The sequence below is a fragment of the Vibrio furnissii CIP 102972 genome (assembly GCF_000176175.1).
In the GTDB taxonomy this organism is placed as follows: domain Bacteria; phylum Pseudomonadota; class Gammaproteobacteria; order Enterobacterales; family Vibrionaceae; genus Vibrio; species Vibrio furnissii.
Map to the genome: position 1 here is coordinate 1 of NZ_ACZP01000014.1, position 57,671 is coordinate 57,671.

Sequence of the window (57,671 nt, forward strand, 5' to 3'; positions counted from 1 at the left end):
TCTTGTTGATCTTGGCGATCGCGCAGATACGCTGCCACCACATCGCTGTAGGCTTTATTGCCATGCACTGCCTCTTTGAGCAGTTCAACCAGTTGATCAGGCTCGGTGTCTTTCAATAAGTAGCCATCGGCGCCGGCACGTACAATCGCTTCAATATCTGCCGCGCTGTCAGACACCGTCAGGATCACGATGGTCGCGCTGGAGCCATCAGTGCGCAGCGCTTTGAGCGTATCTAAACCGGACATGCCCTTCATGTTCAGGTCGAGCAGAATCATGTCCGGTTCCACTTCATGGGCCAACGCAATGGCATCGGCGCCATTGCTGGCCTCGGCGACCACGTCAAATTCGTCTTCTAAACTTAACAGCTGGTTGATTCCTCTGCGCATCAAAGGATGATCATCCACCAGCATTACTCTACATTTCGTCAACATGTGTATCCTTCGATCGTGTGTATTTGAGTGTGACTTTACAGCCCGTTTTCGGCGACGCATCAATCGTCAGCTCGCCGTTCAGTCGGGCGGCTCGTTCCTGCATGATGCTCATTCCGTAGTGATTCAATTTGGCATTGCTGTGCTCAAAGCCCACGCCATCGTCTTCAATCGTCACCACGACGTCACCATCGCTTTCGTTACATTTGATGCTGATCCGCGTCGCATCCGCATGCTTAATCGCATTGATGGTGGCTTCACGAATCAGTTGTATTAAATGCACCTGCTGATGCGCATCCAGCGCCATCGACGACAGGTTGTTGTCGAGCACAATCTCTGCGTTCGTTTGCTCCCCCAGTTGGTGGAGCATTTCGATTAACGCCTGACCAAAGTTACCCTCTCGAATGGTCAGCCGGAATGTGGTCAACAATTCACGCAATTGCGTGTAGGCGCCGGATAATCCTTGATCAATATCGATGATGATCTCATCAGTTTTCTCGGAGTATTGATTGTGCTCCAGCTTGCCGATCACGCGTTTGAGCAACGACACCTGAATTTTGAGGTAAGAGAGCGATTGTGCTAACGAGTCGTGCAATTCACGCGCGATGGTGGCGCGTTCTTCCATCAACAACAATTGCTCTGCATTTTTCTGCGCGCGATTGTAATACACAGCGCGCGAAAGGATCTGCACAAAGTTGTCGATCAGCGCTTTATCCGGACATGGCAAGCCCGCTTCCCAATGCAACTGCCCAAGGGGGATGCCATCGAGCATCAGCGGTTGATGGTTTGAATTTTCGCCACAGAAATGACCTTCAGTGAGCAGCAAACCTTTGCCCGCCGCTTCTTCAATTTCCAGTTGCGCCGCCGTGATGCCTTCAATGCTAACAATGTGTTTTAAAATCGCCTGAAAGTTATCTTGACTGATGCGCGATGCAGTCAGCTCTTGCGATGAGTCATACAGCACGCGTAACGACTGGTTGGCGTGTTGCAACTTGCGCGTTTTCTCATTCACAGCCTGTTCCAAGCCGCGATACAACTTACCCAACTCGCCCGCCATCACATTAAAAGTGCGCGTCAAAATGCCCAGCTCATTTTGGCTATTGGTACTGAGTGCAATATCAAACTCGCGATTCTGGATCTGTTCGCTCGCGACCACCAACGCTCTGAGTGGGCGCACGACCTCTTTGCGAATGTAATGAATGACAAACATTGAAATGAAGAGCACCGCGCCTAATCCAAGGCCACCGACCCAAGCGAGGTTGATGAGTTTCTGCTCCGAAAAACGTTGTAACTTGAAGACAAAACTGTCGATCTGGCTGACAAAGCCCGCCACCAGCGTCAGGTAATCGCGGTTGTCATCGCTGCGTAAAACCTGCTTTAGCTCGTGCCAGCGCGCGATCAAGGTGTAGTAATCGTGGGTGATGTCCGCCGGCACGTTCCACTTTTGCAACGCCTTCATCGATGGCGAATAAAGTGAATGCTCAAACGCGGCGATGTGTTCGGCATAATTGACGGATTGGGATTGAATGTCGTGCGCGAGGCGGTAGCTCTGCATCCGCATTGAACCCGCCACGTTCACGGCTTCTGCATCGTTGAGCGAGGAAGCCAGAGTGATGATGGCAAAGCCAGTCGTCGCAATCGAAAGTAATAAAATCAACAACATCGACTTTGCAATCGTGCTGGTTACCGATTTTTCGACTCGTTTTCCCAATTCATCGTCCCCAACCGTGCGTTTTACACGCATTTTGAATGCTCTAGCCTAGCTTTTTCACCATGGTATCAATATGTGATCATACTCGCTCGAATTTATTGATCCAAAACAATATTCCATCCCAATTAACCCCTAAGGGGTATTTATACAAATATGACAAAAACTACAATTTGTGTATGAATAAATGACAGTTTATTAATAAAAATTGTGAACTACGCTTTATTAATACTCTTTCAGCATGCTGGGTGAATTCAGTGGTAGATCTTTCCAAACGACGTTTGTTTGCACGCCGCGCCGTCGATAGCTCAAAGGTGCGCTTGCCTTGGATAGCCAATCCAGCGGCGTTTATCGACGATTGCACGCGCTGCGGCCGCTGCCGCGACGCCTGTGAGATGAGCATCATCGTCAATGGCGACGGCGGGTTTCCTACCGTCGATTTTCAAATTGATGAATGCACCTTCTGTTACCAATGTGCAGAAGTTTGCCCAGAACCGATTTTTTTACCGCAAACCGACACCGCATGGCAGGCCAAAGCCGCCATCAACGACCAATGCCTGGCTAAGCAGAACGTCGAGTGCCGAAGCTGCGGCGAAACCTGCGACCCAATGGCCATTCAGTTCCAGCTGCAAGCCGGACAGGTCGCACAGCCGATGATCCACCTTGATGAATGTACTGGCTGCGGCGCGTGTGTATCGCTCTGCCCCACATCAGCCATCAGTGTGAGCAATATTGAATAATAACGAGAGAAAAGTATGTCACTCAATGAAGTGCACATTTCAAGTTTAGTGGTACATGCCCTTCCCGAGCATTTGGCGACCGTGAAAGCGCAGATCGAACAATTCGAGAACGCAGAAATTTACGGCGACAGTCCGGAAGGCAAAATCGTGGTGGTGCTGGAAACTCAGAACCAGGGGTTTGTCACCGACACGATTGATGCCATCAACAACTTGCCAAACGTCCTGAGTGCGGTTCTGGTGTATCACCAAATCGAAACAAATCTGGACGACTTAGATTCAGACACTGGAAATCAACATTCCCAACTCGAGGGTGAAGTATGAAAATGACAAGACGTGCGTTTGTGAAAGCAAACGCGGCAGCATCAGCGACGGCGGTAGCGGGGATCACTCTGCCAGCCTCTGCGACCAACCTGATTGCCAGCTCAGACCAAACCAAAATCACCTGGGACAAAGCACCTTGTCGTTTCTGTGGTACCGGCTGTTCTGTGTTGGTCGGCACGCAAGATGGCCGCGTTGTGGCCACGCAAGGTGACCCGGAAGCGCCTGTCAACAAAGGTCTGAACTGCATCAAAGGCTACTTCCTCTCGAAAATCATGTACGGTCAGGATCGTCTGACTCAGCCCCTGCTGCGCATGAAAAATGGCCAATACAGCAAAGACGGCGACTTCACCCCCGTCTCTTGGGATATGGCTTTTGATGTGATGGCAGAAAAATGGAAAGCCTCGCTGAAGAAAAAAGGCCCGACCAGCGTCGGGATGTTTGGCTCAGGTCAATGGACGGTGATGGAAGGTTATGCCGCTGCGAAAATGATGAAAGCAGGCTTCCGTTCAAACAACATCGACCCGAACGCACGTCACTGTATGGCATCTGCAGTTGTCGGCTTTATGCGTACCTTTGGTATCGATGAACCGATGGGTTGTTACGATGACTTTGAAAACGCAGACGCTTTTGTGCTGTGGGGTTCAAACATGGCCGAAATGCACCCAGTGCTGTGGACACGTATCACGGACCGTCGCTTGAGCCATCCACACGTTAAAGTGAATGTGCTGTCGACTTACTACCATCGTTCTTTTGAATTGGCGGATCACGGTTACATTTTCCATCCTCAGTCTGATTTAGCGATCGCCAACTTCATCGCGAACTACATCATTCAAAACGATGCCGTGAACTGGGACTTCGTGAACAAGTACACGCACTTCAAACAAGCCGTGACTGATATTGGTTATGGTCTACGTGATGATCACCCGCTGCAGAAAAAAGCGAAAAACGCGAACTCCGGCGACATGACCAACATTTCGTTTGAAGAGTACAAAAAATCGGTAGCGGAATACACGGCTGAAAAAGCGTCTGAAATGTCTGGTGTGAGCGTTGAAAAACTGATCACATTGGCAAAACAGTATGCCGATCCAAACACCAAAGTGATGTCACTGTGGACCATGGGGATGAACCAACACACCCGTGGTGTATGGATGCAAAGCCTAGTGTATAACCTACACTTGCTGACTGGTAAAATTGCCACACCGGGCAACAGCCCATTCTCACTGACAGGCCAACCGTCGGCATGTGGTACTGCGCGCGAAGTCGGTACATTTGCACACCGCCTGCCTGCGGACATGGTGGTGGCCAACCCGAAACACCGCCAAATCGCCGAGAAAATTTGGAAACTGCCAGAAGGCACGATTCCGCCAAAACCGGGCTTCCACGCCGTGCTGCAAGACCGCATGTTGAAAGACAGCGTATTGAACTGTTACTGGGTGCAATGTAACAACAACATGCAAGCTGGCCCGAACATCAACGAAGAGCGTTTGCCAGGTTATCGTAACCCAGAGAACTTCATCGTGGTGTCTGACCCGTACCCAACAGTGACTGCGCAAGCCGCCGACTTGATTCTGCCAACCGCGATGTGGGTGGAGAAAGAAGGCGCTTACGGTAACGCAGAACGCCGCACGCAAGCGTGGTACCAACAGGTGAAAACCGTGGGTGAAGCGAAGTCGGATCTGTGGCAAGTCATGGAATTCTCCAAACGCTTCAAAATGGAAGACGTTTGGCCAGAAGAGCTTTTGGCTAAATCCCCAGAATATCGTGGCAAAACCATGTACGACATGCTGTTCCGCAACGGTCAAGTGGACCAATTCCCAATCGCTGAAGCCCGTGAGCTAAACGATGATGCGCACCACTTCGGCTACTACGTGCAAAAAGGTCTGTTCGAAGAGTACGCGAGCTTTGGCCGCGGCCATGGCCACGATTTAGCACCTTACGATGTGTACCACACCGTGCGTGGCCTGCGCTGGCCTGTTGTGAATGGCAAAGAGACCCAATGGCGCTTTAAAGAAGGCTCAGATCCTTATGCGAAAAAAGGCAGCGGCTGGGACTTCTACGGCAAACCAGACGGCAAAGCGTGGATTATCTCTTCCCCATACGAAGCACCACCGGAAGTGCCGGATGAAGAATTCGACCTATGGCTCTGTACTGGCCGTGTGCTGGAACATTGGCACACCGGCACCATGACTCGCCGCGTACCTGAGCTGTACAAAGCGTTCCCAGATGCAGTCTGCTTCATGCATCACGACGATGCACAAGCGCGTGGCTTGCGACGTGGTGATGAAGTGGTGATTGCCAATAAACGCGGTGAAGTGCGCGCCCGCGTTGAGACTCGGGGCCGTAATAAGCCGCCAAAAGGTCTGGTGTTTGTGCCGTTCTTTGACGCGCGCATTCTGATTAACAAACTGATTCTTGATGCGACGGATCCACTGTCGAAACAAACCGACTTTAAGAAGTGTCCGGTCAAGATCACCAAAGTGGCGTAAGCCGTTAACAGAATGTTCGGGGCAGCCGTTTGCTGCTGCCCCAGTCAGGAATTGAGCCATTAGGCGGAGAATGAACAATGAAAAAATTACTTATTGCACTGCTGTCTGTCGGTGCTCTCATCACCGGAGTTGCGCAAGCTGAACTCGATAATCCAGGGGGTGTGGGCGGTGTTGAATCACTGCGCGGCGCGACCCTGATTGAATCCACTCGCCCAGCCGATGAGATGAAAAAATACCCGCGCGAACAGGCCTTCGACAGCGATTACGTGTATCAACCACCATTGATTCCACACAATATTCGCAACTACGAAGTGTCGCTCAATGCCAACAAGTGTCTTTCGTGCCACAGTTGGAAAAATGCCAAAGAGATGGGTGCAACCAAAATCAGCGTGACTCACTTTATCAACCGTGAAGATGCCGTGTTAGCGGATGTCTCGCCACGCCGCTACTTCTGTTTGCAATGCCACGTTCCTCAGGCAGAGGCCAAACCTCTGATTCAAAATGAGTTTGAACGCGTTAACTCGCTTCGCTAATCAGGCACCGCATACTTTAAGAGGCGATTTATGAAACTACTAAAAGCGTTTTGGGAAAGACTTACCCGCCCAAGCAAAGCTGCCGTTGGTGTGGTTCTATTTATGGGATTTATCGGTGGTCTTCTGTTTTGGGGCGCATTTAACACGGGCATGGAAGTGACCAACACCGAAGAGTTTTGTTCGGGCTGTCACGCACCTATCGTGGCTGAAATTCAGGAAACGATTCACTACTCGAACCGTTCCGGTGTACGCGCCATCTGTTCAGATTGTCACGTTCCGCATCAGTGGACAGACAAAATTGTGCGTAAAGTGCAGGCTTCCAAAGAAGTCTTCGCCCATATGCTCGGCACCATCGATACACCGGAAAAATTCCAAGCTCGCCGCGCTCATTTGGCTGAGCGGGAATGGGCCCGGTTGAAAAAGAACGATTCGTTGGAATGTCGTAACTGTCACCAGTTTGAGTACATGGATTTTTCAGAGCAAAGCGAGCGCAGCCGTAAGCAGCACTCCACCGCACTGGCTTCCGGTGAGAAAACCTGTGTGGATTGCCACAAAGGCATCGCACACAACCTGCCGGACATGCACGGCGTTGAAGGCTGGCAATAAGGAGCGTATGACATGAGTACACTTGAATCTGTTATCTGGCACATTCTGGGTTACAGCGCGATGCCAGTGATCATTCTGAGTGGATTTTTGGCCGTGGCCGTGCTCTGCATCTGGCTGCTGTCACTGACCAAAGACAAAGAGTCGTGATGGGCTAAGCGCCCTCACACGCACAAAAAGCAAAAAACAAGAAAGCAAAAACCGGTGAACATTCACCGGTTTTTTTATGTGCGTTAGTCACCCATCCACAACTTATAAAAATCGCTGTAACCGGTACTGTTGACTTGAATGCCCTGCACTTGCTGCGTGCAGGTGATTTCTTCTCGCCCAACAAACAGGGGCAAACAGCGCCGCTGATCGTAAAGCTGTTGTTCCAACTGCTGCAAGCGCGCATACGGATTGGCATCGCTCACCGCTTGCGAGAGCGCCTGCTTGTGCTGCGCCATTTCCGCTTGCGAGAAGGTAAAACGCAAGCCGGTCGATACCAACAGCCATTCATATAAACCGTACGCTTTGGGTTGTTCCACCACTTCCTCAATCAGCATCAGATCTGCCAAATGCGCAACGCTTTGTGGTTCGCTGATCGCCTTGAGTTCAATCACCTTCACAATCAACCCCGTGCGTTGAATGGCTGCGTGCAGCCAATCCGCAACCGCTTGAAGATAAGGAATGGTCCACACCGGTTCGGCCAACACGATCGTGCCTGTCAGTTTGGGGACAACGTGATTGGCTATGCTGCGCTCATCCTTGTCGTGTGGGCATTCAAACGCTAAATTCTCGACGCAGTTGTGGGCATCCGCGTGATACTTTTCCCGCGCCAAGAACGCGTACAACTGCGCCAAAGTGTGCGCATCCACATCACTGCTTTCTCGCGCATTAAACGTCAGATACGACAAAGCGCTGATAACGGAACTCTCCGTCGCGCCGGTTTTTTGGTTAAAACTCATGGCGCGAATCACCTGCTCATCACCGTGTGACAGTGTGATTTGCTCAATCAACGCTTTGCTAGCGTAGTAATGTTGATGGCGAATGAGAGTCAGTTTTTCTTCATCACAGTTGCCCACGCTAAATGGCCCCGTACCGACACATTTCCGTGGCTGAACGCAATGCGGTTCCGGGCGACACAAAATAGCGCTATTGGCCATGGCCAGCACATACGGAAAGAAAGCATTGGGCGCATTGAGTTCAATCACGATTCGGTGCTCAGATTCGGCCCTCACCGCGCGCATGCTGTCGAATAGGTGCTGAACAGGCCCAGAGGTGTGCTTTAAGCGTTCCAAACTCCACACCACATCGTCTGCCACCAACTTTTGACCATTGTGCGCAAGGACATCTGGCCGAAGCCAGAGCGTTAACCAGCGATCGTCCAGTTTCCAAAAATGCGCTAAAGCGGGGATCAAATTCCCCACCGCATCTTGGTTTAACAGCGTGTCATAGACGCTTTTAATCACCTGAAGCTCTGCCAATCGCAGAGTTTTCAAAGGATCCAAAGTATCGACGGCTGGGTATCGGGTAATGAGCAGGTGATTGTTCGATTCATTCCATTGGTTTTGTTGTGCCGTGGCGCCGGCGAGCGCCAATACAGTGTCATCCCCGTAAAGTGCCAACAGGCGCGTGATCAGCGTAAAACGGCCTTTACTGAGCTCTTGCCTCACCACTTGGGTTAACGCCGCCGAAAACGTCAGCGACACCACCAACTGGCTGGTTTTGCTGCGCCCCACAGCAGGGCGCCACCGCACCCAACCCAGATCAGCCAACTGTTTGAGAATGAGCGACGTATTTCGACGCGAGGTCGCCAAAACCATTTCGAGCGTGTCAATGCTTAAGGAATAAGCGACGCCTGTTTGATAATGTTGCAGCAACTGGTTGAGTCGTCTGAGGTGCGTGTCGTTCATGGTTGCCATCGGGGAAATACGCTCACGGGAAGCAAAAACAACCAATGCCCGACATGGGCATTGGTTCAAGCATTAATTGAAATGATAGCTGACACCGAGGGAGAAAACATTGATATCGGTTTCAACCGAGGCATTCGCGTAGCCCACGTTGACTACATCAAGCTCTGGTCTCAAATAATCCCATGATGCGCGAATATGCCAGTTATCCGTGGCGGCCACCTCGACTCCTAAGCCCAAAATGCCCGTCACATCGGAATCTGAAAATGTGCTGTAACCTGAGTACCCAGCGACGGCATTGCTGACTTTGATTTCAGCGTTAAAGTAGGCGACACCCGCTTTTGCAAACAGGCTGACATGGTCTGTGACTGGCAATGAAACTTTGGGCTGGATGGCAATGTAGCTCATGTCCCCCACCGTTACCACCGAACCATCGAGTGCATCAATCCCGGTGACCGAGCCTTCCAAAGCAAAGTAACGGTTGAATTGATAGCCACCAAAAATCGAGGCGATGGTCGATTTGTCATCTTCTAGAGTCAGGTCTTGCGTGGTTGAATACCCCATGACGGTACCGCTCACACTGGCATCATCAAAGCGTGCCTGACCGAGCGCGCCGCCCACATACCATTCGGCGTGCGCGGACACAGAAAAAAGTCCTGCCGTAGCGGCAAGTAGAACAAATTTTTTAGACATATATGCATTCTCAGGTGAATAAACAACGGCGTTATCTTGCTCAAACCCTGAGTCTTTATGCGTTCCCTGCCACCCCGATAACCCTGCGAATCATGCACCATCGCACGGCGTTAAAACAGGAAACAATGTGAGAGATTATTGCTTGATTTAATGAAGAGAAAGAAGCGCCACGAGGAGGATTCGATGGCGCATTCACGTTCAACTAATCCACATCCGCAATGGGCAGAACTTGTTTGACGTATTGCCCTGGTGCGACATCAATCACCGGATATTCGTCATTCCCAATCGGATATGGCGCGACTTGCTCTTTGGTACTGAACGCGGTGAGCCACGTATCCCAATGTGTCCACCATGAGCCTTCGGTGCGCTGCGCACTGTCTAACCACTCTTCGGCCGAGTCTTCCAGCGTGTCATTGGTCCAAAAACCATATTTGTTTTTGTCGGGATGATTCACGATGCCCGCAATGTGGCCGGACTCTCCCAGAACAAACACTTTGTTACCACCCGTTTTCAGGGCGCCACGGTAAGTGCCCTGCCACAGCGCAATATGGTCTTCTTTGGTCGAGATGAAATAGCTTGGAATTTTGATCTTATCGAGATCAATCCACACCCCGCCGACTTTCACGCCTTTGTCCTGCACCAGCTTGTTGTCCAGATAAAGTTCACGCAGCAAGAAGTTGTGCGTGGCTGCGGCAACGTTGGTGCTGTCGCTGTTCCAATACAACAGGTCGAAGTCGACCGGGCTGCTGCCCTTAAGGTAGTTATCGACGTAGTAGTTCCAATACAAGCTGTTTTCACGCAACAAACTGAACGTCACACTTAACGAGCGACCATCCATATAGCCTTTGGCGTTATTTTGCATTTCAATCGCGCTGATGATGGTGTCGTTGATGTAGGCACCGACTTCACCCGGTTGTGAAAAATCGAGCAACGTGGTGAAGAAGCTGGCGGATTTAATGCGTTTTTTCATACGTTTTGCCGCGTAATACGCAATGGTTGTCGCCAAAACGGTGCCACCAATGCAATACCCCGCGGCATTGATTTGCTCTTGACCCGTAATCGACTCAATGGCGGTGACCGCTTTTACCACGCCGTCGAGGACATAGTCTTCGAAGTTGACATTGGCTTGCGCTTTACCGGGATTCCGCCAAGACATCATAAACACCGTATGCCCCTGCTCCACCAGCCAGCGCACCAGCGAGTTCTTTTCACGCAAATCAAGAATGTAGTACTTATTGATGAATGGCGGCACAATCAGCAATGGCGTTGAATGCACGGTTTCCGTCAGCGGTTTGTATTGAATCAGCTCAAACAGATCATTTTTGAACACCACCTCGCCTGCCGTATTGGCCACATCTTCACCCAAACGAAAGGCGTTGTTGTTGGTCATACGAATTTTGAGGATTTCGGCGCTCGATTCGACATCTTCTTTCAGCAGTTCCAATCCTTTTAGCAGATTCTCCCCATTTTGTTCCACGGTCAGTTTCAGCAGCTCGGGATTGGTAGCAATGAAGTTGCTTGGTGACAGTGCATTGATGGACTGACGCGAAAAGAACAAAATGCGTTCTTTGGCTTTCTCATCTAAGCCCTCAATCGAGTGAATGGTGTCCAGATAGGTTTTGCTGTAAAGCAGATACGACTGCTTGATGAAGTTGAAAAACGGGTCGGACTGCCACGAATCACCAGCGAAACGCTTGTCACCGAGTTCGCTGTCGACAATGGCCTCTTTCTTACCTTCCAGCACCACCGTTTGCCAAATTTTTAATTGTTGCTCCCACCATTCGGTTTGCAGTTGCAGTAGCGCTGCCGGTTGATGAGCAGCCTTTTCTAAAAACTGCACTGAATCATCCCAGTTCACTTCCTGCAACGCTTTGTTCAGTGGGGTGTTAACGGCTGCCTTGTTCACTTCGAAGTCTTGCCACCAGCGGTGGTTGGCCTCTTGCAGTTGTACAAGATAGTCCGTAAAGACATGTTGAAACATAGACTTACTCCTTAAACAGAAAAAGCGCCGCCCGAGGGCGGCGCGAAAGTACAGTGTTATGCGGGGGTCACTGACTTAAGGTTTTCTGAAGCAAGTTTGTCGATGTCTTCTTTAAACTCTTTTGCAATGGATTGTAGCTTGTTGCTGTCATCCATCATTTGCTGAGACAGCTTGCTCAGCACACCCATTTGCTGAGAGCTGAACGTCGTCAATGTGGCCGTGTCTTTCACTTCGCTGGCCGCCTTCATTTGCGCCAAACCCATTTCGCTATATGTGCGAATTGAGCTCAGTTGCAGCTCAGTCAACACTTCAACATTTTTAGCCACCAGCTTGTTGAATTTTACATAGGGTTCCAGTGTCTTTTCAGTTTGGTCCGTGAACGTTTTAAAAAAATCCGTGTACATGACGTATCTCCTAGTGATTGAAGTAAATATCTGAACTGTGATTACAACGCTTTAATAACGATCGCCGTACCCATGCCACCACCCACACACAGGGATGCCACACCGTAATCGTTACCGCGACGTTTTAACTCGTGAACTAACGTAACCAGAATGCGGTTACCTGACGCGCCCAGCGGATGCCCGAGGGCGATTGCGCCACCATTGACATTCGACTTGGCCAAAATGGAATCGGTTGACACGTTATGTTCCGCCGACAACCCGTGAACCACTCCTAATGCCTGAGCGGCAAAGGCTTCATTGAGCTCAAATAGGTCAATTTGATCGATGCCCAGCTCTGCTTTTTCCAGCGCTTGTGTCACCGCACTGACAGGACCAAGCCCCATGACGCGCGGATCGATACCGGTTTGGGCATAACCCAAGATTTCCGCCAAGGGTTCAAAACCATACTCGTCAACCGCCGATTGTGATGCGACGATGATTGCACTGGCACCATCATTGATGCCCGACGCATTTCCAGCCGTCACCGAGCCTTCTTTATCAAACGCAGGACGCAACCCTTGCAGACCAGCGAGCGTTGCACCCGCTTTGGGGTACTCATCGACGGAGAACGTGATGGTGTCACGGCGCTGTTGCACGGCGATAGGGACAATCTCATCGTTGAACTTGCCCGCCTCGATGGCTGCGACTGCTTTTTGCTGGCTCTCTAGCGCAAACGCATCTTGCGCATCACGCGTGATCTCAAATTGCTTGGCGATATTCTCTGCGGTCACACCCATGTGGTATTGGTTGAACACATCGGTTAAACCATCGTTGATGAGCAGATCTTTCATTTCAAAGCCGCCCATTTTTTGGCCATCGCGCAGCGTACTCGGTGTCACAAACGGGATTTGTGACATCACTTCCACACCACCTGCGACGGCCACCGAAATGTCGCCAGCACGAATATGCGCCACCGCATCCATGACCGTTTTCATGCCACTGCCACACACCATATTGACGCCATACGCTGGGACTTCCTCGGGAATACCGGCAAACATGGCGGCTTGACGCCCCACGCCCATTCCTTGACCGGCACTGATCACATGCCCCATGATCACTTCATCAATGTGATTTACATCGACATTACCGGCCTGTAGCGCGCCTTTGATGACATCGGCGGCCAACTTACCAGCGGAGACATTTTTCAACGTGCCACCAAAGGCACCAATTGGGCTGCGTTTGGCAGCAACAATAAATACTTTTTCCATCTCTCCGCCCCCTTAACGCATGTATAAGCCGCCGTTCACCGACAGCGTTTCACCGGTGATATACGCGCCCGCGTCACTCACCAAAAAGCTCACTGCAGACGCAATTTCTTCTGGCTTAGCCAAGCGTTGCATGGGGATAGTTTGAACAATGGATTCCAGCACTTCTGGACGCATTTGCTCAACCATGGGCGTTGCGGTGTATCCCGGCGCGATCACGTTCACGGTCACACCACTGCGCGCGCCCTCTGCGGCCAGTGCTTTTGAAAAACCAATCATGCCTGCTTTCGCTGCAGAGTAGTTGGTTTGACCAAACTGCCCTTTAAGCCCATTCACGGAAGAGATGTTGACGACACGGCCTCCCCCTTTTTCGCACATGGCGGAGAACAAAGGCTGTGTCACGTTAAACAAGCTGTTGAGGTTGGTGTCGATCACTTCCTTCCAAGAAGCCGCCGACATTTTTTTGAATACGCCATCACGCGTAATACCCGCGTTGTTCACCACGACGTCGATGGTGCCTTCTTCTTCAAGCAAAGCACTGAGTCGTTCTGCGCATTCTTGCGTGTTGGTCACATCGAGTTCGAACAGGCGAACTTGGTCTTCGGTGAACTGTTTTTCAGTAAACCAGTCCAGAGCACATTGATAGTTTCCAGTAAAGTAAGTAGCGATGACGCGATAACCGTCATCGACCAACTGTGTTGAAATGGCCGAACCAATTCCACCTTTTGACCCTGTGATCAAAGCGACTTTTTTCATTTATGACTCCATTCAAAAAATAACGAGTAGGTTGAAAATCTTTTTTGAACTTGATGCCAACAGCAAAAATAACATCAACCGACGAAATATATATTCCTTTGCAAAGAAGAATTGTTTGTCGCTCTTTATTTAAACTAATCGGTGATTGTGACAATTCAAATTAAAGTTTAGCGTTTTCTAATAAATTTGATTTAGTTCTCACAAGCCATGAAATGTTGATTTATTGTTAAATAAACATAGGTCATTGATTTCATAACCTTTCTCGCTGAAAGGAATCAAGGACAAAAACCATAACCAATTGAAATGAATAGAAAAACAAGACATTACATTCATTTCACTCAAGACTTCGAATGTATCAATGTAATCAACAACGTGCAGCAGTTCTAAATAACCATTGTGGGTCACCTGCACCAATAAATTGCATTCTGATTGCACTTTTATGGTGATCAAAATAATTACCACGCACGAAATAGGTGAGAAAATAATAAATAACTTTCATTTTTAATTAAATAATAATGTTATTAATTATCTCTGTTGGTGAAGTTAGAATAACAAAATGGGCTTATTTTAATTCATTGATAGCGAAATAAACTAATAATATCTGATTATTCATCACTTTATTGTGGTCAGACCTTCGCGTTTATTTGAGTGCACACATCGTGAATGCCATCGATGATTCCTGCGATTTCAGCATAAAAAAGGCCGGCAAAGCCGGCCCTGAACGAGGTGGTATCAATTATGGCGCTAAGTCCACTTCCACGGGTAAATAGTGTTTCGGTTCGAGTTTGAGCCATTCCGGTAACACAGTACCGATCGAGATCGATGACCAAGTCCCGGAAATAATGCCGATGAACATGGCTGTCGCGAATCCTTCCAAGGGCGCGCCCCCCATCAACCACAGCGCAGCAACCGTGATCAAGGTTGTACCTGAGGTCACCATGGTACGCGAGAACGTCGCAATAACCGCTTGGTCATTGATGTCTGGCGTAGGCGTTTTTTGTTTCGCCAGCAACAATTCACGAATTCGGTCCGCGATAATGATGGAGTCATTGAGCGAGTAACCCAGCACCGCCAAAACTGCCGCAAAGACCGTTAAGTTAAACTCCATTTGTGTCAGCGCAAAGAAGCCCAGCACCAAAACAACGTCGTGAACCAGCGCCAGTAAAGCACCGCTTGCCAAACGCCATTCAAAACGGAAACACAAATATCCCAAAATACAGATCATACACAGCATCAGCGCCAAGCCGCCTTGGTCAACCAAATCCTGACCCACTTGAGAGCCAACCATGCTGTTGCTGATGATCTCCACGTGGTCGGAAATTTGGTTGAGCAGATGATCCATATCCGGCGCATCATGCCCTTCTTCCGCCAGTGGGTAACGAATCACCCAGCGGCCATCCTCACCCGATTTGGTCACGGAGACCGAATCACCGAGCGTCGGTTTCAGCGCATCCAGCAGTTGATGGTTAGTCACTTCACTATTCACCACCGCTTCAGTCACCATCCCGCCGGTGAAATCAAGGCCCATATTCAGGCCGCGAATCGCCAACGCGGCCAAGGAAATCACCATCAACGCAATCGACAAAACGCTGGTGATATAACGGATTTTGCGCATGCGCGCTTTTAGAAATTCAATCATGATTTACACCCTTACATCACGACGATTGTCGCGTCCCCAAACCAAGTTAATAATCGCGCGTGAAGCAAACACGCCGGTAAACATACTGGTCAACAGACCCAGTCCCAAAGTCAGAGCGAAGCCCTGAATTGGCCCGTTACCGATGGAGTACAGGATAAGCGCCGTGATCATGGTGGTGATGTTGGCATCAAGGATGGTGCTAAATGCACTGCTAAAGCCCAAATCAATCGCCTGCGCGAAGCTGCGACCTTCTTTCAATTTATCTTTGATACGTTCGAAAATTAGTACGTTGGTATCCACAGCCATACCGACTGTCAGAACCAAACCGGCAATCCCCGGCAGGGTTAATACTGCGCCAGGTAGTAAAGCGATCAACCCCAGCAAGCACACCATGTTAGCCAGCAACGCTAAGTTCGCCACCCAACCCAAACGGCGATACCACAACGCCATAAAGGTCAAGGTCATCGCCATACCCAATGCCAACGCTGAGAAACCATTTTCAATGTTCTCTGCACCCAGTGATGCACCAATGGTACGTTCTTCAACAATTGTGACTGGCGCGGTCAATGAACCCGCACGCAACAGCAGCGCCAGTTGTTGCGCTTCATCGGCAGACCCTGCGCCTGTGATGCGGAATTGACTGCCCAGTTGAGACTGAATCGTTGCCACGCTGATCACGCGTTCACTACGTTCGGTTTCGCCGCGAGCATTGGTTTTGTACTCGCGATACACCGTGGCCATCGGCTTGCCGATGCGCTTACCGGAGAAGTCGCTCATGATCTTGCCGCCAGCATGGTCAAGCGAGATGTTGACTTCCGACAGGCCCATGTTATCGACGCCAGCACGCGCATTCACGATGTGATCGCCAGTGAGAACTGGGCGTTTATTCAACACCACGGTTCTGCCGTTGTTGTCTTTCAATACCAGCGAATCGTTAGACATCGCGTCAGAGCCTGTTTTCGCTTCGTAAAACGCGAGGCTTGCGGTCGCACCAATCACATTCTTCGCCTGAGATGGATCTTGTACACCAGGCAGTTCGATACGAATGCTGTGCTCACCTTGGCGTTGTACTAAGGCTTCGGTGATCCCCAATTCCTCAATACGATCGCGCATGATCTTGAGGTTCTGTTGCAAGGTAACGGATTGGAATTCTAATTTGTTTTGTTTGGTTGGCGTCACCACCAGCTTGTCAGAGCTGCGTTTCACTTCCCAACCGGAATAATTTTGTTTGAAATAGGTCGCCACTTTGGTCAATGCAGCATCCGATTTGGTATCGACGCTCAGGCCATCGACGCCTTGAGACAGCACGCGCACGCCACGTAGGTGTTCACGACGCAACATGTCTTTGACTTCATCGACCATGGTGTCACGCTGTTCTTGGAACGCTTTATCAACATCAACATTCAACAAGAATTGCACGCCGCCACGCAGGTCAAGGCCAAGTTTGATGGGGTTTAGACCCAGCTTGCCATACCACTTCGGCGCAACAGACACATAAGAGTAAGTGATGGTGTCGCCTTCATCGACCAGCTTGTCGAGCGCTTCACGCGCCAAGGTTTGTTCGGCTTCGTTTTCGAACACCAGCACCATTTGATGGTTCTGCTGGGTGATCTCTTGCGGTACAACCCCTTGCTGTGTGAGGTAGCGGTTCACGCTCACCACATTCGCCAGTTCGCCACTGTTGCCTGATGATTGAATTTGAATGGATGGCTGTTCGCCATACCACGTTGGAATCGCGCTTAACGCCAGCACCACAACGGTGACCACTAACACCACGTATTTCCAGGTTGAATAGCGGTTCAGCACGCGTGCTGGTGCTTTTGATTTGGTTTTCTTCATAAATATCCCCTCAGCGATGCGCCGAGTTTTAAAACAAGAAATGTGACAACGTCACCTTAAATTTGTGGAATATTAATGAAAATACTGGCTGTTCAACGCCACATACATCGCGTTGGTCTCTTTCCAGCCGGAAAGACGATAAGAAGGGTGGAAATCTTGATAGGACGCCAACACCGTGCGTTCAACAAAACGCAGCGCGAGGCTTGAATCCATCAATGGGTAGAAAGGCGGAACCGTATCCAGAGGATCGGCATCAGAATCACTGAGTTGATAACGCTCGCTGGCGTGCCAACGAACAGAATTCAGAATCGCAACCGCTGACCGTGCGTATTCGGTATCAGTGGCAGGCGCTTTGCTCAGGGGTTGTGGGTCGCGCTCGGTGGATTGATGTAACAGATCCTGAATCAGAGCGGCAGGCGCAGTCACTGGTGAATGGGCAGGCTTCGCATCGAGGCATGCCAATGCCTGCATCGGTAAAACCAACGCAAACAAAGAAAGCCAGAAAATACGAATTACATGCCAAGACATACAGTGCATACCCTAAGAATTTCCGGCAGTGTAAGTCTGAGTATGCATCTGCTCAAGTAAAATTTTGGACAACTGCGCCTTTCCACGTGGTTTAGCGATAAAAAATCTCACCGGTTTGCACATTGAGATAGATCTTGTTGGCTTGTTTCATGCCGCCACAATAGACGAAATACACATCGCGTTCCTGATACTTCACCGAACGAACCCAACCGCCCAGCTCTTCAAAATCATCAGGAGAACAGGTGCCATCTTTCAGCAACTGATCGGTTTTTTGCACGAATACGCTTTCAAATTGCAGCAAATCGTCCGATTTTTCGATGTAGCCCAATAAGGTTTTTTTACGCTCCTCTGGCGTAATGACCGGCGCTTCCTCAACCAATCCAGACAGTGGGACCCATTCTGCGACTTCAGGCCCGCCCTCTTTGTACACGAAATATTGAGTGATCCGCCCCCAGCCCTCTTTTTTCTCGAACAAGTGAACTTTGTCGCCGCGATACAGCAAGCGCTCGATAAACGCCGCGTCACTCGGGGCTTCACGCACACCCAGTTTCGGTAAGTCGACAAAATAATCCCAAACTTCCGGCTTTTCAGGCTCGGGGGCCACACTGCCTTCGGTCATCGCTGGCGAAGTCGACACGCCATCCACGCTGGCATCAGCATTGTGCGCTTCATGTTGCGGTTGATAATAGAATAGATAATAACCAGCTCCCGCCCCGCCTAAGCCGAGGAGGAGAAGCACAATCATCAGCACTTTTTTCATTGATGGTGTTACTCCGATGTCTTATGACATGAAAATGAGGCATGGTGTTTTGTGCTCATTTTCTATACTAAAGCTAGACTCACGAACGGTCTTCGACAATGACAACAACACGAGCGCGCTTACTTCTGTTAACGGCCATCATCGGCCTGACTTTACCTCACGCCAGTCAGGCGGCCCGTTGTACAGAACAAGATTGGAATAAGGCGCTCATTTCGCAACAGATTTTAGACCAGCACTACAATTTACTGGCCTCTCAATATAACCACTGGCTTCCCAATTTCAAACACGCAATTTTCTTGCACCAAGAATTTTCCCGTGCCGAGCTACAATTTCTGTGGCGTCACAACAAACAGGATTTTCAAGCCGCCGTCACTCAACAATTGGGTAGCGTCAAGCGGGCGATTCAAGAGATTCAACAACTGCAACACCAACTCAATGACATGCCCACTGACGTCGCCAAACAATGGGAAACGTGGTTTAACATCGGTGAAGCGTGCAAGCAAGCGGGGTTGATGAGCAATGCATTCGCCACGGAACTCTATCTGAAATCTAACAAAGAGTTGAATGATCAGCTTGATCTGTTGCATCAGCAACTTGCAATGATGCGCCTGCGCTATGAGTATGAACTTCAAATATTAACCCAAGTCATGAGCATGCCTTAATGGCACTCAAGCCTTGGCTTTACATTGTAAATTGCTGTTTGAATCAGCAACCAACCCACGTGATCATCTGCCCAAATTGCATAGGCACCCGTGAGAAAATACCAAAACTCACCCAGTAAGTTTGAACTAAGCCACGATCCTATAAATTTGGAAGCGAAATCTCATTTACACACGATATACTGTTTGCCTGATCATTTTGCTAAGCCGTCATGTCTTCATCATTTACTAAGTCCTTCAGTCAATTTCTCATTGTGCTGTTTATTATTGGGTTTGTTCCCTCGCTCTACTTCATCCAGGAATTCAACAAACTGAATGAACGCGCGATCGCCCTCATTGAACAAAAGCACCGCGTGAAATTGGAATTTAGTAAGCATGAATTGATCACGACGCTCGATGAAGCCTATACCTCCATCGCCACCTTAGCCAACAACGGCATGTTCCATCAGACCGTGCGTCACCCGACCCCAATCAATATCGCCAATGTCGAAGACTTTTGGTTGCTCATCTCGCGAACACAAGGTGTCTATTCCTGTTTAAGGTTTATTGACCCTCAAGGCCAAGAACAGATCCGCGTCGACTACCAAGCAGGGAAAGCGCAAATTCTCACTCGGGATGAGTTGCAAAACCGCGCGCTGCAAGATTACTTTCTCTACGGACAAAGCTTATCTGCGGGGCAAATCGGCGTGTTTGGTGTGCAATCGACTGGCGCCGACATGACGCCCACCAAACCGTCGCTCTATTTTGTCTCGCCAATCGACCTTGATGGCGAGCGCAAAGGCTATTTCGTCGCAAACATCAATCTGAACTACATTTATCAGCAAATTGCTGGCAGCAATCGCGCAGCCATGCTGCCCGATATTCTGAACCTCAACGGGGATGTGTTGATGAGTCAGCGGCTGGAGGAATCAAACGATCGCACCGCGCTCACTAATTTGGCGCAACGTTTCCCTCAGCTTTGGCATACCATTCTTTCTGACGAACAAGGCACCATTTCCGAAAACGGCCAATGGTTCAGTTTTGTGAAGATTTCGCCAAACGCATCGTTGGTCAACGTGCCCTCGGTGGTGTTATTGGAGCGTGTTGAGAATAGCGAAATCCATGCGCTGATGCACAACAGCAAAAACACGTTAACCCTACAAATGGTTGCCCTGTTTGCGCTGATTTGCCTGATTGCCTCGATCTTCGTGTTGTGGAACAACAACCATCAGAAAAACAGCATTGAGAGTAAATTGGCGCGCGCGGCCATGAATGGCATGTCGGCGGTGATCATCACCGACCGCAATAATCGCATTATCAAGGTCAACAATGAGTTTACCCGCCTGAGTGGCTACAGCTTTGAAGAAGTGAGCGGGCAACAACCATCGATGTTTGCCTCTGGAAAACACACGTCAGAATTTTATGTCGAGATGTGGCAGGCGCTGCAGAATGACGGCTTCTGGGAAGGCGAAGTGATCAACCAACGTAAAGATGGCTCGATGCTCACGGAGATCTTACGTATTCAGACCATTTTGGATGATGACGACATCATTCAGTTCTACGTGGCGTCGTTTGTTGACATCACTGAACGCAAATTGCTGGAAGACCAATTGCGTGACCAAAGTGAAAAAGATGGGTTATCCAACATCTGGAACCGACGTAAATTTGATCAAGAATTCCGTTCGGAATGCATGCGTGTCAAACGCTATCCGGCACACGAGCAATCGTGCTTGGCGATTCTCGATATTGATCACTTCAAGCGCATCAATGACAAATATGGCCACGCGCGCGGCGATAAAACCATTCGTGCCGTTGCCCAATGTTTGCGCAATGAACTGCGCGAATCAGACTTTCTTGCACGAATTGGTGGCGAAGAATTTGCCATCATTTTGCCTCACACACCAATCGATGAAGCGGAAACCGTCCTCAATCGGCTTCGCGTGGCGGTGTTCGATCTCCATCAAGGGGATTTATCCGTCAGCGGTGGCCTGACGGATATCACTGAAGTGCCTGAAGAAGTGTATCAACGTGCCGACATGGCCTTGTACGAATCCAAGGAGTCAGGCCGAAATGTCGTGTCCGTGCTCACCAGCGCAGAAATGGTTCACTTCGCTTAATCATCCTCTATTTTCACAGCACCAACACGGTGCAATTTTAACGCACAAGATGCCTTGTTTTAGTGCATTAGTATTAACTAAACTACGTACATCCCATATTTGACGGTCATTCCAATTGTGGCGTGAAACTTGTACTACTCTCTAAAGTGGTTATGAATTGCACATGATTAGGGAGTAAAAGATGCAAGATACCTTAGCAGTCGTGTTGGCCGGCGGTATGGGCTCACGACTTTCCCCCCTCACCGATGATCGCGCAAAACCCGCCGTACCATTTGGCGGCAAATATCGCATCATCGATTTTACCCTCACGAACTGTCTGCACTCAGGCTTACGCCGCATTTTGGTGCTGACACAATACAAATCGCATTCATTGCAGAAACACCTGCGTGATGGCTGGTCCATTTTTAACCCCGAATTGGGCGAGTTCATTACTGTGGTCCCCCCACAAATGCGCAAAGGTGGCAAATGGTACGAAGGAACAGCCGATGCGCTGTTTCACAACATGTGGCTACTGTCACGCAGCGATGCCAAGCACGTCGTTGTGCTGTCCGGCGATCATATTTACCGCATGGATTATGCGGCGATGCTGGAAGAGCACATTGAGAAAGGCGCCACGCTGACAATCGCTTGCATGGATGTGCCACGCGAAGAAGCCAAAGCGTTTGGCGTGATGGCCACTGATGATGAACACCGTATTACCTCATTTGTTGAGAAGCCAAGCGATCCCCCCGCGATGCCTTCACAACCTGATCGCAGTTTGGCCTCGATGGGCATCTATATTTTTAATATGGAAACGCTCCAACAAGCGCTGAATGAAGACTCAGAAAACAGTGGTTCAAGTCATGACTTTGGCAAAGACATCATTCCAAAGCTGATCCCAACCCAAAGCGTGTACGCATATCAGTTTGGCAATGACAAAGGGCGCGTCGCGAAAGATTGCTACTGGCGCGATGTGGGTACGATTGACTCGTTTTATGAAGCCAATATGGATTTACTCGAGCCGGTTCCGCCCATGAATTTGTACCAAAAAAACTGGGCGATTCGAACGTACGAACCACAGCTTCCGCCGGCACGTACGGTGTCATCGGCTACGGGCAATGAAGGCATCTTTATCAACTCCATCATTTCCAACGGCGTGATCAACTCAGGCGGCTCGGTGCAGCACTCAATTGTCTCTTCCGGTGTGCGCATCAACGACGGCGCCACCATTGTCGACAGCATTTTGTTTGATGATGTGGAAGTGGGCGATGGTTGTCAGTTGGTCAACTGCATCATCGACAAGCACGTTAAAATTCCGCCGCACACGCAAATTGGCTTAAACCGAATTGAGGATGCCAAACGCTTCCAAATTTCTGAAAAAGGGATTGTGGTGGTGCCGGAAAGCTATCAATTCACGCCCCCTTCGTGAACCACGCATGAGTCACGCCGACGCGAAGCCTTCACTCCTATCAGCGAGTTAAGGTATCATGCGAGTTAAGGCTTCGCATTCGACGATATTGTTCCGAGCGCGCTGTATCGCTTATCCGTCACACAAAAAAACCGCCCCGAAGGACGGTTTTTTTCACAGTGGCTTCCCTTTACGGGCAGGTCACTTCCTCCCAGAACCAATTGGTCTGTGTTGGGCTTTCCCACACGCCTGGGCTGTTTTGCGCCACAAAGCACTTGCCGTTGTAGGTCACCGTCGTGCCATCGCTCACTTGCGTCGAACCGGGTACCCATTCCACAACATCACCCGGCTCAGTCGTTCCGCCGCCAGTGTCGCCACCGCCGGTGTCACTCCCATTTCCTGACGAGAGATCCGCGAGCGGCAAATCAGGTTGTTCAAACTTAAAGGCATAATCCTCGCCGTTAATGTTCACGCTGTAGTTTGCTGGCCCTGAAATCGGCAAGTAATACACCATGTCCAACTCGTAGCTATCGCCCGCTGGTAGCGTTTTCCAGGCTGGCAGCGAGAACGCGACGCGGTGCATTGTGCCATCCAAACCGCCGATGTTATCGGCACGCGTATGACCAGAGGCAATCACGCTCAAGCCGCCACCCGATTGGTCTTTGGCATTATCTGGCGCAGAAACCGGAATGTCGAACTGGAATACCGTGCCACCGGGAATATCAACGCCCGTGTTGTTGGTAAAGGTCACTTTCGGATTGATTGGGTAGTTCTGGTCGCCCACTTTAAAACCGCCAATCGACACAGTGATATCGACGGTTTCAGACGGAACCGCGCCCGTCGCCACGGTGTTGCCGTATGGCGTCGCCGCTTTGAACTTATCGTAAATGGCTTTGGTCATGGTGTTCCCCATGTGGTATTCACCTTGACCGCTTTCACACGCCTGTTCCGTGCTATCAATGCTGGTGCGTTGGCCGTTAGCATCGAGCACGTAGCAGTTGTAGTCTCCCGCGAGTTCCCAGAACATGATGCCGCCGATCTCTTTATCGATCACGTAATCTGCTTTTACATCAATGGATTGCTTGTCTTCCGTCGACAGGAACACTTTCTTCTCTGCGTTCCAAAGCCATGGCGCAATCGCCACACTGTCGTAATTACGGGCATACGTGCCAACCAGCGGTGCGGTGGTTGGATCCAAACCATAGGCCGCTAAATAGGAACCCCAAATGCCGTGCTCTAAGTTTTTCGCATGCCACATTGGGTTAGAACCTGCGCCCATCTCATCACCAGCGGCGTTGACATCGTGCCACATGTTATCTAGGCCCGTCGCGCCGTAACCGCAGTTGTTTTTCTCGCCCTCGCCCGTACCGGTTGGACACTCGCTTTGATTTGGCAAGGCCGCGCGGCCCCAAAGGCCATTATCACCACCAGTGACGCCCTGCCAACCGCGGGTGTAGTAAGGCACGCCAATGTTGATGCGACCCGCTGGCATTGAACCACGGAAATAGTGGAATGCCCAATCGGTGTTGAGGTAACCAATACCACCATATTGCGCCGTGCCGTACACATTCCATTGTGCCAGTTCAGAATCCTTCCCGGTGTCGTACAGTGCTGCGTTGTGACCAACATGGTCGTTCCACGCGCCATGCAAGTCGTAGGACATGATGTTCACGTAATCGAGGTACTGAGTCACCGCCATGGTTTCCATACCACGTAGCAGATAAGCCGATGATGGCGCGGCAATGGTCAGCATGTAATGCACACCATCTTGAGCGCTCGCCACATCCAGTTTTTCACGCAGCACACGCATCAGTTCGTGATAAGAATTCATCAGGTAAGCACGGCGTGATTCAGAGAATGCGGTGTCGTCAGGATTGCCCGCTCCCGCCATCGATGTTGGATATTCGTAGTCAATGTCCAATCCATCGAAGCGGTATTTTCGCATCATTTCAACTGCGGAATCAGCAAAGGTTTCAATGCCTTGTTGATTAATCGAACCGTCTGCGTTGGTGGTCATGGTATAGAAACCGCCATCCGCAACACGATTGCCATCATTGTCAAAATGCCCGCCCGTTTCTGCCCAGCCGCCAATCGAGATCAGCGTTTTCACACCATATTTTTGCTTGTAGGTTGCCAGTGCGCCGAAATGGCCTTTAAAGCCCAGCGTTGGGTCAATTTCAACGCCATCCCACTCTTTTCCAACCGCCGCGTTATTGGCATCGTTGACATCACCGACATTGACTTTGCCATCAGAACCAATGCTGACAAACGCGTAGTTGATGTGCGTGAGCTGTTCCCAAGGAATGTCTTTGACCAAGTAAGCGGTCTGATCATCGTCTCCCGATCGCCAACTGGTGAAATACCCAATGACGCGACGGGGGTGATCGGCACCCATTTTCTCGCGGCCGTCTTCATCGTACACCGTACAATACGGCACACTGACCCCTTCGGTTTGATACAAACCATCGGGACGACAGGTACTGACCACGGGACCGGCAGCCACCGTCAGCGTCGCCGCGGTCGAATCCGTTGTCGCGCCGACGTTATCAGTCGCGCGCGCAAACACAGCCAGCGCCCCCGAACGGGTGGTGGTGTAATCCAAAGTGTAAGGTGCAGAAGCGACTGTTCCCACTAGCGAGCCAGCCACGTAAAAATCGACTTTGTCGACACTGCCATCAGCGTCTGCAGCATTGGCCGTAAGCGTGACCACGGCCCCCACATCCACTTGGCTGGCAGACAACGTGATGTCTACCGTTGGCGCTTCGTTGCCCGGTTGGGTGCTGTCTGTCACCGAAACAGAGACTTGACTCGCCGTGCTGGCAAGTGCTTTGTCATCATAGGCAATGGCGCTGATTTGGTGTGTTCCTGCGACCGCCGTCCATGTGGCGCTGTACGGTGCACTGCTCGCTTGTGCAACCACCACACCATCAACCAGAAAATCGACACGTGCGATCGTCCCGTCGCTGTCTGACGCGCTGGCCGCCAGCGTCACCACATCTCCGGTTGTCAACACATCCGACGCCGACGGAGAGGTTAATGTCGCATTGGGAGCTTGATTGTCATCGCCACCGTCGGTCGTACAAGCATCTAGCAGTTTCCACTGCGCGTAATCACCGGAGAACTGCTCCGGATCGTTATTCTGCGTCCAATAATTGGCCTGATACGCAGACCCGTTGTATTGAACCTGATCGCCGCCGGTATAAATTGTGTCAGATTGCCACTCCGCCAGAGCAGAACAATCCACCGCTGCATAGCTGTTGAACGCCATGAGGCACGAAGCCGTCAAAGTGCTGAGCGTAAAGACACTCTTCGACACTTTAGCTCGATGTAAGCGCATTTTTATTTCCTTAAGTTATTGTTTCACGGGAATAAAGCTTTCAGTCCTTACGCTGAAAACTTTAATTTTTTTCGTAAAACAACTTTAGGTGACTTGGTAGAATTCACATCGACTAAAGTGCAAAACTTCAAAATCACTCGCAAACACAAACGTTCATCACGCAAATGTCACAAGGTTAATTTGCAGCAACAACTAATTTATGACGCCAGTGAACAGGCGAAAAAAAGCCCACACCAAATGACGGCGTGGGCATCTTTAAACAGGAGCATACCAAAATGCTCTTTAGGGGACTGTCAGTATCGTCGTTCTGCGAATGAGATAACAGAGTAAACAATCACCTTTCGACTTCCTCTTTTACGCAGCTTTTGCGCCCCGTGGGGTTTCGTTGAAGTGACGTTTGTATTCACGACTAAATTGCGATGGACTGGTGTAACCCACCAAACGCGCTGCATCGTTCACCCGCTTACCTTCTATTTGAATCAATTCTTTGGCTTTATTGAGACGCACTTTCTTCAAGTACTGCAGTGGCGATTCCATCGTGACGCCTCGAAAAGCTTGATGGAAAGATGAAATACTCATGTTGGCCTCTTCCGCCAGTTGCTGAACCGTGAGCTGCTGATCGTACTCGCGGTGCACTTTACTGAGCGCCTTCGCCACACGCGCGTAATGCCCTTCATGATGCGCCAAATCAAATAACACGTGCCCTTCGCAACTGGTCAATGCACGGTAGACCATCTCTTCCATGAGCGACGCTCCCAGAATCTGTGCTTCTAACCCATCGTTCAGCGCATGCATTAATCGTTTGCAGGTGTTGAGCATCTCTTCACCCATATTGACTGATTTGAGGCCGCATTGATTATCTTTATCCTGCTTACAAGGCTTGAACCCAGCCTGCTCCAACAGGTCGACTTGTTTGAGCAAAATCGAATGATCGATATCAATGCTCAACCCAAGTAATGGCTTACCGGCTTCGACAATCGCTTCACACTCAAGGGGCATCGGCACCCCCACCACCAAGTAGTCATTCGGACCGTACTGCACAGGATTGGGACCAATATGAATGTTTTTTTGTCCTTGCCCCAAGATGATAATACCCGACTGGTAAATAAACGGACGACGCTGATTGCCCGCGCCACTGCGATAAAACCAAACCCCAGGAATGGCAGTTTCTGCAATGCCTTCTAATTCATGCAATGAATGATGTTCAACATATTGTTGCATCAGCTTTGCCAATTCAGTCATCTGTTCACTCCGTATTCAAACCTCGCTCAAACTGCCATAAATTGTAGAATTAGGCAATTTAATTGCACGAATAGTCCTACAAAAACGGCTTCTTGAGGACTATTATGCACTCCATAACTTCCTGAATCGGTGGAACGCGTGATTCAGGACACTCTGGATTCAAGAAACACTGGATTTAAGAAATACTGCCTTTGGGGGATTTCCCCCTTTTTTAAAGCAAGAGGTGAGATCAATGCTATTTACCTACGTTAACCCAACACGTATTCACTTTGGCCAAGCTCAAATCGCCCAAGTTAAAAACGAAATTCCTCAAGATCAAAAAGTTTTGGTGATCTACGGTGGCGGCTCCATCAAGCGCAACGGTGTATACGACCAAGTGGTTGCCGCGCTGAGCGAGCACACTTGGGTGGAGTTCTCCGGCGTTGAGCCCAACCCAACCAAAGAGACTTTGGACAAAGCAGTCGCTATCGCAAAAGAGCAAGGCATTGATTACATTCTCGCTGTCGGCGGTGGTTCGGTGATTGACGGTTCTAAATACGTTGCCGCAGCAGCAAAATATGACGGCGACGGTTGGGATATCCTGACACGTAAACACGCCGTCACTGAAGCCACACCGATTGGTGCAATTTTAACATTGCCAGCGACCGGTTCTGAGTCCAACTCTGGCGCGGTGATCACCAAAGCAGAGACGCAAGATAAACTCTCGTTCATGACGAAGTTTGTTCAGCCTAAATTTGCAGTGATGGATCCTGATGTGATGAAAACACTGCCAGAACGTCAACTGATCAACGGCATCGTGGATGCTTGGGTTCACGTATGTGAGCAGTACATCACACGCCCAGTCGGCGCCATGGTGCAAGACGGTTATGCTGAAACATTGCTGAAAAACCTACTGATTCTTGGCCGCAACTTTGCAGGTCGTGACAACGATGCATGGCGTGCAAACCTGATGTGGAGTGCAAACCAAGCGCTGAACGGTTTGATTGGTACGGGCGTACCACAAGACTGGGCAACCCACATGATTGGTCATGAACTGACTGCCCTGTGGCATGTTGACCACGCACGATCTCTGGCGATTGTTCAGCCATCGCTGCTGCGTAATCAGATTGAAGCCAAACGCGCTAAACTAGAACAGATGGGAACCCACGTCTTTGGGTTGGAAGCTTCAGCTGACTTGGCAGAGCGCACCATTGATGCGATCGAAGCGTTCTATCACCAGTTGGACGTCGCAACTCAATTCGCCGAGCACGGCTTAACTGCCGCAGCCGCTGTCGATGCAGTTGTGAACCAGTTGGAAGCACATGGCATGGTGACACTGGGCGAAAACCAAGCGATCACACTGAAAGAATCTCGTGAAATCTTGACCAACGCGCTCGTGTAAGCCTTTGACATATTTACTAATAAGTTAAAGCCCTACTCTCAGCCTGTTAATCCTGTTAATATTTGGCAGCGCCTTTCGCGCTGCCTTTATTTTTTGGGATATCACATGTGGCCAAGCATTTTGCTGTTTTCTTGCATTCATCTGTTCTCGATTGAGCGCGGGCCACGTTGGCTATTCTACCTTTCCAAACCGCTGCCCGTTTTACTGATGGCGGCGTTGATCCCGTTCTCTTCCAGCGTGGATACCAATCTTGCATTTTGGATATTCAGTGGCTTAATTCTTTCCGCCATTGGGGATGTGCTGCTGTCGCTCCCCAAAGATAAATTTGTTAGCGGCTTAAGCAGTTTTCTGTTGGCGCACATCTGTTATGTGCTCGGTTATTTGGGAATGGTCAGCACCATCACGTGGTGGACACCGGCGGTGATTCTGGCACTGGGAATTTTGGCTTTTTTGCTGCTACTGCCCAACCTAGGCACCATGACATTGCCCGTCGCGATTTACATTTTGATTATCGTTGCCATGGGCTCAGCAACCGCTGAATATTGGCTGAGCTACAACAGCACCTCGGCCAAATTGGCCTTTACCGGCGCTTGCATCTTCATGCTCTCCGATCTGGTGTTAGCCATTGACCGCTTTCGCTCATCCTCCAAATTTTCCCGCCACGTCGTGATGTTTACTTACTACACCGCGCAGGCGCTGATTACGCTGTCGGTACTCAATTCGCGGCTGTTTTAGCGATCGCACGGCATCTTTAACGCTCACGCGACATCTTTAACGGTCACGCGACAACAGTGCGTCCAGCTCTACCAACGAAGCAGCGATCGTCGTTTCCAGCTCAACATACAGCGATTGCGCACTGGCTTGCGGTGAATCCGCTTGTTCGATCGATTGACACAGTATCATCGCTTGGGTTAAACCCAAGCTGCCAGCCGAACCTTTGAGTTTGTGTGCGGCTTGTTTCACGGCTTCTTCACTACTCGTTGACGCAGAAAAGATCGCCAAGGCTTGGCGCGCGCCATCGGCAAAGTAAGTCATGATTTCACGCATTTTATCTCGGCCCAACACCGCGACATCCTCTTCCAACTGCGCCACGTTGACTAATGCAGTATTTGATTGATGTGGCATTGATTGATGGTGAATCAAATGAGATTGAATCGAGTGCATGTTATTCGCTGTGGTTTCTGATAACTTGGGTACTCCCATATGCGCTGCAAGGGTGTTCGCCAATGCTGATTTCACCAGCGGTTTAGGCAGATAGCCATCAAATCCTGAAGCCAAATACCGGCTGACATCTTCAGTAAAGACATGAGCTGACACGGCGATCATCGGAATCGGCGTCTGTGCATGCTGTTGCTCTAACGCTCTGAGCTGTTTGAGCAAGCTGACGCCATCACCATCTGGCAAATTGATGTCCAAAAGCGCCACATCAAAACGCTGCTGGGCAAAAAGACGCAGCGCCTCTTTCACGTTCGATGCCATCACCGCGTGATGCCCCAAACTCGTTAAGAATCCTTCGGCAACCAGTTGATTGACGTCATTGTCTTCTACCACCAACACGGTCAGCGCAGCGGTTTGGCCAAGTGAGACCTCGTCGATACGATGGCACACCTCTCCCGCAGCCAAAGCCAATGAGAAATAGAACCGACTGCCTTCGCCCACTACCGATTCGCAACGCAGTTCGCCTTGCATGGCCGCCACTAAGCGATGGCTGATCGCCAGCCCCAATCCGGTCCCGCCTTGCGTCGCAAGCCCAGCCTCAGCTTGAGTAAAGGCATCAAACAGGGTCTGCTGATCCGTTTCATGAATCCCAATGCCCGTGTCACATACTTCAAACAGCAGCTTTTGTTCGTCGTCGGGGTCCGCGTACACCGCCAGGTCAATGTGACCGTGCGGCGTGAATTTGATCGCGTTGCTGACCAAATTATTCAGCACCTGTTGAAGACGTGTTTCGTCCCCTTGCCAATCCTCCGCGAGATCCGAATCCACGTGCAGATTGAGCGTGACACCTTTTTCGATGGCGCGACTTTCCATCAACTGATAGACATTACGCAACATGTGACGCAGGTTGAAATTGGCGTGGCGAATCTGCAAATGGCCCGCTTCAATTTTGGAGTAATCGAGCACATCGTTGAGAATCGCGAGCAGGTTTTGGCCACTTTGATCAATCACGTTCACGTAATGACGCTGCACATCAGACAATGGCGTGTCTTGAAGCAGATGCGCTGTGCCCAAAACACCATTCATCGGCGTGCGAATTTCATGGCTCATGGTGGCAAGGAACACAGATTTGCTGCGGCTGGCCTGTTCTGCATCCAAACGAGCTTTGGCGTGGTTGAGCACTTCTTGATTGAGTTTGTGGTTGGTTTCTCGCAGTTGCGTGGTGCGCTCTTCCACCACATCTTCTAGGTGCGCTTTATGCTCTTGCAGCTCTCGCTTGGCTTTAACTTCGCTTTCGGCCACCACGTTCAGCGCTTTGGCGGTATCTCGGGCGGTCGCGATGGCTCGTCCCATCTCCGCCAGTTCATCATGACCTTGCGTGTCGACCTCAACGTGTAATTGCCCTTTGGCAACGGAAAGGAGCGCCGCAGTATGACGTGCCAAGCGTTTCACCACCGATTGGTACACCACGCGCCATACAATTAACGTTGTGGCGATCAAACCCATCACACTGAGAACGGACAGTGTCCACTGCGCTAGGCTCAATGTTCGCGACAGTTGCACCACCGCCGCAGTTGCCGATTGGTTAGACGCATCGACCAACTGATTGACGCGTTGGTTTAACGAGGCGAACTGGTCCAGCGATTGTGTGGCCAATTTTTGCGCGCGCAACGTGCTGTCATGCCGGGCAATCAAATTTTCAAATATGGTTTGCTCTTGCGCCAATGCGGCGAGCAATGTCGCCATTTGTTTGGAGCGTGTGGGATCTTCAACCGCCTGAACACGGCGTTGCATGACATCGATGTTGCTGACAAATTCCTGTTGTAGCGCGACGATGCGTTGAATGTCGGTGACGGTGCGCGTCTCTTCGATTTCATTGAGCACTTTATATGCCAAGAGGTGTAGCTCGTGCAGGCGCTCCGACAAGTCCAGATCGACTTCAACTAACGTATCGAGCGCTTGGTATACCTGATCATTTCGTTGTTCTTTGAGCAAATCGTAAATGTGGGTGACATTCGCGACCGCCACGGTGCTGGTGTTGAGGACTTGGGTGCGGGTGAGCTGCTCTAGCTCTTGCGCCGAGGCGCGCATGTGAAGTGCTTGGTCAACGAGTGAGTCAGCCAACTGTAGCTTTCGCTCTACCTCTTGCCCCAGCAGCCCCAACGTATCAATCACGCTTTGTACATCCGCCTCAAGCGAGCTAAGCAGTTGCGTATCGGAGGAATCTTGTCCCAACGTTTTCACATGCCCCAGCAACTGATCGAGCTGATCAAACAGCAGCTTGCCCACGTGCTTGCGCTGAGTTTCGTCGGTGGCGTTCGACAACGTGTGAACGGATGCGATGATGCGATTACTCAGTTCGGCCACTTGGCGCGCTTCCAGCATGGCCGGAATGGCGCTGTTGACGACTTGGCGCTCCGTTTTAGAGACCTGCGAAAAGCCCAACATGCCAATGATGGCCGAAGACAGCACCAGACAAGCCATCGCGATAAACGACAACAATAATTTATGTCCAATACTGGTTTTGCTGATTCGCATACGGATGACCTACTAAGTCGCTTCTTTAACGGCTGAAATTGGGCTATATTTTGCAGTGTTTATCCCTATTCGCCAATGAATAACCTCATGCTTTGTCTGAATTTGTCGCGCTGGTTCTCCACCTTATTGATTTTGTCCTCTTCGATGCTGAGTTTGATGGCCGTGGCGCAGCCCAAAGTTTGCGCGCTCTACCCACACCTCAAAGACTCGTATTGGCTCTCCGTCAACTACGGCATGGTCGATGAAGCGCGCAAACAACACCTTGAGCTCAAAGTGCTTGAAGCCGGCGGCTATCCCAGCCAGTTGAAACAACAGCAGCAAATCAAAGACTGCATCGCTTGGGGCGCACAAGCCATTCTGCTCGGAACAGTGTCACCCGATGGTTATCACAATGATTTGAGCCAACTGACTGGCGATGTCCCCGTTTTTGCGATCGTGAATGAACTCATCTTAGACGATGATCAGCGCGCGCACCTTAAAGGCGGTGTCGGCGTAGATTGGTATTGGATGGGCTATTACGCAGGAGATTACTTGGCTCGGCTTCACCCAACAGGCAGCGGGCTAACCCCGATTGCCCTTCTACCGGGGCCAGAACAACGCGGCGGCACCAAACCCATGGTACAAGGCTTTTATGATGCCATTGGGCACAGCGACATTCGCATCGCCACCACCTTGTGGGCCGACAATGACAAAGAGCTGCAACGCAATTTAGTGCAACAAGCGATTGAACAACCACGCATTCAATATATCGTCGGCAGTGCTGTCGCCATTGAAGCGGCGATCAGCGAGCTGCGAAACGCCAACAAGCAACATCAGATTCAATTGGTCTCAACCTACTTGAGTCATGGCGTTTATCGCGGTCTACTCAGAGAACGCGTGGCGTTTGCGCCAAGTGACAAGATGGTCAAACAAGGTCGTTTGTCGATTCGTCAGGCAGCTCATTACTTACGGGGAGAAGCGTATGAGCGTCACGCGGCTCCCGAAATAGCAAAACTCACACCGGAAACGCTCGACGAGCAAATTATTGCTGAATCGTTATCTCCATCTGAATTCAGACCGACTTTTGAAGTAAAAGTCGTTGAATAGACAAGCGCTTTTGGTTATTACACATGAAGCTTAGACACATTAGGATAAGAACCAATGAAAAAAACAACGCGCACCATGGCGGCAAGTAAACACGTCGCATTAGTTGCTCACGATAACTACAAAGGCGAGCTGCTGCGCTGGGTCAAAGAAAACCTCGAAAAGCTTCAAAAGCACTCACTTTACGCCACAGGTACCACCGGCCACATGCTCAGCAAAGAGACTGGCCTTGAGATCACCAGCATGATCAGTGGCCCGATGGGCGGCGATCAACAGATCGGTGCCATGATTTCGGAAGGGAAAATCGATGTGATGATTTTCTTCTGGGATCCGCTGAACGCAGTACCGCACGACCCAGATGTGAAAGCCCTGTTACGTATCGCCAGTGTGTGGAACATTCCTGTCGCAACCAACCGCGCCACCGCGAAGTTCCTATTTAACTCAGAGCTGATGGCACAACCGGTGGACATTGAGATCCCAGACTACCAAGCCTACCTTGCTGAACGCACCTAAATGGCCCTAAAAAAATCCCCTCTGATGAGGGGATTTTTGATTGAACAAGGTTGGCCTCACGGCTTAGCCGATTGATGCCAGAAATTCATCGGAGGAGATCACGCGGCATCCGGACGCCTTCATCGCTTCGAATGCTTGATGGGAATCATCCGGAGACAGGTTCACGCCGCGACACGCATCGGCAATCACTGTGGTTTGAAGCCCCAACGATGCGGCATCGAGTGCGGTAAATTTCACGCAGTAATCCGTCGCCAAACCGACAATGTAAACCTCGTCAATGCCCTTGTCTTTCAAGTAATCGGCCAGTCCGGTACTTTGCTGGCGTTGGTTATCAAAAAAACCGCTGTAGCTGTCGATCGCCGAATGGGTGCCTTTGTACACCACATACTCGATCTCGTCAGTGTTTAAACCGGGAATAAACGCCGCACCATCGGTATGCTGCACGCAGTGATCCGGCCACATGATTTGGCTGACCCCATTGAGATCCACCATATCGCCAATCGATTTACCTTGCACTGAAGCAAAACTCGCATGATCCGCAGGATGCCAATCCTTGGTCGCAATGACATGATCAAAATGAGGGAGAAGTCGATTAATGACCGGAACAATCACATCACCTTCCGGTACCGCCAACGCGCCACCCGGTGCAAAATCATTCTGCACATCAACTAAAATTAGCGTCTTGCTCATCCATTTGTCCTTATCCGATAAAGGGAGTCGTTATTTCTGTTTCACAACCGGATAGTCGCCGGCCAGCAATTCCTGCACAAATGCCGAACCATTCCCGCTGTGCGTGATCCATACTTTGTCTTTCGCCCGCGTCATCGCCACATAAAACAAGCGGCGCTCTTCAGCGTAAGGGAAACGATCAGACGACTGCGTCAAAGCGCTGTCTAAATGCAAACTCTTCACGCGTGCCGGGAACTGCCCTTCATCCACTGCCAGCACAATCACGTAGTCCGCTTCTTTCCCTTTACTTGCATGACAAGTCATAAACTCGATACGCAGTGACAAGTAATGATTCTGCCAATCACGCAAAAGTTCTGGCTTGTGATAATGATTTCGACCAAGTAACAAGACCGTTTTCATGCCACTGGCCTGACGGTTGAGTTGATCCAGCACTTTTTCCACATGATTACTTGGCGCCACATAAACCGCTTTTTGTTTTTGAGTCTTGAAGCTGTTGAGAGCTTTGGGCACCTGACTTGGGTTTTCCTGCACAAATCGGTTGGCAACGCTGCCAATTTGATCATTGAATCGATACGTTGTATCCAAGTAATGGACTGTGGAATGCGGGAAACGCGCGGAAAAATCGGTCGTGAGGTTGACATCCGAGCCAGCAAACTGATAAATGGACTGCCAATCATCGCCCACGGCAAACAAGTTGGTGTGATTGGGTTTCTGTTCACACAAAGATTGAATCAGTTCCAAGCGCTGCGGTGAAATATCCTGATATTCATCGATCATGATGAATTTCCATGGGCTATCGAATTTGCCTTTTCTGACATAATCCGTCGCGCGACTAATCATGATGTTGAAATCAATCTGATTGCTCTCTTTTAGCATTTGTTGCCAAGCTTGATAACACGGCCAAGTTAGCGACAGTTCGCTATTTAAACGCGCGTAATCCGGATGCTCAACCAAACGCTGTTGAATCTCTTTTTTGCTGATGCTGAGCTGTGCGAGCTGATCCAGCTGTTTTTCCAGCCAAGCGATGAGTTTGGGGTTTTCCACGTGGCTGCCCAGTTCATCATCTCCTGCCAAATAGGCAATCGGCCATTTCGCCAGATGTTTCTGCCAACGTTTGAAGTTGGTCGGCGTCATCCAATGCCGTTTGAGCCAGTCGATACACCACGCTTTCTTGAGTTTGTCATCCAGCGCAATCGGCGAAATCACCACGCTCTGACCTTCTACCTGATTGAGAATATACAAGCCCAATTGATGGAAAGTATTCACGCGCGCTTTTTCCGCCGCAAGACCGATTTTGTCGCTCAGGCGTTGTTCCATCTCTTTTGAGGCATCACGACCAAATGCGACCAACAGAATATCTTCTGCATTGGCCAGATGGCTTTGCAGCAAGTACGCGACACGAGCGGTCAACACACTGGTTTTACCCGAACCCGCACCAGCCAAGACTAAGTTGTGATCATCGTTGAGCAAAACGGCTTGTTGCTGCGACACATTCAGCGGAGACGATTCTAATTTAGAGAACAAGACTTCCCAGTTCAGGCGTTCATTTTCGATCCACTGGTGATTGCGTTCCAACAAGGATTCACTGGTATCAAGCAACCAAGGGGACAAGAGTTCGATATGCTCAGGTAAGCGCTGATGCGCCTCTTCTAGCGTCATGCCCATGCTTGAAAGATCATCAAACACCGACGTGACCCAGTGATCAACCAAAGAGTGTGGTAAGAATGACGGTAAACGCTGCAAATAACTCAGTTCATTTTGCCATTTCGGCAGGTAGTGACTGAGTTGGGCACATTGACGATTGTGCCATTCCTGATAGATCGCGACCAGTTTATGCGCAAATTGACGACATTCCGGCCAAGGCAATCCTTGAACCAACCAAGACCGCTGCACGCCCTGTTCTTCATGGGCATAAAATTGAAGCGCTCCCCAAACCAAGCCACGATGAATTTTAATCTGACCATTCCAGACATTGAACGGAATGCGTTCTTCACTGAGATGCGACGAGAGCACAACCCGCTCATCTTCAAGTCCAACTTGATGATATTCGTTAGATATAAAAAATTGTGCAGTCTTTTTCGCACTTAGCTGCATTGATCATTACTCATCGATTTCGTTGTCGACAATCATAACCTAAACGACCGTGGCTATGAAAAAATAATGTCAATTGTTTGCGTAGATAACACCCACAACCTGCGATTAAACAAGGTGTTAAGTCCAACGAATGCACCGTATGTTTATACGTTCAAAAAGTATACGTTCAAAAAGAAAAAAGCCCATCAATTGATGGGCTTTATCAGTTAGTTGTTATCCACTTTTATAATGTCATGTAACAGCGTGGTGATGTCTGCACTGGTTGATTGGCTATTAATATCGAACTCAACGGCCCCATCATTCAACACAATGGATTGCGTATAATTGTTCGCGGCAATCGTCAGCTCAAGCTCCGAACCATCCACTGTCACTTCAATGTTTTCCAGTAGATCTTCCATCGAACTGTAAGACGTCTCGTCGAGCATATGTGACAAATCAATCTTATCGCCTGCATGGAAGTCAGTAATGACATCCATGTGGTTCTTAAACTGACCATCGACGGCAGCGTTGAGGGCTCCTTCACCACCGAAGACAAACAGGTCATGGCCATCACCACCGGTCAGAATGTCGTTGCCATACCCGCCAATGAGAATGTCATCCCCCGCACCACCATTGAGCGTATCATCACCACCTTGGCCATAGAGGATGTCGTCCCCAGCGCCGCCATTGAGGATATCGTCACCACCACGAGTATCACCCGCAACGTTAAATAACTCATGATTGTCTTTGATGAATTCATAGATATCGACCTGAGACGGTGTTACCCCATCACGCAATTCTAAGAATTCAACCAATCCGTTGTACCCTGCGCCAATTTTCGAGTCAGCATCAACGCCCACATCTGCCCATGGTAAACCATCCGTGTTAATTGAATCACCAAACAGGATATCGTTACCTTCGTTGCCGTTGACCGTATCGTTGCCCATCTCCGCAATGTCAGTGATGGTTTCAGCACCTTGCAGTGCTGCTTTTAGTTCATCAGCTGAATTTACAATTTGGACTTCGCCAGCTTGAGCATAGTAAGGGATGTAAGTATCAATTGATCCGACTTCTGCCCACGCCTTACTACTTCCATTATACCCATCGGTATCTCTATCACCTTCAAAGTTGAATTCAAAGTAGTACGTACCTGCGTTCGCTACGTCAATGTTGATAGTTTCCGAGTGACCCGTTGATCCACTCGCAGCAAGTGTTCCATCAGCATGGTATAACTCCCAGAAAAAATCGCCTCTAGAAACACGAACATCAAACTTAATAGTTGAATGATCATCGACAATTGACGTCATTTCAGAAACGTATCTAGTCGCTGATCTGTTATCACTCCATTTATAATCGGGATCAGTCATCACCAATTTATCGTCTGCATAGTACACGCTGCCTGAACCATCGGTTTGTGTTAGCTGAGCGTGAGTGCCATCATCAAAATGCAAGACTTTATTCGAAACATACAGGCCTTCAACAGCTTGCAATGACGTATCTGATGTATTGTCAAAGAACATCAACCGGCCTTCTGTAATACCACTACCGATACCAATCGCATGTACGGCGCTCTGACTGCTCAAGTCTTTGAATGCCTCTAACGCGTCATACATATCCCGGTAATCCGTTTGATTGCCCGCACCGTTATCACCACTATTACTAAAGGTTGGATCCCCATCCGTTAGGAAATAAGTTAAATTCTCATAGCCCTCTGTTGGCTGATGACTAAACCAATTACTCGCTAAATCAAACGCCGCTTCGTAGTTAGTGCCCCCTTCGGCATCCATATCTTGAATTTCTGTCAGCAATTGCTGCAAGTTATCAGCGGTGAGTTGAAGTGTTAGCGCTGAGTGAGCACTAGATTCAAAACCAATAAGATTAATATTGATAACACCATCATGATTCACTAAATCTGTAGCAAGGTTTGTGAGAGCATCGATGACTAGTTTCATTCGCGAAGCATTATACTGTGACTGGCTTTGGTAACTATTGCTGAAACCATTGTCATTGCCAGCTAAGTCAAACTTCATCGAACCTGACGTATCGATAATTAGAGCAATATTGTAATTGACACCCGGTTGAACACTGACAACATAGCCGCCAATATCGCCCATCAACACATCGTCGCCTTTTCCACCTTCCACTGTGTTGTCACCGTTAGGTGCGCTGTCCGGCAGACCAACAGAACCAATGTCTGTTGATGCGTATTTAGGGAGATCCAACGCTTCACCGTTGAGGTCAACTTCTTGTGCGCCAACTGTCACTGATAATTCTGGTGATGTACCTGTCGGCGCTTCAACCACGACGGTTGCTTTGCCATCAGAATCCAGGGCGCTGACCGGAATGCTCCAACGTCCGTCACCGAGGTTCGTACCAACAGATAATGTCGCATCATCTGGCACACCGGAGACAATGACCTCTGTGACGACTTCGCTGCCATCAGCATCGTTGAGATCAACGTCGATATTGAGTTCAAATAAGTCGGCGGTCTTGACGAGTTTGCCATCACTGATCTCGTACTTGCCATCATTCAAATACAGCGTTTCGATACTGTAAAAGTCATGGAACGCGCCGGTAACCTTATCTTTCAAACGCAAGTCAAACGAATCACAATCGTCTCGCTGGATCAGTTCAAGATCAGCAAGTGAACCCGGTAAATAGGCAACATCGGTCCCACCTTCGCCGTAATATGCTGTCGTGACCGAAAGCGACGTTGAAATCAGGGTGTCGTTACCATTGCCGCCAGTATCATCACCGTAAAGATCCAACGTACCATTCGTCACGTTGCCACCAATCAGAATATCCGAACCACTGCGACCGAATATTTGCTGAACGGATTCATCACCAATCAGGACATTGTTTTCACTGTTACCCCAAAGGCGTGCACTTTCTTGATAACCGTCATTCACGTGGTTCTCTTCAAGCTGCTCCACGAAATCAACCACATAATTATCAACGCTATTAAGCGAAGCCGTCACAGACAGACCATCCGACACGGGTTCAACGTGCACAGTCACAGTGGCTGAATCCGTTAATCCATCGCTGTCTTGCACCGTGTAGGTAAAGGTCGCATCGCCATTAAAGCCAGCCGCTGGCTTAAAGCTGATCGTCCCATCCTCGTTCAGCGTCACCGTCCCTGTCGACGGAGAATCGACAGAGATAATGGTTAATGTATCACCATCTGGATCAGAGTCGTTTGCCAGCACAACAGATGGGTCAATCGTGAGACTGCCATCTTGCACCATGCAGAGTTCATCGCCCAGCACTGGCGCATCAAGCAGTGGAGAGAAGTTCCCCACAAGGGCTCCGTCTTCATATTGTCCAATGGCGATATCCAAAACGGCATTGCCACCTTGATCCCAATAGACAATTTCGACACTGTGGTAACCATCTGAATCTAAGGTAAAGGTGTCATGAACACGTTCAGTCGTGGACTGGATACCGTCGTACTGAGCAACCACTTGACCATCGATTTTAATAAAGTAACCGTCGTCCGCATTCACTTTCAGCGAATAAGTCCCTGCTGCCAAGAACACTGCGCCAGTCAACAGCATCACACCATCGGTGGTGGAGCTCGGTACAGACCCTTTCATCGAGCTCGCATCAGAACCCAAGAAGTCTTGTAACTGCGACTCGGACGTCAAACCACCATATTTATTACTATTACTTAACTGGTAATCAATGTTAGACACATCAAACGTCACGTTCGGCTCATTTTGAGCAATAAGCGCCAGAGCATCTGCAACCGAATCCATGTTCCCCAAACCACCCGAATGCTCGTTATAAGCATAATATTTGCCCGAGAAGCAGTGATTGCTGGTTGATGTGTCGTCTTGGGCGATAGGTGCCGCATCGTCGTCGATGATGGTCGCTGTGCCTGTCGCAACATCAGTGCCATTGCCTACCGTCAACGTGAACGTTTCATTCGCTTCGTCGATGGTGTCTTGTGTGGTTTGGACTGTCGCCGTGAACGACGTCACGCCCGCTGGCACCGTGATCAGACCCGTTTCGCTGTCGTACGTCACGCCATTGCTGAACGTCACACTGCTGCTGTAGTCATCGCTGCCCGCTGTATCGGTCGCGCCACCCAAGTCGAACTCGTAAGTGGTCGCACTGCTGCTCGCATTGCTCAACGTCACGGTGAACACCGCGTCTTGACCTTCATCCACTTCTGAGCTGCTGATGGTCGACACGGTTGGATTTTCCGAAGTCGCATCAGCGCTCGATGCCGCAGACGTCACCAAAACGCTCGACAGTGCCAAACTTTGTGTTTGAGAAAGGCCTAAGCTTTCGAAGCCGGTGGTGTCGAAGCTGGTGATCGCGATGGTTTCTGAGCCGATGCGTTCGACCGTGGCGGCGGCGGTGAGTGCCGAACCTTGGCCTCCGCCGGCTGCGGGAGCAAGTTCTTCGTCTACCTGGGTGGGATCCTGCCCCTCTTCTAGGGCGGCAAAAATACGCGCAACGTCGTCTGTGATGTCTTGTGGGTTGTTATTGGCGTCAATGATCTGCGTTTTGAGTGCAGCCTCATCACTGATGTCATCACCGCGTTGCACGATCACCGTTCCTTGCGGCAATTTCTCCCCGATGAGCGCGGTTCGAATATTGCCATTCACGTCGATGACGATCATTTGGTTTGCAGACAGAATCCCACTAAACACAAGAGAGTTAACACTCATAAAAGACAACCCCAGAAACTTTTTTAGTCATTTTACCGCACAACATTCACACATTGACGGCATTTATTATTTAGGAAAATTTCTCGAAAGATATCACTAAACCTTAGTTAAACAAAGGTTAAAACGACGTACTGTTAACGTTTTTTTGACGCATTTAATAATTTTTGACCACAAATCATTGGAACGAACATCACATTAAAAATGTGACAATCCCGCCTTTATTTTGAGGATACATGTAGGTAGAATCCGCGCCTTATTAATGAGTTAACGTCATAGCACCCTTTTGCTGTGCAACAGGTTGATAATTTATCGCTGTTTTCCGTCACATTTTTGACACTTCAACTCATTCGTCCAATTAATGAGACAGGTTCTAGATTAGACTCTGCGCTCATTTATTTTTTACCTGACATGGGAGTTTGATTTTGAAAGGGTTTTCCTTAAGTACTCTGGTATGTGCCCTTGCGATAACCAGTCCTGCACTTGCTCAAACGTTAGAACAAGCGGTGTCGTTAACTTTGGCATCAAATCCTGAACTCAAAAGTGCATTTAACCAGTACAAAAGTCGCGTATCTGAATCTAATGCGGTTTCAGGTGCTTACCTTCCACGTATCGATCTCGATGCCGGAATTGGGTATGAAGGAATCAACCCAGCAGAATCAAGCAGTAGTGAAAATACGGACATGACGCGCAAAGACGTCACACTGACCTTGAATCAGTTGATTTGGGATGGCTCTGCAACGTTGAACGACATGGACCGTACGGCCGCAGAAGCTGAAGCCGATCGCTATCAACTGTTGGCCGATGCGTCCGACAAAGCCTTGGAAGTTGCCAGAATCTACTTGGAAGCCACGAAAGCCCATGACGTGTTAGTTCTCTCTGAGAATAACTTAGCAACGCACAAAGAAATCTACCGCGACATTAAGAAGCGCTCAGAATCCGGTATTGGCTCAATTGCAGATGTGACTCAGGTGGAAGCGCGGATAGCAAAAGCGCACGGAAATCTCTTGGCGGCTCAGAACAACCTTTTTGATGCCTATACCCAGTTTCGCCGTCTAGTCGGTCAAGAGCCATTGGGATTATTGTTCCCACGCGCCGACAGTACAGCCCTGCCTTTAACTGTTGACGATGCCATCGAACGCGCTCAGCAATCTCACCCGGTCATTAAAGTTGCGCAAACCGACGTGGATGCTGCTCGTTCGCAGTATAAACAGTCGAAAGCGCCGAATTATCCAACGGTGTCCTTTGAAGCCTCTCAAACCTGGCTCAATGACGCCGGGGGCTATAAAGGCAGTAGTGACGAAACCACGGCCATGATTCGCGTGCGTTATAACCTGTTTAACGGGGGTTCTGACCGACACAGAACCGAAGGCGCCGCGTATCAGCTCAACCAAGCCAAGGACCTACGCGAAAGCACGTTCCGCACTGTAGAAGAAGGGCTTCGATTGTCGTGGAATGCATTGGATTTAACGCTGCAACAAAAAGAGTTTTTGGCAGATCACGTTGATTCGGCCTCAAAAACGGTCATTGCTTACCGCAAACAGTATTTGATTGGTCAGCGCACCCTGCTGGATTTGTTGAATACCGAAAATGAACTGTTTGAAGCACGTAAAGACTATTTGGATGCGAAATACGCGGAACAATACGCCAAATACCGATTAATGAATGCGACTGGTAATTTGTTGGATGCGTTGCGCGTTGACGTGCCGGCTGAATGGATGGAAAAGGTAGAGTATTAACATGAACATTCGCACTTTGTTGCTGGCTGTAATGGCTGTGTCGTTATCACGTCCGCTATTGGCAAATGAAGAGCCCAATCCCGACGTTTACGACTATATTCAAACCCCGGTCGCAAACCAGATGGATGATTTGTTGGATGACGATAATGACGGCGTCATCAACGCACGAGATAAATGCCCGGACACGCCCGCAGCATCGCAGATCGATAATGAAGGCTGTGGCACCGCGATCAAATCGTCGCATTTACAAAAACTGCATATTCTGTTTGCGAACAATTCGAGTACGATTCCGCCAGTATTTATGAATCAGATTCGCCAGATGGCTGATTTTCTTAAGCTTTACCCAGAAGCATCCATTGAACTGCAAGGCTACGCCAGCAAAGTCGGTAAAGCTGACCACAACTTGGCGTTATCAAAGCAGCGTTCTGAAGCTGTACGTCTGCAACTGCTGCGTTTCGGAGTCACGCCAAAGCGCATTCGCATCGTCGGTTATGGCGATACGGTGTTAGCCGTCAACGGCGAAGATCAAGTCAGTCACGCACAAAACCGCCGCGTCACCGCGAGTGTGGTTGGGTTTAAAGGTGAAATCGTAAAAGAGTGGACGGTGTTCACGACGCTACCGCGATAAGCTGAATTCCACCCGCGCCCCGTCAAATGGTGATCGCGTCAACACCCAGTCTTCATACCGATAAAGTCCCGAACACTTTTGCTCGGGACTTTGGTGTTTTGTCACGTTGTTCCATTGATGGCCATCAGAAAAACCATAAATATCTGCACCATGTATAAAAAATTCCCATGCATCATAGTCAGTTATAAAAATAGCAGACATAATTAAGCTACGCTTTATCTTATACACGATGTCATTGTTCCAGGCTCCATTAAACCATCGCAGGATCGCACCATGAGTCAACGCAGTTACCACCAGCTCTCGCCCGGCGAACTTGAATTTGTCGACGACCAGACAGCCGCACTGCTGCTCAATACGCCCAGCAGTGCCCGGATTATGTTGTGGGTCATGGTGCTATTTTTCATTCTGGCGGGCGCGTGGGCATCGTGGGCACAAATCGACAAAGTCACGGTAGGCCAAGGCAAAGTCGTTCCCTCGTCGCAAATTCAAGTGGTGCAAAACCTTGAAGGCGGCTTGGTCAAACAGATTCTGGTTCGTGAAGGCGAGCAGGTCAAAAAAGGTCAACAGTTGCTGCTGATTGACGACACCCGCTTTCGTTCCGACTATCGCGAGCGCGAACAACAAGTGGCCAACCTCACCGCCAGCGTCTTGCAGCTTTCTGCGTCCATCGCCAGCGTGGTGGTCAATGATGAATTCACGGAAGCCGAGTGGGAAAAAAGCGTTCGCATTGATTACACCAAGCTTGCGTTTCCGCCCGCGTTGGTGGAATCCCAACCCGATTTGGTTGAACGTCAGCGCGCTCAATATCGCCAAGATTTGGATAACTTGCGCAACCAACTGTCGGTTATTTCGCAGCAAGTAAAACAGAAACAACAAGATTTGGTCGAGATCCAAGCGCGCGTGCGTAACTTGCGCCAGAGCTACAGCTACGCCAATAAAGAGCTGGAAATCACCAAACCACTGGCGGATGAAGGCGTCGTGCCGCGCATCGAATTGCTGAAGTTACAGCGTCAAGTGAACGATACTCGCCGCGATCTCACCTCTAGCGAACTCAAAGTGCCGGTATTGAAATCCGCGCTGCGTGAATCGATGCTGAGCCGTATCGATGCGGCACTGAAGTTCCGTTCCCAACAACAAGAAGCACTCAACCAAACTCAAGACAAACTCTCAGCGATGACGGAATCCACCGTCGGCCTTGAAGATCGAGTCAACCGTACTGTGGTGCTCTCCCCTGTGACAGGCACCATCAAAACCCTGTACGTCAACACTGTTGGTGGCGTGATTCAACCGGGGATGGACATTGTCGAGATCGTCCCCACGGAAGATACCTTGTTAGTCGAAGCGCAGATCGCACCGCAAGACATCGCATTTTTGCGGCCAGATCTCCCTGCGATTGTTAAGTTCAGCGCCTATGATTTTACCAAATACGGCGGGTTAGAAGGCACGTTGGAACACATCAGCGCCGACACGTCCCAAGATGAGGACGGCAACAGTTTTTATCTGGTGCGAGCGCGCACCAAAGAGACGTCTCTCGGTCACGATGAAAGCCTGCCGATCATTCCCGGCATGACGGCCTCGGTCGACATCATCACTGGTAAACGGACCGTGCTGGACTACTTACTTAAGCCCATCCTCAGCGCCAAAAACAACGCACTGCGGGAATAACGGAGAAGTGGCAACCTCATGAGAACGGATGAGCCGCAGTGGCGACACGTAGTGTGAAGCGTTGGCTGGCGGTGCTGGCTGCGTTGGCAGTGTCTTCGCTGGTCGGCGCCTTGAATACCCAAGAGCAACAGTGGGTGGATGCCGTAAGCGCCACCTACGGCGAACGTGCGGGTAAACGCGTTGCCACGTGGCGCAGCGAAATGGCCCGTTATCACGCGTTGCCGGAGCGTGAGCAGCTCACCGAGGTGAACCGGTTCTTTAATCAGCTCTACTTTGTCAATGACGATGTGCTATGGGGCAAAAATGATTATTGGGCGACGCCGCTAGAATTTTTGGGCAGTAACGCTGGCGACTGTGAAGATTTCACCATCGCCAAATATTTTTCACTGCTGGAACTTGGGGTTTCAGACAAAAAGCTGCGCTTGGTGTACGTCAAAGCCATTGAGTTGAACCAGTTTCACATGGTGTTGGCCTACTACCAAACCCCAAGCGCGCAGCCGTTAATCTTGGATAACATCAACCCACAAATCAAACCGGCATCACAACGTCGGGACCTGCTGCCGATTTACAGCTTTAATGGTCAACATTTGTGGTTGATGAAATCCAAAAATGGCGAACTCGCAGGCAACTCTTCACGGCTCAGCCTGTGGAATGACTTACGTTCACGCGAACGCTCGCTGAACTTGAATAAACCGTTGGTCAATTACGATGAGTAGGTAAGATGACACTATACAAACAACTGGTCGCCGGCATGGTCACGGTACTGATTCTGTTGATGATTTGCGTATTCATCATCGAATTTAAGACCACCCGCAACAGCTTGGAGCAGCAGCAACGCTCAGAAGTCAGTAACACCATCAACACGGTGGGTTTGGCGCTCGCGCCGTATCTAGAGAACAAGGACACCGTGGCGGCCGAATCGGTCATCAACGCATTGTTTGATGGCAGTACCTATTCGGTGGTTCGCCTGACATTTCTGGATGACGATGCAGAAATTGTTCGTTCCTACCCAATCAAACCAAGCCAAGTGCCTGACTGGTTCACCAATCTCGACCTGTTTGAACCCATCCATGATCGCCGCGTCGTGACCAGCGGTTGGCTACAACTGGCAGAAGTGGAAATTGTCAGCCATCCGGGCGAAGCGTATGCACAATTGTGGCAAGCCTTGATTCGCCTCTGCCTTGCATTCGGTTCCATTACCCTTGTTGGCCTGATTGCCATTGCGCTCATCGTGCGCCACGCGCTCAAACCGTTGCAAATGATTGTGCAGAAGATGGAGCAAATCGCCCGCAACCAATTTGGGGAGCCGCTGCCTTTACCCGATACACGCGATTTAATCGCTGTAGTGGATGGTATCAACAGCATGTCTGCTCAAGTGGAAAAATATTTCAAAGCGCAAGCGCAAGAAGCGCAGATGCTGCGTGAACGCGCCTACATCGACCCAGTGTCTCAATTGGGTAACCGCGCCTACTACATGAACCAGTTGAACGCTTGGCTCAGTGACAATGCCATCGGCGGTGTCGCCATTTTGCAAGCGCAGTTCATTAAAGATCTTTATGAAGAGAAAGGTTACGAAGCGGGTGATGGCATGGTGCGCGATCTCGCAGCGCAACTGAAAGCCACCATCACCACGCCCAATGCCACCATTTCACGCATTTCGACCGAAGAGTTTGGCTTGATCTTGCCGAACTTGGATGAAAGCGAGCTACGTCTGGTCGCCGATGGACTCATCAATGCCATTCAAGTGGTCAACCCCGATCCAACCGGCATGGCGGCAGCAGACGCTGCATTGGGCGTAGTACACAACAAAGACAATAAGACGTCGACCGAAATGTTGTCGCTGCTCGATAACGCCGTCGCAACCTCGAAAGCCAATCCAGAGATCAAATACGGTTTTGTCACCAGCGCCACCAACCAAGTGGTCATGGGTAAACAGCAATGGAAAGCCTTGGTGGAAGAAGCCATTCATCACGATTGGGTCACGTTCCGCTTCCAAGCGGCAAATAACAGCTGGGGTCAAACGTTCCACCGCGAAGTGTTTTCAGCCATTGAAAAAGACAACGAGCGTTACAGCGCCAACCAATACCTGTTTGCGTTAGAACAACTGCACGCCAGCCACCTGTTTGACCAATATGTCTTACAAACCATGGCGGAGAAACTTGAATCAGGCGAACTCACCGACACCCTCGCCATCAACATCGCGCAAAGCAGTATCGAGCAACCGAGCTTCATTCGCTGGGTGACGCAGTTGCTGGCGCGTCACAAAACCGTGTGCGACAAGCTGCATTTTGAAATTCCAGAAAGCTGCTTTGTCAATGCACCGCACCACACTGCGCTGTTCTGTCATGCGGTGCGTAGCGCGGGCGCGGGCTTTGGGGTCGACAACTACGGGCGGAACTTCCAATCGCTGGATTACATCAATGAGTTCCGCCCCGATTACGTCAAACTCGATTACCTCTTCACTCACCATTTGGATGATGAGAAGCAGAAATTTACCCTCACTTCCATCTCGCGCACCGCGCACGATTTGGGCGTCACCACCATTGCGTCACGGGTGGAGACACAAGTGCAGCTTGATTTTCTGTCGGAGCATTTTATCGATGTGTTCCAAGGTTTTATTGTGGATAGATAAGGATGCACGCGATGCAAGATACGCTGCTCAATTCCCTGATATACGTCAGCCGGTATTACGGCCTCGCCAATTCGCCGGAGGCGTTGGTGAACGGCCTGCCGCTTTCCGACGGCAAGCTGACGCCATTTTTATTCCCACGTGCTGCCGAGCGTGCGGGGCTGGTCGCCAAAGAAAATCGAGCTGAACTGAGTGCGATTCCACATTTGGTATTTCCGGTCGTCCTGCTACTCAAAAGTGGCGAAGCGTGCGTGCTCAGCAGCATCAACGAAGAGAAACAGGAAGCAGAAATTGTCACGGCCGAATCCGGCATGGTGCCCGTCGCCTACCCTTTGGCAGAATTGGCGGAGCGTTACATTGGCCGCTATTTCATGGTCAAAAAGCAATTTCGTTACGACGAACGATCGCCAGAAGTACTCAAAACGCGCCACGGCCACTGGTTTTGGGGCACCATTTGGCAATCCAAACGCATCTATCGAGACGTGTTGATCGCCTCCATTCTGATTAACCTGTTTGCGATTGCGGCCCCTATGTTTACCCGCTTGGTCTACGACAAAGTGGTCCCCAACCTTGCGTTTGAAACCTTGTGGGTACTAGCCAGCGGCGTGTTCATCATCTTCTTGTTTGATTTAACCCTCAAGCTGCTGCGCAACTACTTCATCGACGTGGCGGGGAAAAAGTCCGACATTCTGATTTCATCCAAACTGTTTGCCAAAGTGATGGGCATTCGCATGGAATCTCGCCCGCCGTCGGTTGGCGCATTTGCGCGTCATTTGCAGGAATTTGAATCGATTCGTGAATTCTTTACCTCTGCGACCATCGCGTCTCTGATCGACCTGCCATTTGCGCTGCTGTTCTTAACGCTGATTTGGCTGATGGCCGGCAATCTGGTGCTGGTGCCCGTCGCAGGTGTGGTGATTTTGATCGCCTATTCGCTGCTGATTCAAGCACCACTGCGCCGCGCGATCGAAGAAGGATCGCGTCTGGCATCGCAAAAATATGCCAACCTGATAGAGAGCTTAGCGGGGTTAGAAACCCTGAAATTGTTTGGGGCGCAAAGCCAATTTCAATATCGCTGGGAAGAAGCGGTGGCGCACATGGCCAACTGGAACATCAAAAGCCGCCGCATCACCGATGGCATTCAAAACACCGCCGGTTTTGTCCAGCAGGCGTCGAACGTCGGCATGATCATTCTCGGTGTCTATCTGATTGCGGAAGGCGAACTCACCATGGGTGGTCTGATTGCCGCTACCATGTTGAGCGGCCGCGCCATTGGCCCGCTGGTACAGCTTTCGTTGCTTTCCACCCGTTATAACCAAGCCAAATCATCACTGACAATCATTGAGCAAGTGATGAGCATGCCGGACGAACAGGAAGAAGGAAAACGCTACATCCATCGCCCGATGATTCAGGGCAAAATTGAGCTGGATAAAGTGACGTTCCACGACCCAAATTCGCCAGTGGCTTCGATTCGTGACCTGAGCGTCACCATCAATCCGGGTGAAAAAGTGGCGATTATCGGTCGTATCGGTTCAGGGAAAACGACTTTAGAACGCCTCATTATGGGCCTCTATCAGCCAACCGAAGGTCACGTCCGAATTGATGATACCGACATCAAACAGCTTCATCATATTGATGTACGACGCAACATTGGCTGTGTGCCGCAAGAGAGCGTGCTATTTTACGGCACCATCCGTGACAACATCACTCTGGGTCGTCCATTGGCGGATGATCGCGATGTGATGGATGCTGCCAACCGCGCCGGTGTCACCGTGTTTACCCAACAAGATCCAGCGGGGCTTGAACGCCAAGTGGGTGAAGGCGGTTTACTGCTGTCGGGAGGACAACGTCAAGCGGTGGCCATTGCCCGTGCACTGCTTGGTAGACCACCCGTACTGCTGATGGATGAACCCACCAGCGCGATGGACAACCGCTCCGAAATGCAGATTAAGCATCAGCTCAGCCAACTCACCTCGAGCGAAACCTTGGTGCTCATCACCCACAAAACCACCATGCTTGATGTGGTTGATCGGGTAATTGTGATGGAGAAAGGCTGCATCATCGCCGATGGCCCTAAAGAGATGGTGCTGAGCGATCTGCGTCATGGGAAGGTTCGTGCCGTCAATTAATCACACATCTAATCGCGCCATCGCCACATCATAATGAGCGCTTCAAAGCGACAGCCCTTCCGCTGTCGCTTTTTATTTGCCCCGATAAAATCACGCAACGATTTAAATATTTTTTATTCTCGATCAGACTCTTACAGCACACTTCTGCTAAACTCTCACTTTTCAGTCTGGCGTAAAATTTCACTGTGCAGCTACTCAATCAACTTCGACTCTATTGGGCCAATAAAACCTTCAATTATTGCGTTCTGATCCTGATCACCTTGCTTGGTGTGGTTATCCCTGCCTGGCACTACAACCTCAATACGTGGGTCACGCCGCTGATTCTTGGGGTGATTGCAGCGGCATTGGCAGAGCGCGATGATAGTTTTACCGGCCGCCTCAAATCCATCACGCTAACGTTTATCTGTTTTGCGATCGCCGCATTCTCGATTGAAATTCTATTTCGCACACCGATTCTGTTTGCCATCGGTCTGTTCATCTCAACCTTTGGGTTTATCATGCTCGGCGCAATGGGTTCCCGTTACGCCAGTATCGCCTTTGGTTCGCTCTTGATCGCGATTTACACCATGTTGGGCGCCCACCAAAGCACCAACATTTGGTTCCAGCCACTCCTGCTGCTCACGGGGAGCGCTTGGTATTATTTGGTGTCGATGTTTTGGCATGCATTTTGGCCGATGCAGCCGGTACAACAAGATCTCGCCAACGTATTTGTGCAATTGGCCAACTACTTTGAAGCGAAATCGAAGCTCTTTCATCCGGTGTCCAACCTCGTACCGCAGCCACATCGGATTACCGAAGCCAATTTAAATGCCGCCACGGTGAACGCACTCAACCAAGCGAAAGCCACGTTTTTGACCCGTTCCAAGCGCGGCCATGTCGACAGCACCAGTGACCGATTCCTGAAAATTTACTTTTTAGCGCAAGACATTCACGAACGCGCCAGCTCAACCCATTATCGTTACCAAGATCTTGCCGATAACTTTGGCCGTACCGATGTGCTGTTTCGTTTTAGACACTTACTGGAAACACAAGCCAAAGCGTGCCGCGAAATCGCGCACTCCATCCGCATTGGCCGCAGCTACCAGCATGGCAGCGAATCCGTGCTCGCCTTGGATGAATTGCAGCTTTCCCTGACGTATTTGCAAGAGCAGAAGCGCCCGGAATGGAAGATGCTTCTCGCTCAATTGGGATATTTATTCAATAACTTAGCCACCGTCGAGAAGCAGTTGTGTAACGTCAGTAACCCAGATGTTTCCAAACCAGAAGAAGACGTACTGGACGATACCGAAGCCCACACGCTCAAAACCTTGTGGCTACGAATTAAAGCTAACCTCAATCAAGATTCGTTGCTGTTTCGCCATGCCGTGCGCATGTCGATCGCCCTCACCTTGGGTTATGGCATCTTGCAGGGGTTGGGGCTGGAGCGTGGCTATTGGATTTTGCTCACGACACTGTTTGTCTGCCAGCCCAACTACGCCGCAACGCGCCAGAAGCTGACTTCTCGTATTATTGGGACACTGGCGGGGTTGTTGATTGGTGTGCCGCTGCTGACATTCTTCCCTTCTCAGGAAAGTCAGTTGGTGCTGATTGTCTTTTCCGGCGTGATGTTCTTTGCCTTTCGTCTCAACAATTACGGTTATGCCACCGGTTTTATCACCCTACTGGTGCTGTTCTGCTTTAACCAATTGGGCGAAGGATTTGCGGTTGTTCTACCCCGCCTTGCCGACACATTGATTGGCTGCGCACTGGCCGTTGGCGCGGTGATTTTCATTCTGCCCGACTGGCAATCAAAACGCCTGCACAAAGTCATGGCCGACGCCATTGATGCCAACAAACAGTATCTTGGGCAAATCATTGGCCAGTATCGAATTGGTAAGAAAGACAACCTCACCTATCGCATTGCCCGTCGGAATGCGCATAACCAAGATGCCGCGTTGGCAGCAGCAGTCAGTAACATGTTGGCAGAGCCCGGGAAATATCGCACAGCGACGGATGAAAGCTTCCGTTTCCTGACGCTAAATCATGCGTTGCTGAGCTACATTTCCGCATTGGGCGCGCACCGCACGCGCATCGACGATGAAACCGTGCACCAATTGGTGCTCGATTCCCATCGCGTCATTCACCAACATCTGGATATTCTGTATCAGCAACTCTTCACGCATTGCGGCGACTGCGATACCAGCACGATCGAAGATGCGGGCCTCGAAAAACGACTGGCAGAATGGCGTGAAGAAGACGACAGTTCCGCTCGTATGGTACTGCAACAACTTCACCTGATTTATCGCATGCTTCCCGAACTTCACTCGCTCGCCAGCAAGTTTGCCGTACGAGTTGGTTAAATATGCAACACGTTTAAAGAGGGCGAATTCGCCCTCTTTGACGTTTTACTGGATATATCCTGACAATTTTCGGACAAAAAAACATCGTTCAAATACTAATTTTGTAGTCAGAAAAGTCCTACACGAGTAAGACAATCATGGGATACGAATACGAAAGGTTGTTTCTGAGTCATCGGAACGCCATTCAAGGTATGAGAATGAACAGCGCTCAGTTTGAACAATTAAAATCACAATTAAAGTTAATGACACCCCAACAACTCAAGTCGTTGCAGGGTGAAATTCGTCATTCATTGGAGCAAGAACAAACCACGTTGCTCACCGATGAAGAGATTGATGTGATTGCGAGCTTGTTTTCCTGAGCGACTTGCACTTTTGAATCTCCGGACGTAAGCTTTTAACAGTCAAGAGGAAAGCCAATGCCTGTTTCAGCCGTACAACCAGGGTATTCAATCATCCAACAGTCATCCAAAATGGCCGAGGATGCTGCGCGTGAAATTCAGCAAAACAAAGCTTTCGAACCCACCCAACTGTCTGATAAAACCCTCGAGTTCAACAAAGTTGAGGTCGATAAACCGCGTCGTTCTGATCCCATCGATCCGTTAGTCAAACTCAACCAATCCCAGCAGTACGCTCGAATCGGTACCAACGTGTTGCAACGCGATCAGGACATGATCGGCAGCCTCCTTGATATCAGCGTCTAATTTGACACCGAACATTTAATGCGCGCTCTGACATCACGCAAATTGTCAGTGTGTGTGTCGACGTATTGAGTTTGTACCCTGCCTCGGTACAATGCCCCCAAATTTTTGAATCCGTATCCCTATGCCAAAACTAAATCTGCATCGTCGTGAAGGCGCTACTGCCCTTCAGCATGCCTTGACGACCGACCAGTTCACGTCTGCGTTAGAACCCAAACACACAAAACCTGCCACCAAGCTGACGGCCAGCCCCGCCTTAACGGAAAAGCACGTACAGCAGCGTTGGGAAAAGTTAGCACTCGACAGTGCACAAACCGTGTTGTTCGATCCGGTGACTGAGCAGCACATGGCGGCATACGACAAAAACATTGAATACTTCATCGGCACGGTGAAGGTGCCTGTGGGCGTGGCAGGTCCGCTGCGCGTGAATGGTTTGCACGCCAGCGGCGATTACTTGATCCCGCTGGCCACCACCGAAGCTGCGTTGGTGGCGTCTTATCATCGTGGGAGCCGGTTGATCACTGCCTCCGGGGGCGCCAGTGCCATGCTGCTCAACGAAGGCGTCACGCGCACTCCTGTGCTTGCGTTTTACAACCTCGCGCAAGCGGGGCAATTTGTCGCTTGGGTTACCACACAGTACGACGTGTTTAAATCACTGGCGCAATCAACAACTGCGCACGGTCAATTGCACGACATCAATGTCACCCTGGAAGGTAATCATGTCTACTTGGTATTTGAGTATTTGACGGGCGATGCTTCCGGGCAAAACATGGTGACGATTGCCACCAACGCAGTATTTGACTTCATCATGCAGCATTCACCGATTGCGCCGGAATACGCGTTTCTCGATGGCAATTTGTCTGGCGACAAGAAAGCCAACAGTCATGTGTTACGCAGCGTACGCGGCAAGAAGGTGACGGCTGAAGTTCATTTAACGGCTGATTTGGTCAGAAAATATCTTCACACCACCCCCGAAAAAATGGTGCAGTTTGGTCACATGACAACGTTGGGCGGCGCGCTGAGTGGCAGCATCGGCGTGAATGCACATTATGCCAATGCGCTCGCAGCGCTGTACATTGCATGCGGCCAAGATGCTGCGTGCGTCGCGGAGTCAGCGATTGGGATCACGCGAATGGAACTCAACAAACATGGCGGTTTGTATGCCAGCGTCACCCTCCCCAACCTGATGGTGGGCACCGTAGGCGGCGGCACAGGTTTACCGAGCCAAAAGGCGTGCTTGGACATTTTGGGACTCGCGGGGAATGGCAAGGCCAGAGCCTTGGCTGAAGTCGCCGCCGGGTTGTGTTTGGCTGGTGAACTATCCATCGTTGGCGCATTCAGCGCAGGGCACTTTTCTCGTGCGCATCATAAGCTGGCTCGCGGATAGGTGTTCAACGCTGCGCGTTAAGTGCAGGCCTTACAAGCTCAACACATTAAAAATATCTAAAACATTCACGCATGAAAACGCCTTCTGTGAGAGAAGGCTTTTTTGTCACACGTGGCTAAGCACCACATCGCGCTGGGACACACTCACCCCTTTGATCTGCGCGTAAACTTCCATACCCGGCTGTAACGCCAAATCTTGCAGCGCCCACTCGGTAATTGTCGCCCAGAGGAAAATATCGGGGGCCAACGCCAACTTTAAAGCGATGCTTTTCTTATGTTCGCCCTGTTGATGATGTTCAATCTCATCAATGCGCGCCGACAAAATATTTCGAATTGAGGTTTTACCCGGTTTTTCTAAGGTCACCGATACGTCGTTGGCTCGAATCTGCAAGCGAATCGGCGCATTGAGTTCGCCATCAACCTGCTGAACCCAAAGCCCAACGTTGGGCGCCAATAACACTTGGGTCAAACCAAATTGATCATGATGCTGCGCGATGGTGCCGGAGAACAGCGTGCTCTGATCGCTGAAAGATTGCCAAGGGCGCATACTTTTAGATGACCACACCTGTTCAATCGGCCCAGACGCCACCACGCTGCCCTGATCAATCACCACCAGATGATCGGCCAAACGCAGGATCTCATTCATGCTGTGCGTCACATACACAATGGGGATTTCGACTTGTTGCGCGAGCTGTTCAAGAAACGGCATCACTTCGCGTTTACGCGGCATATCAAGCGATGCAAGTGGCTCATCCATCAACAATAAATCCGGTTGCGATAGCAATGCGCGGCCGATGGCCACACGCTGTTTCTCACCCCCAGACAACGCATTGGGATAACGATCCAGCAACGGTTCTAAGGCCAACAGCGCCACCACCGAAGCAAAATACGATGCATCTTTTCGCCGTACGCCATAATTTAAGTTGCCGCGCACCGTGTAGTGCGGAAACAAGCGCGCTTCTTGAAACACATACCCAATACGGCGGTGTTCAATCGGCAAGTTGATGCGCTGCTTGGTGCTGAACAACACGCGATCTTGAATCGCGATTTCACCGCTGTCCGGTGCAATCAAACCACTAATCACGTTAATCAGTGAGGTTTTGCCTGCGCCTGAGCGGCCAAAAATCGCGGTGATCCCTTTGCTGGGCAGCGCCAGTTGCACGTCAAACTGAGTCGCGCCTAAAGTTTTCGTAAACTGAACTTGCAACGCACTCATCGGCTGACTCCCAATTTATGTTTCATTCGTCGGCTCACCCACTCGGAAATAAACAAGGAGAGCAACGCAATGACGATGGAAATAACGCACAGCCTAGCCGCTTCCATCTCTGCCCCTGGCGTTTCCAAAAAGTTATACATGGCAAGGGGAATGGTTTGCGTTTCACCCGGAATGTTCGACACAAAACTGATGGTGGCACCAAACTCACCGAGGCTGCGTGCAAACGAGAGCATTACCCCCGTGATCACGCCCGGCAGCGTCAGCGGCAATGTGATAGTCACAAACACTTTGAGCGGCGACGCGCCCAATGTGCGAGCGGCTTGCTCAAGTTTCGGATCCACGCCTTCGAGGCTCAGACGAATGGAGCGCACCATGAGTGGTAGCGCGATCACCACACACGCCAACACCGCGCCGCGCCAACTGAAGCTAAACGAGATACCAAACCACGCATTGAGCCACTGGCCAATCGCGCCTTGTTTGCCCATGGAAATCAGCAGCAAATACCCCACCACTACCGGTGGCAGCACCAATGGCAAGTGCACCAAACTGTCCAGTGCACTTTTACCGAAGAACTCTTTGCGCGCTAACAACCAACCGATGCCCAGCCCGATGGGGAGCAGCCACAACACCGCATACCCAGCCACTTTCAGGCTGAGCAGCAATGCCGTGAGTTCGTAGTCGCTCAGGAGCGTGATATTACTCAGCAAACGTCTCAGTTCCCATATCGGTACGGAAGCCGTAGTGTTCCATCACCGCTTTCGCTTTGTCTGATTTCAAGAAATCCACAAAGGCGCGGCTCGCATCTTTGTCGGTAATTTGTACCAATGGGTAATGAATCGCGCTGTGCAGCGCTGGATCGAATGTCGATAGGATCGCCACGTTATCGGTCAAAGCGGCATCGGTTTTGTACACCATGCCCAATGGTGCTTCGCCACGTTCCACCAATGCCAACGCAAGGCGAACGTTATTGGTTTGAGCCAGTTTAGGTTGCAGCGTATCCCACACACCCAAATTAGTCAGCGCTTCTTTGGAGTACATGCCCACAGGCACGGCATCGGTGTTACCCACCGCCATGCGGGAATCTTTCAAAACGTTTAACCATGCTTGTTTGTTGGCAACATCAAACGGCTGTTGTTCAGAGGCGCTTGGCTTAATCAAAACCAGCTGGTTACCCGCCAGAAGAGTGACATTGTCACGGCTAACAATGTTGTTTTTGATCAGGTGTGATACCCAAGTTTCATTGGCAGACAAAAAGACGTCTGCGGGCGCACCACGTTCAATCTGACGTGCAAGCGAAGAAGAACCACCATAAACCGGAACCACATCCACATCGTGATCCGCCTCATACGCCGTAATCAAGTCATCGACAGCGTTCGTCATCGAAGACGCCGCGTAGATATTGACGGTATCTTTTGCCCAAACCGAGGTGCTTGCCAACACAGCACCAAGCAAAACGGCGATTTTTTTCATTTTATTGTTCATGATGAGAGTCCATAGATTTCTGGCCATAATAAAGCAAGATCGAGATGCTGCTCGATAGCGTCGGCGATACGATCGATCGCCTGCTCTTTTGCAGCAACATGATCATGCACTTGAATCGCGTCTGCGCCGGCCCATTGACAAATTAAGTCAGCGGCAGAAAAAGTATCAAATACACCGTGTAAATACGTGCCAACGATATGATTGCAGGGACTGATCAAGCCATCAAACGCACCGTCGTGAAGTTGAATGGGCGCCACACCCGTTGAATTTGGCGAGGCAACACTTCGGCCAACATGAATTTCGTAGCCGGAAACAGGCGTGGATTTACCGTTGAGTCGCAATGTACCGGCCACATTAGTGAGTTGCTTTTCGCCG

At 50.2% G+C, this 57,671-nt stretch carries 45 protein-coding genes (1 of these 45 running past the window's edge); 23 read left to right on the forward strand and 22 right to left on the reverse strand.

The window, feature by feature from the left end; genetic code table 11:
* Together VFA_RS10260 and narQ are read right to left on the reverse strand one after the other, a co-directional pair.
* On the reverse strand, positions 1 to 428 hold a 428-nt coding region (locus VFA_RS10260; RefSeq protein ID WP_148532560.1), incomplete at its 3' end, for a response regulator.
* Positions 415 to 2,172 carry a nitrate/nitrite two-component system sensor histidine kinase NarQ gene (narQ, locus tag VFA_RS10265; protein WP_004726693.1) on the reverse strand — a complete coding sequence of 586 codons (1,758 nt, stop codon included), beginning with the start codon at positions 2,170 to 2,172 and terminating at the stop codon, positions 415 to 417. The genes narQ and VFA_RS10260, both read right to left, overlap by 14 nt.
* 221 nt (positions 2,173 to 2,393) lie before the next feature.
* On the opposite strand from narQ, the gene napF reads away from it, so the two are divergent.
* The 6 genes from napF (at position 2,394) to VFA_RS23170 (ending at position 6,969) form a co-directional block, all read left to right on the forward strand.
* On the forward strand, positions 2,394 to 2,876 hold the full coding sequence (gene napF, locus VFA_RS10270; RefSeq protein ID WP_004726694.1) for a ferredoxin-type protein NapF: 483 nt from the start codon (positions 2,394 to 2,396) through the stop codon (positions 2,874 to 2,876).
* Positions 2,877 to 2,891: 15 nt separating this feature from the next.
* Positions 2,892 to 3,197, forward strand: a complete 306-nt coding sequence (locus VFA_RS10275) for a chaperone NapD (RefSeq protein WP_004726695.1) — start codon at positions 2,892 to 2,894, stop codon at positions 3,195 to 3,197.
* Entirely contained in the window at positions 3,194 to 5,683 is a 2,490-nt protein-coding gene (napA, locus tag VFA_RS10280; protein WP_004726696.1) for a periplasmic nitrate reductase subunit alpha, read from the forward strand. Before VFA_RS10275 ends, napA begins: the two co-directional genes overlap by 4 nt.
* Positions 5,684 to 5,760: 77 nt before the next feature.
* A complete protein-coding gene (locus tag VFA_RS10285; protein ID WP_004726697.1) occupies positions 5,761 to 6,216 on the forward strand; it encodes a nitrate reductase cytochrome c-type subunit in 456 nt (151 codons plus the stop codon).
* Positions 6,217 to 6,246: 30 nt separating this feature from the next.
* Positions 6,247 to 6,822 carry a NapC/NirT family cytochrome c gene (locus VFA_RS10290; protein ID WP_014257386.1) on the forward strand — a complete coding sequence of 192 codons (576 nt, stop codon included), beginning with the start codon at positions 6,247 to 6,249 and terminating at the stop codon, positions 6,820 to 6,822.
* 12 nt (positions 6,823 to 6,834) lie between these two features.
* Positions 6,835 to 6,969: a TIGR02808 family protein gene (locus VFA_RS23170; protein ID WP_004726699.1), complete on the forward strand. Its 135-nt coding sequence runs from the start codon at positions 6,835 to 6,837 to the stop codon at positions 6,967 to 6,969.
* 83 nt (positions 6,970 to 7,052) lie between these two features.
* Here VFA_RS23170 and VFA_RS10295 read toward each other — a convergent pair whose 3' ends face one another.
* The 10 genes from VFA_RS10295 to VFA_RS10345 form a co-directional block, all read right to left on the reverse strand.
* A complete protein-coding gene (locus tag VFA_RS10295; protein WP_004726700.1) occupies positions 7,053 to 8,723 on the reverse strand; it encodes an ABC transporter substrate-binding protein in 1,671 nt (556 codons plus the stop codon).
* Positions 8,724 to 8,786: 63 nt separating this feature from the next.
* Positions 8,787 to 9,404: an outer membrane beta-barrel protein gene (locus VFA_RS10300; RefSeq protein ID WP_081454444.1), complete on the reverse strand. Its 618-nt coding sequence runs from the start codon at positions 9,402 to 9,404 to the stop codon at positions 8,787 to 8,789.
* A 202-nt stretch (positions 9,405 to 9,606) separates the two neighbouring features.
* A complete protein-coding gene (gene phaC / locus VFA_RS10305; RefSeq protein WP_004726702.1) occupies positions 9,607 to 11,385 on the reverse strand; it encodes a class I poly(R)-hydroxyalkanoic acid synthase in 1,779 nt (592 codons plus the stop codon).
* Between the two features lie 56 nt (positions 11,386 to 11,441).
* The gene (locus VFA_RS10310; protein WP_004726703.1) at positions 11,442 to 11,789 is read right to left on the reverse strand and encodes a phasin family protein; all 348 of its coding nucleotides are present in this window, start codon (positions 11,787 to 11,789) and stop codon (positions 11,442 to 11,444) included.
* Between the two features lie 41 nt (positions 11,790 to 11,830).
* A complete protein-coding gene (locus VFA_RS10315; protein ID WP_004726704.1) occupies positions 11,831 to 13,036 on the reverse strand; it encodes an acetyl-CoA C-acetyltransferase in 1,206 nt (401 codons plus the stop codon).
* Between the two features lie 12 nt (positions 13,037 to 13,048).
* Positions 13,049 to 13,789 (reverse strand): SDR family oxidoreductase, encoded by a 741-nt coding sequence (locus VFA_RS10320; RefSeq protein ID WP_004726705.1) that lies wholly within the window; start codon positions 13,787 to 13,789, stop codon positions 13,049 to 13,051.
* A 736-nt stretch (positions 13,790 to 14,525) separates the two neighbouring features.
* Positions 14,526 to 15,428 carry a protein translocase subunit SecF gene (secF, locus tag VFA_RS10330; protein WP_004726706.1) on the reverse strand — a complete coding sequence of 301 codons (903 nt, stop codon included), beginning with the start codon at positions 15,426 to 15,428 and terminating at the stop codon, positions 14,526 to 14,528.
* A 3-nt stretch (positions 15,429 to 15,431) separates the two neighbouring features.
* Positions 15,432 to 17,267, reverse strand: coding sequence for a protein translocase subunit SecD (secD, locus tag VFA_RS10335; RefSeq protein ID WP_004726707.1), 1,836 nt, complete (start codon positions 17,265 to 17,267; stop codon positions 15,432 to 15,434).
* Between the two features lie 72 nt (positions 17,268 to 17,339).
* Positions 17,340 to 17,795 (reverse strand): hypothetical protein, encoded by a 456-nt coding sequence (locus VFA_RS10340; protein ID WP_004726708.1) that lies wholly within the window; start codon positions 17,793 to 17,795, stop codon positions 17,340 to 17,342.
* A gap of 91 nt (positions 17,796 to 17,886) precedes the next feature.
* On the reverse strand, positions 17,887 to 18,555 hold the full coding sequence (locus VFA_RS10345; protein WP_004726709.1) for a hypothetical protein: 669 nt from the start codon (positions 18,553 to 18,555) through the stop codon (positions 17,887 to 17,889).
* A gap of 98 nt (positions 18,556 to 18,653) precedes the next feature.
* Here VFA_RS10345 and VFA_RS10350 point away from each other — a divergent pair, with 98 nt between their 5' ends.
* The 3 genes from VFA_RS10350 to glgC all read left to right on the forward strand — a co-directional run bounded on the left by VFA_RS10350 (position 18,654) and on the right by glgC (position 22,718).
* On the forward strand, positions 18,654 to 19,217 hold the full coding sequence (locus VFA_RS10350; protein ID WP_004726710.1) for a hypothetical protein: 564 nt from the start codon (positions 18,654 to 18,656) through the stop codon (positions 19,215 to 19,217).
* Between the two features lie 209 nt (positions 19,218 to 19,426).
* Positions 19,427 to 21,310 carry a sensor domain-containing diguanylate cyclase gene (locus tag VFA_RS10355; RefSeq protein WP_038151551.1) on the forward strand — a complete coding sequence of 628 codons (1,884 nt, stop codon included), beginning with the start codon at positions 19,427 to 19,429 and terminating at the stop codon, positions 21,308 to 21,310.
* A gap of 181 nt (positions 21,311 to 21,491) precedes the next feature.
* Positions 21,492 to 22,718, forward strand: a complete 1,227-nt coding sequence (glgC, locus tag VFA_RS10360) for a glucose-1-phosphate adenylyltransferase (RefSeq protein ID WP_004726712.1) — start codon at positions 21,492 to 21,494, stop codon at positions 22,716 to 22,718.
* Positions 22,719 to 22,887: 169 nt separating this feature from the next.
* Here the strand turns inward: glgC and VFA_RS10365 are convergent, their stop codons facing one another.
* Together VFA_RS10365 and VFA_RS10370 are read right to left on the reverse strand one after the other, a co-directional pair.
* A complete protein-coding gene (locus tag VFA_RS10365) occupies positions 22,888 to 26,034 on the reverse strand; it encodes a chitinase C-terminal domain-containing protein (RefSeq protein ID WP_004726715.1) in 3,147 nt (1,048 codons plus the stop codon).
* Positions 26,035 to 26,388: 354 nt separating this feature from the next.
* Complete coding sequence (locus VFA_RS10370; RefSeq protein ID WP_004726716.1) at positions 26,389 to 27,276, reverse strand: AraC family transcriptional regulator; 888 nt, start codon at positions 27,274 to 27,276, stop codon at positions 26,389 to 26,391.
* A gap of 232 nt (positions 27,277 to 27,508) precedes the next feature.
* On the opposite strand from VFA_RS10370, the gene VFA_RS10375 reads away from it, so the two are divergent.
* Both VFA_RS10375 and VFA_RS10380 read left to right on the forward strand, forming a co-directional pair.
* Entirely contained in the window at positions 27,509 to 28,657 is a 1,149-nt protein-coding gene (locus VFA_RS10375; RefSeq protein WP_004726717.1) for an iron-containing alcohol dehydrogenase, read from the forward strand.
* Positions 28,658 to 28,762: 105 nt separating this feature from the next.
* Positions 28,763 to 29,392: a lysoplasmalogenase gene (locus VFA_RS10380; RefSeq protein ID WP_004726719.1), complete on the forward strand. Its 630-nt coding sequence runs from the start codon at positions 28,763 to 28,765 to the stop codon at positions 29,390 to 29,392.
* Between the two features lie 36 nt (positions 29,393 to 29,428).
* Here the strand turns inward: VFA_RS10380 and torS are convergent, their stop codons facing one another.
* Positions 29,429 to 32,353: a TMAO reductase system sensor histidine kinase/response regulator TorS gene (torS, locus tag VFA_RS10385; RefSeq protein WP_004726720.1), complete on the reverse strand. Its 2,925-nt coding sequence runs from the start codon at positions 32,351 to 32,353 to the stop codon at positions 29,429 to 29,431.
* A gap of 87 nt (positions 32,354 to 32,440) precedes the next feature.
* Between torS and torT the strand changes: the two genes are divergently transcribed.
* Both torT and VFA_RS10395 read left to right on the forward strand, forming a co-directional pair.
* Complete coding sequence (gene torT / locus VFA_RS10390; protein ID WP_004726722.1) at positions 32,441 to 33,439, forward strand: TMAO reductase system periplasmic protein TorT; 999 nt, start codon at positions 32,441 to 32,443, stop codon at positions 33,437 to 33,439.
* Positions 33,440 to 33,493: 54 nt separating this feature from the next.
* Positions 33,494 to 33,949, forward strand: coding sequence for a methylglyoxal synthase (locus tag VFA_RS10395; protein WP_004726723.1), 456 nt, complete (start codon positions 33,494 to 33,496; stop codon positions 33,947 to 33,949).
* 63 nt (positions 33,950 to 34,012) lie between these two features.
* On the opposite strand, the gene pncA is transcribed toward VFA_RS10395, so the two are convergent.
* From pncA to VFA_RS10410, 3 genes are all read right to left on the reverse strand, one after another.
* Positions 34,013 to 34,639, reverse strand: coding sequence for a bifunctional nicotinamidase/pyrazinamidase (pncA, locus tag VFA_RS10400; protein WP_004726725.1), 627 nt, complete (start codon positions 34,637 to 34,639; stop codon positions 34,013 to 34,015).
* A 30-nt stretch (positions 34,640 to 34,669) separates the two neighbouring features.
* Positions 34,670 to 36,733: a DNA helicase IV gene (helD, locus tag VFA_RS10405; RefSeq protein WP_004726727.1), complete on the reverse strand. Its 2,064-nt coding sequence runs from the start codon at positions 36,731 to 36,733 to the stop codon at positions 34,670 to 34,672.
* 206 nt (positions 36,734 to 36,939) lie between these two features.
* Positions 36,940 to 41,388: an Ig-like domain-containing protein gene (locus tag VFA_RS10410; protein WP_232281703.1), complete on the reverse strand. Its 4,449-nt coding sequence runs from the start codon at positions 41,386 to 41,388 to the stop codon at positions 36,940 to 36,942.
* A gap of 422 nt (positions 41,389 to 41,810) precedes the next feature.
* On the opposite strand from VFA_RS10410, the gene VFA_RS10415 reads away from it, so the two are divergent.
* From VFA_RS10415 to VFA_RS10455, 10 genes are all read left to right on the forward strand, one after another.
* Positions 41,811 to 43,124, forward strand: a complete 1,314-nt coding sequence (locus tag VFA_RS10415) for a TolC family outer membrane protein (RefSeq protein ID WP_038151555.1) — start codon at positions 41,811 to 41,813, stop codon at positions 43,122 to 43,124.
* A gap of 31 nt (positions 43,125 to 43,155) precedes the next feature.
* On the forward strand, positions 43,156 to 43,752 hold the full coding sequence (locus VFA_RS10420; RefSeq protein WP_370447180.1) for an OmpA family protein: 597 nt from the start codon (positions 43,156 to 43,158) through the stop codon (positions 43,750 to 43,752).
* 273 nt (positions 43,753 to 44,025) lie between these two features.
* Complete coding sequence (locus VFA_RS10425) at positions 44,026 to 45,417, forward strand: HlyD family type I secretion periplasmic adaptor subunit (protein ID WP_004726734.1); 1,392 nt, start codon at positions 44,026 to 44,028, stop codon at positions 45,415 to 45,417.
* A gap of 53 nt (positions 45,418 to 45,470) precedes the next feature.
* Positions 45,471 to 46,133: a transglutaminase-like cysteine peptidase gene (locus tag VFA_RS10430; protein WP_038152197.1), complete on the forward strand. Its 663-nt coding sequence runs from the start codon at positions 45,471 to 45,473 to the stop codon at positions 46,131 to 46,133.
* Positions 46,134 to 46,138: 5 nt separating this feature from the next.
* On the forward strand, positions 46,139 to 48,049 hold the full coding sequence (locus VFA_RS10435) for a bifunctional diguanylate cyclase/phosphodiesterase (protein WP_004726738.1): 1,911 nt from the start codon (positions 46,139 to 46,141) through the stop codon (positions 48,047 to 48,049).
* Positions 48,050 to 48,060: 11 nt separating this feature from the next.
* Positions 48,061 to 50,175, forward strand: a complete 2,115-nt coding sequence (locus VFA_RS10440; protein WP_004726740.1) for a type I secretion system permease/ATPase — start codon at positions 48,061 to 48,063, stop codon at positions 50,173 to 50,175.
* Positions 50,176 to 50,360: 185 nt separating this feature from the next.
* Complete coding sequence (gene yccS, locus VFA_RS10445) at positions 50,361 to 52,514, forward strand: YccS family putative transporter (RefSeq protein ID WP_004726742.1); 2,154 nt, start codon at positions 50,361 to 50,363, stop codon at positions 52,512 to 52,514.
* Positions 52,515 to 52,711: 197 nt separating this feature from the next.
* Positions 52,712 to 52,873, forward strand: coding sequence for a hypothetical protein (locus tag VFA_RS23895; protein ID WP_004726743.1), 162 nt, complete (start codon positions 52,712 to 52,714; stop codon positions 52,871 to 52,873).
* Positions 52,874 to 52,930: 57 nt separating this feature from the next.
* Entirely contained in the window at positions 52,931 to 53,215 is a 285-nt protein-coding gene (locus VFA_RS10450) for a hypothetical protein (protein WP_014257409.1), read from the forward strand.
* A gap of 121 nt (positions 53,216 to 53,336) precedes the next feature.
* Positions 53,337 to 54,599 (forward strand): hydroxymethylglutaryl-CoA reductase, encoded by a 1,263-nt coding sequence (locus tag VFA_RS10455; protein ID WP_004726748.1) that lies wholly within the window; start codon positions 53,337 to 53,339, stop codon positions 54,597 to 54,599.
* A gap of 105 nt (positions 54,600 to 54,704) precedes the next feature.
* Here VFA_RS10455 and modC read toward each other — a convergent pair whose 3' ends face one another.
* The 4 genes in view from modC to VFA_RS10475 are tightly spaced (each overlapping or abutting the next) and all read right to left on the reverse strand, a layout consistent with a single transcriptional unit that may run on beyond the window.
* A complete protein-coding gene (modC, locus tag VFA_RS10460) occupies positions 54,705 to 55,814 on the reverse strand; it encodes a molybdenum ABC transporter ATP-binding protein ModC (protein ID WP_004726750.1) in 1,110 nt (369 codons plus the stop codon).
* Positions 55,811 to 56,521 carry a molybdate ABC transporter permease subunit gene (modB, locus tag VFA_RS10465; RefSeq protein WP_004726752.1) on the reverse strand — a complete coding sequence of 237 codons (711 nt, stop codon included), beginning with the start codon at positions 56,519 to 56,521 and terminating at the stop codon, positions 55,811 to 55,813. The genes modC and modB overlap by 4 nt, the downstream gene beginning before the upstream one ends.
* Positions 56,511 to 57,296, reverse strand: a complete 786-nt coding sequence (gene modA / locus VFA_RS10470) for a molybdate ABC transporter substrate-binding protein (RefSeq protein WP_004726754.1) — start codon at positions 57,294 to 57,296, stop codon at positions 56,511 to 56,513. The genes modB and modA overlap by 11 nt, the downstream gene beginning before the upstream one ends.
* Positions 57,293 to 57,671, reverse strand: partial view of a cobyric acid synthase gene (locus VFA_RS10475; protein WP_004726756.1) — the 3' portion only. 1,106 nt of this gene lie beyond the right edge of the window; 379 of the gene's 1,485 nt are visible here — the last part of the coding sequence; its start codon lies off the right edge, out of view; it ends in the stop codon at positions 57,293 to 57,295. Before VFA_RS10475 ends, modA begins: the two co-directional genes overlap by 4 nt.

What these genes read in the sequence shown, in the direction of transcription:
- VFA_RS10285 (WP_004726697.1), top strand. Translation starts at nt 5,761, where the DNA reads ATGAAAAAATTACTTATTGCACTGCTGTCTGTCGGTGCTCTCATCACC.
- VFA_RS10370 (WP_004726716.1), bottom strand. Translation starts at nt 27,276, where the DNA reads ATGACTGAATTGGCAAAGCTGATGCAACAATATGTTGAACATCATTCA.
- VFA_RS10395 (WP_004726723.1), top strand. Translation starts at nt 33,494, where the DNA reads ATGAAAAAAACAACGCGCACCATGGCGGCAAGTAAACACGTCGCATTA.
- VFA_RS10375 (WP_004726717.1), top strand. Translation starts at nt 27,509, where the DNA reads ATGCTATTTACCTACGTTAACCCAACACGTATTCACTTTGGCCAAGCT.
- VFA_RS10425 (WP_004726734.1), top strand. Translation starts at nt 44,026, where the DNA reads ATGAGTCAACGCAGTTACCACCAGCTCTCGCCCGGCGAACTTGAATTT.
- VFA_RS10420 (WP_370447180.1), top strand. Translation starts at nt 43,156, where the DNA reads ATGGCTGTGTCGTTATCACGTCCGCTATTGGCAAATGAAGAGCCCAAT.
- napA (WP_004726696.1), top strand. Translation starts at nt 3,194, where the DNA reads ATGAAAATGACAAGACGTGCGTTTGTGAAAGCAAACGCGGCAGCATCA.
- VFA_RS10380 (WP_004726719.1), top strand. Translation starts at nt 28,763, where the DNA reads ATGTGGCCAAGCATTTTGCTGTTTTCTTGCATTCATCTGTTCTCGATT.
- VFA_RS10275 (WP_004726695.1), top strand. Translation starts at nt 2,892, where the DNA reads ATGTCACTCAATGAAGTGCACATTTCAAGTTTAGTGGTACATGCCCTT.
- VFA_RS10295 (WP_004726700.1), bottom strand. Translation starts at nt 8,723, where the DNA reads ATGGCAACCATGAACGACACGCACCTCAGACGACTCAACCAGTTGCTG.
- VFA_RS10455 (WP_004726748.1), top strand. Translation starts at nt 53,337, where the DNA reads ATGCCAAAACTAAATCTGCATCGTCGTGAAGGCGCTACTGCCCTTCAG.
- VFA_RS10340 (WP_004726708.1), bottom strand. Translation starts at nt 17,795, where the DNA reads ATGTCTTGGCATGTAATTCGTATTTTCTGGCTTTCTTTGTTTGCGTTG.
- VFA_RS10315 (WP_004726704.1), bottom strand. Translation starts at nt 13,036, where the DNA reads ATGGAAAAAGTATTTATTGTTGCTGCCAAACGCAGCCCAATTGGTGCC.
- pncA (WP_004726725.1), bottom strand. Translation starts at nt 34,639, where the DNA reads ATGAGCAAGACGCTAATTTTAGTTGATGTGCAGAATGATTTTGCACCG.
- VFA_RS10355 (WP_038151551.1), top strand. Translation starts at nt 19,427, where the DNA reads ATGTCTTCATCATTTACTAAGTCCTTCAGTCAATTTCTCATTGTGCTG.
- VFA_RS10290 (WP_014257386.1), top strand. Translation starts at nt 6,247, where the DNA reads ATGAAACTACTAAAAGCGTTTTGGGAAAGACTTACCCGCCCAAGCAAA.
- VFA_RS10320 (WP_004726705.1), bottom strand. Translation starts at nt 13,789, where the DNA reads ATGAAAAAAGTCGCTTTGATCACAGGGTCAAAAGGTGGAATTGGTTCG.
- VFA_RS23170 (WP_004726699.1), top strand. Translation starts at nt 6,835, where the DNA reads ATGAGTACACTTGAATCTGTTATCTGGCACATTCTGGGTTACAGCGCG.
- VFA_RS23895 (WP_004726743.1), top strand. Translation starts at nt 52,712, where the DNA reads ATGAACAGCGCTCAGTTTGAACAATTAAAATCACAATTAAAGTTAATG.
- modA (WP_004726754.1), bottom strand. Translation starts at nt 57,296, where the DNA reads ATGAACAATAAAATGAAAAAAATCGCCGTTTTGCTTGGTGCTGTGTTG.
- helD (WP_004726727.1), bottom strand. Translation starts at nt 36,733, where the DNA reads ATGCAGCTAAGTGCGAAAAAGACTGCACAATTTTTTATATCTAACGAA.
- VFA_RS10410 (WP_232281703.1), bottom strand. Translation starts at nt 41,388, where the DNA reads ATGAGTGTTAACTCTCTTGTGTTTAGTGGGATTCTGTCTGCAAACCAA.
- phaC (WP_004726702.1), bottom strand. Translation starts at nt 11,385, where the DNA reads ATGTTTCAACATGTCTTTACGGACTATCTTGTACAACTGCAAGAGGCC.
- modC (WP_004726750.1), bottom strand. Translation starts at nt 55,814, where the DNA reads ATGAGTGCGTTGCAAGTTCAGTTTACGAAAACTTTAGGCGCGACTCAG.
- secD (WP_004726707.1), bottom strand. Translation starts at nt 17,267, where the DNA reads ATGAAGAAAACCAAATCAAAAGCACCAGCACGCGTGCTGAACCGCTAT.
- VFA_RS10365 (WP_004726715.1), bottom strand. Translation starts at nt 26,034, where the DNA reads ATGCGCTTACATCGAGCTAAAGTGTCGAAGAGTGTCTTTACGCTCAGC.
- VFA_RS10435 (WP_004726738.1), top strand. Translation starts at nt 46,139, where the DNA reads ATGACACTATACAAACAACTGGTCGCCGGCATGGTCACGGTACTGATT.
- VFA_RS10440 (WP_004726740.1), top strand. Translation starts at nt 48,061, where the DNA reads ATGCAAGATACGCTGCTCAATTCCCTGATATACGTCAGCCGGTATTAC.
- VFA_RS10310 (WP_004726703.1), bottom strand. Translation starts at nt 11,789, where the DNA reads ATGTACACGGATTTTTTTAAAACGTTCACGGACCAAACTGAAAAGACA.
- VFA_RS10450 (WP_014257409.1), top strand. Translation starts at nt 52,931, where the DNA reads ATGCCTGTTTCAGCCGTACAACCAGGGTATTCAATCATCCAACAGTCA.
- torT (WP_004726722.1), top strand. Translation starts at nt 32,441, where the DNA reads ATGCTTTGTCTGAATTTGTCGCGCTGGTTCTCCACCTTATTGATTTTG.
- VFA_RS10300 (WP_081454444.1), bottom strand. Translation starts at nt 9,404, where the DNA reads ATGTCTAAAAAATTTGTTCTACTTGCCGCTACGGCAGGACTTTTTTCT.
- torS (WP_004726720.1), bottom strand. Translation starts at nt 32,353, where the DNA reads ATGCGAATCAGCAAAACCAGTATTGGACATAAATTATTGTTGTCGTTT.
- VFA_RS10350 (WP_004726710.1), top strand. Translation starts at nt 18,654, where the DNA reads ATGACAACAACACGAGCGCGCTTACTTCTGTTAACGGCCATCATCGGC.
- secF (WP_004726706.1), bottom strand. Translation starts at nt 15,428, where the DNA reads ATGATTGAATTTCTAAAAGCGCGCATGCGCAAAATCCGTTATATCACC.
- glgC (WP_004726712.1), top strand. Translation starts at nt 21,492, where the DNA reads ATGCAAGATACCTTAGCAGTCGTGTTGGCCGGCGGTATGGGCTCACGA.
- narQ (WP_004726693.1), bottom strand. Translation starts at nt 2,172, where the DNA reads ATGCGTGTAAAACGCACGGTTGGGGACGATGAATTGGGAAAACGAGTC.
- VFA_RS10345 (WP_004726709.1), bottom strand. Translation starts at nt 18,555, where the DNA reads ATGAAAAAAGTGCTGATGATTGTGCTTCTCCTCCTCGGCTTAGGCGGG.